42 protein-coding genes (1 of these 42 running past the window's edge) are annotated in these 57671 nt (G+C 69.7%); 27 read left to right on the forward strand and 15 right to left on the reverse strand.

Going from position 1 to position 57671, the window contains the following annotated elements:
• Positions 1–101: 101 nt before the first annotated feature.
• Positions 102–1313 carry a dipeptidase gene (locus AB0B61_RS04200; protein ID WP_358427724.1) on the forward strand — a complete coding sequence of 404 codons (1212 nt, stop codon included), beginning with the start codon at positions 102–104 and terminating at the stop codon, positions 1311–1313.
• 3 nt (positions 1314–1316) lie between these two features.
• Here the strand turns inward: AB0B61_RS04200 and AB0B61_RS04205 are convergent, their stop codons facing one another.
• Complete coding sequence (locus tag AB0B61_RS04205) at positions 1317–2249, reverse strand: diacylglycerol kinase family protein (protein ID WP_358427727.1); 933 nt, start codon at positions 2247–2249, stop codon at positions 1317–1319.
• Between the two features lie 98 nt (positions 2250–2347).
• Here AB0B61_RS04205 and AB0B61_RS04210 point away from each other — a divergent pair, with 98 nt between their 5' ends.
• Together AB0B61_RS04210 and AB0B61_RS04215 are read left to right on the forward strand one after the other, a co-directional pair.
• Positions 2348–3094 carry a phosphatase PAP2 family protein gene (locus AB0B61_RS04210; RefSeq protein ID WP_358427730.1) on the forward strand — a complete coding sequence of 249 codons (747 nt, stop codon included), beginning with the start codon at positions 2348–2350 and terminating at the stop codon, positions 3092–3094.
• The gene (locus AB0B61_RS04215; protein WP_358427733.1) at positions 3081–3761 is read left to right on the forward strand and encodes a phosphatase PAP2 family protein; all 681 of its coding nucleotides are present in this window, start codon (positions 3081–3083) and stop codon (positions 3759–3761) included. The genes AB0B61_RS04210 and AB0B61_RS04215 overlap by 14 nt, the downstream gene beginning before the upstream one ends.
• A gap of 7 nt (positions 3762–3768) precedes the next feature.
• On the opposite strand, the gene AB0B61_RS04220 is transcribed toward AB0B61_RS04215, so the two are convergent.
• Positions 3769–4305 carry a hypothetical protein gene (locus AB0B61_RS04220; protein WP_358427736.1) on the reverse strand — a complete coding sequence of 179 codons (537 nt, stop codon included), beginning with the start codon at positions 4303–4305 and terminating at the stop codon, positions 3769–3771.
• Between the two features lie 153 nt (positions 4306–4458).
• Here AB0B61_RS04220 and AB0B61_RS04225 point away from each other — a divergent pair, with 153 nt between their 5' ends.
• Entirely contained in the window at positions 4459–5898 is a 1440-nt protein-coding gene (locus AB0B61_RS04225) for an MFS transporter (protein ID WP_358427739.1), read from the forward strand.
• Positions 5899–6073: 175 nt separating this feature from the next.
• Positions 6074–7240, forward strand: coding sequence for an acyl-CoA dehydrogenase family protein (locus tag AB0B61_RS04230; protein ID WP_358427742.1), 1167 nt, complete (start codon positions 6074–6076; stop codon positions 7238–7240).
• Positions 7241–7419: 179 nt separating this feature from the next.
• On the opposite strand, the gene AB0B61_RS04235 is transcribed toward AB0B61_RS04230, so the two are convergent.
• The 3 genes from AB0B61_RS04235 to AB0B61_RS04245 form a co-directional block, all read right to left on the reverse strand.
• A complete protein-coding gene (locus AB0B61_RS04235; protein ID WP_358427745.1) occupies positions 7420–8751 on the reverse strand; it encodes a M1 family metallopeptidase in 1332 nt (443 codons plus the stop codon).
• Positions 8752–8870: 119 nt separating this feature from the next.
• Entirely contained in the window at positions 8871–18425 is a 9555-nt protein-coding gene (locus AB0B61_RS04240) for an amino acid adenylation domain-containing protein (RefSeq protein WP_358427748.1), read from the reverse strand.
• A complete protein-coding gene (locus tag AB0B61_RS04245; protein WP_358427750.1) occupies positions 18422–23125 on the reverse strand; it encodes an amino acid adenylation domain-containing protein in 4704 nt (1567 codons plus the stop codon). The genes AB0B61_RS04240 and AB0B61_RS04245 overlap by 4 nt, the downstream gene beginning before the upstream one ends.
• Before the next feature lie 259 nt (positions 23126–23384).
• Between AB0B61_RS04245 and AB0B61_RS04250 the strand changes: the two genes are divergently transcribed.
• Together AB0B61_RS04250 and AB0B61_RS04255 are read left to right on the forward strand one after the other, a co-directional pair.
• On the forward strand, positions 23385–24455 hold the full coding sequence (locus AB0B61_RS04250; protein ID WP_358427753.1) for an FAD-dependent oxidoreductase: 1071 nt from the start codon (positions 23385–23387) through the stop codon (positions 24453–24455).
• A 140-nt stretch (positions 24456–24595) separates the two neighbouring features.
• Entirely contained in the window at positions 24596–25558 is a 963-nt protein-coding gene (locus AB0B61_RS04255) for an ankyrin repeat domain-containing protein (RefSeq protein ID WP_358427756.1), read from the forward strand.
• A 62-nt stretch (positions 25559–25620) separates the two neighbouring features.
• Here AB0B61_RS04255 and AB0B61_RS04260 read toward each other — a convergent pair whose 3' ends face one another.
• Together AB0B61_RS04260 and AB0B61_RS04265 are read right to left on the reverse strand one after the other, a co-directional pair.
• Positions 25621–26430: a glucose 1-dehydrogenase gene (locus tag AB0B61_RS04260; RefSeq protein WP_358427759.1), complete on the reverse strand. Its 810-nt coding sequence runs from the start codon at positions 26428–26430 to the stop codon at positions 25621–25623.
• A 111-nt stretch (positions 26431–26541) separates the two neighbouring features.
• A complete protein-coding gene (locus AB0B61_RS04265) occupies positions 26542–27168 on the reverse strand; it encodes a TetR/AcrR family transcriptional regulator (RefSeq protein WP_358427762.1) in 627 nt (208 codons plus the stop codon).
• A 130-nt stretch (positions 27169–27298) separates the two neighbouring features.
• On the opposite strand from AB0B61_RS04265, the gene AB0B61_RS04270 reads away from it, so the two are divergent.
• From AB0B61_RS04270 to AB0B61_RS04285, 4 genes are all read left to right on the forward strand, one after another.
• The gene (locus AB0B61_RS04270) at positions 27299–28534 is read left to right on the forward strand and encodes an FAD-dependent oxidoreductase (protein ID WP_358427765.1); all 1236 of its coding nucleotides are present in this window, start codon (positions 27299–27301) and stop codon (positions 28532–28534) included.
• Positions 28535–28581: 47 nt separating this feature from the next.
• Entirely contained in the window at positions 28582–29796 is a 1215-nt protein-coding gene (locus tag AB0B61_RS04275) for a cytochrome P450 (RefSeq protein ID WP_358427770.1), read from the forward strand.
• Between the two features lie 29 nt (positions 29797–29825).
• Positions 29826–30026, forward strand: a complete 201-nt coding sequence (locus AB0B61_RS04280; RefSeq protein WP_358427773.1) for a ferredoxin — start codon at positions 29826–29828, stop codon at positions 30024–30026.
• Positions 30027–30329: 303 nt separating this feature from the next.
• Positions 30330–30674 (forward strand): DUF4352 domain-containing protein, encoded by a 345-nt coding sequence (locus tag AB0B61_RS04285; RefSeq protein WP_358427776.1) that lies wholly within the window; start codon positions 30330–30332, stop codon positions 30672–30674.
• Between the two features lie 204 nt (positions 30675–30878).
• Here the strand turns inward: AB0B61_RS04285 and AB0B61_RS04290 are convergent, their stop codons facing one another.
• Positions 30879–31310, reverse strand: coding sequence for a calmodulin-binding protein (locus AB0B61_RS04290; protein ID WP_358427779.1), 432 nt, complete (start codon positions 31308–31310; stop codon positions 30879–30881).
• Positions 31311–31458: 148 nt separating this feature from the next.
• Here AB0B61_RS04290 and AB0B61_RS04295 point away from each other — a divergent pair, with 148 nt between their 5' ends.
• Positions 31459–31713 (forward strand): ADP-ribosylglycohydrolase family protein, encoded by a 255-nt coding sequence (locus tag AB0B61_RS04295; RefSeq protein ID WP_358427781.1) that lies wholly within the window; start codon positions 31459–31461, stop codon positions 31711–31713.
• Positions 31714–31752: 39 nt separating this feature from the next.
• Entirely contained in the window at positions 31753–32088 is a 336-nt protein-coding gene (locus AB0B61_RS04300) for a hypothetical protein (protein ID WP_358427784.1), read from the forward strand.
• Between the two features lie 37 nt (positions 32089–32125).
• On the opposite strand, the gene AB0B61_RS04305 is transcribed toward AB0B61_RS04300, so the two are convergent.
• Complete coding sequence (locus AB0B61_RS04305; protein ID WP_358427787.1) at positions 32126–33052, reverse strand: LysR family transcriptional regulator; 927 nt, start codon at positions 33050–33052, stop codon at positions 32126–32128.
• A gap of 231 nt (positions 33053–33283) precedes the next feature.
• Between AB0B61_RS04305 and AB0B61_RS04310 the strand changes: the two genes are divergently transcribed.
• The 5 genes from AB0B61_RS04310 (at position 33284) to AB0B61_RS04330 (ending at position 38702) form a co-directional block, all read left to right on the forward strand.
• Positions 33284–34171, forward strand: a complete 888-nt coding sequence (locus tag AB0B61_RS04310; protein WP_358427790.1) for an ABC transporter substrate-binding protein — start codon at positions 33284–33286, stop codon at positions 34169–34171.
• Positions 34168–35019 (forward strand): amino acid ABC transporter permease, encoded by an 852-nt coding sequence (locus tag AB0B61_RS04315; protein ID WP_358427793.1) that lies wholly within the window; start codon positions 34168–34170, stop codon positions 35017–35019. The genes AB0B61_RS04310 and AB0B61_RS04315 overlap by 4 nt, the downstream gene beginning before the upstream one ends.
• Entirely contained in the window at positions 35016–35780 is a 765-nt protein-coding gene (locus AB0B61_RS04320) for an amino acid ABC transporter ATP-binding protein (protein WP_358427796.1), read from the forward strand. Before AB0B61_RS04315 ends, AB0B61_RS04320 begins: the two co-directional genes overlap by 4 nt.
• Positions 35781–35818: 38 nt before the next feature.
• Positions 35819–36952, forward strand: a complete 1134-nt coding sequence (locus AB0B61_RS04325; RefSeq protein ID WP_358427799.1) for an FAD-binding oxidoreductase — start codon at positions 35819–35821, stop codon at positions 36950–36952.
• 82 nt (positions 36953–37034) lie between these two features.
• On the forward strand, positions 37035–38702 hold the full coding sequence (locus AB0B61_RS04330) for a glycosyl hydrolase family 28-related protein (protein WP_358427802.1): 1668 nt from the start codon (positions 37035–37037) through the stop codon (positions 38700–38702).
• 29 nt (positions 38703–38731) lie between these two features.
• Here AB0B61_RS04330 and AB0B61_RS04335 read toward each other — a convergent pair whose 3' ends face one another.
• Positions 38732–38962, reverse strand: a complete 231-nt coding sequence (locus AB0B61_RS04335; RefSeq protein ID WP_358427805.1) for a DUF6289 family protein — start codon at positions 38960–38962, stop codon at positions 38732–38734.
• 248 nt (positions 38963–39210) lie between these two features.
• Between AB0B61_RS04335 and AB0B61_RS04340 the strand changes: the two genes are divergently transcribed.
• Complete coding sequence (locus tag AB0B61_RS04340) at positions 39211–42048, forward strand: beta-L-arabinofuranosidase domain-containing protein (RefSeq protein WP_358427808.1); 2838 nt, start codon at positions 39211–39213, stop codon at positions 42046–42048.
• Positions 42049–42057: 9 nt separating this feature from the next.
• Here the strand turns inward: AB0B61_RS04340 and AB0B61_RS04345 are convergent, their stop codons facing one another.
• Positions 42058–43353: a cellulose binding domain-containing protein gene (locus AB0B61_RS04345; protein ID WP_358427811.1), complete on the reverse strand. Its 1296-nt coding sequence runs from the start codon at positions 43351–43353 to the stop codon at positions 42058–42060.
• A gap of 235 nt (positions 43354–43588) precedes the next feature.
• On the opposite strand from AB0B61_RS04345, the gene AB0B61_RS04350 reads away from it, so the two are divergent.
• Positions 43589–43822 (forward strand): hypothetical protein, encoded by a 234-nt coding sequence (locus AB0B61_RS04350; protein ID WP_358427814.1) that lies wholly within the window; start codon positions 43589–43591, stop codon positions 43820–43822.
• Here the strand turns inward: AB0B61_RS04350 and AB0B61_RS04355 are convergent.
• Together AB0B61_RS04355 and AB0B61_RS04360 are read right to left on the reverse strand one after the other, a co-directional pair.
• Positions 43809–45038 carry an ROK family protein gene (locus AB0B61_RS04355; RefSeq protein WP_358427817.1) on the reverse strand — a complete coding sequence of 410 codons (1230 nt, stop codon included), beginning with the start codon at positions 45036–45038 and terminating at the stop codon, positions 43809–43811. The genes AB0B61_RS04350 and AB0B61_RS04355 overlap by 14 nt on opposite strands.
• Positions 45035–47227: an alpha-galactosidase gene (locus AB0B61_RS04360; protein ID WP_358427820.1), complete on the reverse strand. Its 2193-nt coding sequence runs from the start codon at positions 47225–47227 to the stop codon at positions 45035–45037. The genes AB0B61_RS04355 and AB0B61_RS04360 overlap by 4 nt, the downstream gene beginning before the upstream one ends.
• A 162-nt stretch (positions 47228–47389) precedes the next feature.
• Here AB0B61_RS04360 and AB0B61_RS04365 point away from each other — a divergent pair, with 162 nt between their 5' ends.
• Genes AB0B61_RS04365 through AB0B61_RS04390 form a run of 6 tightly spaced genes read left to right on the forward strand, consistent with a single transcriptional unit; the run spans position 47390 to position 55010 of the window.
• The gene (locus AB0B61_RS04365) at positions 47390–48136 is read left to right on the forward strand and encodes a ThuA domain-containing protein (RefSeq protein WP_358427823.1); all 747 of its coding nucleotides are present in this window, start codon (positions 47390–47392) and stop codon (positions 48134–48136) included.
• Complete coding sequence (locus AB0B61_RS04370) at positions 48106–49119, forward strand: Gfo/Idh/MocA family oxidoreductase (protein WP_358427826.1); 1014 nt, start codon at positions 48106–48108, stop codon at positions 49117–49119. Before AB0B61_RS04365 ends, AB0B61_RS04370 begins: the two co-directional genes overlap by 31 nt.
• Before the next feature lie 37 nt (positions 49120–49156).
• A complete protein-coding gene (locus tag AB0B61_RS04375; RefSeq protein WP_358427829.1) occupies positions 49157–50086 on the forward strand; it encodes a sugar ABC transporter permease in 930 nt (309 codons plus the stop codon).
• Positions 50083–50904: a carbohydrate ABC transporter permease gene (locus AB0B61_RS04380; protein WP_358427832.1), complete on the forward strand. Its 822-nt coding sequence runs from the start codon at positions 50083–50085 to the stop codon at positions 50902–50904. The genes AB0B61_RS04375 and AB0B61_RS04380 overlap by 4 nt, the downstream gene beginning before the upstream one ends.
• Positions 50901–52124 (forward strand): extracellular solute-binding protein, encoded by a 1224-nt coding sequence (locus tag AB0B61_RS04385; RefSeq protein ID WP_358427835.1) that lies wholly within the window; start codon positions 50901–50903, stop codon positions 52122–52124. Before AB0B61_RS04380 ends, AB0B61_RS04385 begins: the two co-directional genes overlap by 4 nt.
• Before the next feature lie 12 nt (positions 52125–52136).
• On the forward strand, positions 52137–55010 hold the full coding sequence (locus tag AB0B61_RS04390) for a CBM35 domain-containing protein (RefSeq protein ID WP_358427838.1): 2874 nt from the start codon (positions 52137–52139) through the stop codon (positions 55008–55010).
• A 69-nt stretch (positions 55011–55079) separates the two neighbouring features.
• On the opposite strand, the gene AB0B61_RS04395 is transcribed toward AB0B61_RS04390, so the two are convergent.
• Entirely contained in the window at positions 55080–56534 is a 1455-nt protein-coding gene (locus AB0B61_RS04395; RefSeq protein WP_358427841.1) for a three-helix bundle dimerization domain-containing protein, read from the reverse strand.
• A 221-nt stretch (positions 56535–56755) separates the two neighbouring features.
• Positions 56756–57364, reverse strand: a complete 609-nt coding sequence (locus tag AB0B61_RS04400; RefSeq protein WP_358427844.1) for a TetR/AcrR family transcriptional regulator — start codon at positions 57362–57364, stop codon at positions 56756–56758.
• Positions 57365–57510: 146 nt separating this feature from the next.
• Here AB0B61_RS04400 and AB0B61_RS04405 point away from each other — a divergent pair, with 146 nt between their 5' ends.
• A protein-coding gene (locus AB0B61_RS04405; RefSeq protein ID WP_358427847.1) for an SDR family oxidoreductase crosses the window boundary here: on the forward strand, positions 57511–57671 show its start. 553 nt of this gene lie beyond the right edge of the window; the window shows 161 of its 714 coding nt (coding positions 1–161); its start codon is at positions 57511–57513; the stop codon falls past the right edge of the window.

Raw genomic sequence — 57671 nt, forward strand, 5'->3', positions numbered from 1 at the left:
GCTCGCCCACTACCGGGGCACGCGCCCGGTTCGCTTGTGGGGAGCGGGCCGGACGTAGGTCGATCCGCCACGACGACGTGCCCTGTGATTGGCTGATCGGCATGGAAGCACCTTCTCTGACCACGTCCGCCGACTCGTTGCGGCGCGTCACCGAGCTGCTGCGTGAGCACCCGCTGATCGACGGGCACAACGATCTGCCCTGGGCGGCGCGCCAGCTCACCGGCTACGACTTCGACCGGCTCGAGATCAGTGGTGACACCTCCGACCGGACCCATACCGACCTGCCCCGGCTGGCGGCCGGGATGGTCGGCGGGCAGTTCTGGTCGGTTTTCGTGCCGTGCGGGCTGCCCGGCGGGCAGGCGGTCACCGCGACCTTGGAGCAGATCGACTGCGTACGGGCCATGGTCCGGCGCTATCCCGACCAGCTGGCCCTGGCGACCACGGCTGATGAGGTGGAGCGCGTCTTCGCCAGTGGGCGGATCGCGTCACTGATGGGCGCCGAGGGCGGTCATTCGATCGACTGCTCGCTGGGCGCGCTGCGGATGCTGTACGAGCTCGGCGTCCGCTACATGACGCTGACCCACAACGACAACACCCCCTGGGCCGACTCCGCGACCGACGAGCCGGTGCACCACGGGCTGTCCGCGTTCGGGGAGGAGGTCGTACGGGAGATGAACCGGCTGGGCATGCTGGTCGACCTGTCCCACGTGTCGGCCGACACGATGCGTCACGCCCTGCGCGTGACCCGGGCGCCGGTGATCTTCTCCCATTCGTCGGCGCGGGCACTCTGTTCGACGCCGCGCAACGTACCGGATGACGTGCTGGAGACGCTGACGGGCAACGGCGGGGTGTGCATGGCCGTGTTCGTGCCCTCCTTCGTGTCGCAGGCCAACTGGGAGTGGCGGCAGGTCGCCACCGACGCCGCCCGCACGGCCGGGGTCGACACCCATGACTACGAGGCGACCCACGAGTACCTGGCCACCTGGGAGAAGTCGCACCCCAAGCCCGCTGTCACGCTCGACGACGTGGTGACGCACCTGGAGCACATACGCGAAGTGGCCGGCATCGACCACCTCGGCATCGGCGGCGACTACGACGGGTGCGACGGGCTGCCCGTCGGCCTGGAAGACGTGCGCGGCTACCCTCGGCTGTTCGCGGCGCTGGCCGACCGGGGCTGGTCCGACGCCGACCTGGCGAAGGTGGCCGGGCGCAACGTGCTGCGGGCGCTGCGCGGCGCCGAGGCCACCGCCGCCGACCTGCGGGAACGCGAGGAGCCGAGCACGGTACGGTTCACCGCGACCGCCGGCTCATAACGACTACCCGTCCCAGCCCTCGTCCGAGCGTCCGGCCGGCCGCTCGTCCGAGCGCTCGTCCGGGGGAAGGCAGATCGTGAGCGCGCCCGGGACGGCCTTCGCCTTGACGCAGGTGGTGGCCTTGCGGTCGCCGCCGTCCAGCTCGTACGTCAGCGGAGCGCCGAAGCGGGCGGACACCTTCCTGGCGCGGGTGATCCGGACGAACGGGGAGTCGTCGGAACGTCCCGTGGCCATCCTGCCGATCACCCGGGCCCACTGGACCGGCCCCTGGGCGGTGGAGACCCCGACATCCAGCCAGCCGTCGTCCGGCCGGGCGTCGTCGAACGCCTCGATGCCGCCGGCGATCGTGCTCACGTTGCCCAGCAGCAGGCAGCTCGCCTCCCCCTCGAACCAGGTCGTACCATCAATCTTGATCTCCATCGGCACCAGCGGCCCGCCGACGTGCCGCACGGCCGCCTTGACGTAGCTGAGCTTGCCGAGCCGCTCCTTGGCCTGCCTGTCGGCGTCGGCGATCATCTCGGCCTCGAACCCGGCTCCCGCCATCACCGCGAAGTGCTCGCCGTTCAGCACTCCCAGGTCCAGCTTCTCCCGCCGGCCGTGGAAGCCGATGCGTACCGCCTCTTCGAGGTCGATGGGGATGCCGACGTTGTTGGCGAACAGGTTCCCGGTCCCCGCCGGGAGGACCGCCATCGGCACGCCGGAGCCGGCCAGCACGTCGGCGCACCGTTGCACCATGCCGTCGCCGCCCCAGACGAACACCAGATCCGCGCCCCGCTTGAGCGCCTCGCGGACCTTCTTACGCGCCTTCTTGCTCTTGGGCACCTCGTACCAGAGGAGCTCGCCGACGTCCTCTTCGGTGATGAGCACGCGCAGCCTGTCCAGGCCTGCGCCGAGAGTCTTCTTGCGGTGCGCGACGACCGCCACGGTGGGGGACATGGTCACCGGACTACCCCGGGCGCCGGTTTTCAGGCAGGAATCAATGGCCGCTGTCTGGGTAGCCGAGCGCGAATGCCTATCAAGGGAGGATCAGGACAGTGAGCCGCCAATGGGTCAAAGCTCGCGTCGATCCTGACCGCAGCCTGGGACTGCGGCTGACGATCGCCGGCCTCGCGGTGGCACTCATCATGGTCCCGTTCAGCCTGTTGCTCGTCGTGGCCAAGATGCCGGTCAACGGACTGGACAAGCAGGTCGCCGATGATCTGCACGCGTACGCGATCACCCATCCAGGCGTGACCAGCGTGCTCATCGTATGGACGGATCTGTTCAGCCCCTGGCCGTGGCGGATCGCGGTCATCGCGTTCGCCGCCTGGCTCTGGCACAAGGGCGCGCGACGGCTGGCCGTCTGGGCGATCGCCACCATCACCGTGGGCGGGCTGCTCGGACTGACGCTCAAAATCATCACTGCCCGCGCCAGACCGCACCTGCCGGACCCCGTCGCGCTCGCGCCCGGCGACTCCTTCCCGTCGGGCCACGCGGTCAACGTGACGCTCGGCGCGGGCGTGGTCGTCCTGCTCCTCCTGCCCATGCTGCCCCGGTGGGGGCGGCGCGTGACCTGGGCCGTCGCCTGGTTCCTGGTGCTGTCGGTCGGTTATACCCGCATCGCCCTCGGCGTGCACTGGGTGAGCGACGTGGTCGCCGGGATCATCCTGGGCGTGGCCGTGGTCGCCGCCACCGCGGCGGGATTTGAGACGTGGCGGCGCGAGCAGGGCCGCAGGCCCAACTCGCCGCTGGCCGAAGGAGTAGAACCCGAGTCAGAGAAGGTGACCCATGACCAAAGCTGAGCACGTGAAGTATTACGCGCTGACGATCTTATTGCCGATGCTCCTGATGGCCGCGGTGACGTTCGGCGTGGGCAAGCTGATCGTCGCCTGGCCCACCGGCGAGGCGGAGGTGAGCCGGAGCCTGGCCGCCGGGCGTACGCCGCTCTGGAACACGCTCACCGACTTCGGTACCAGCCTCTCGGACACCCCCTACATCGTGGCACTCACCGCGATAGCCGCGATCGTCTTCAGGCTGGTGTACAAGCGCTGGCGGGAATCGATCTTCCTGATCGCGGCCGTCTGGAGCCAGTCGCTCATCTTCCTGGCCACCACCACGCCCGTCGGCCGGCACCGGCCGCCGGTGCAGCACATCGACCCGGCCCCGCCCACCTCCAGCTTCCCGTCGGGACACGTCAGCGCCGCGGTCGGGTTCTACTGCTCGGTCGCGCTCATCCTGAGCATGCACGTCCGCAACAGGGCGCTCCAGGTGGTGATCTGGGTGCTCGGCATCGCCGCCCCGCTCATCGTCGCCTTCTCCCGCCTGTACCGGGGCATGCACTTCCTCACCGACGTGACCTGGGGGCTGCTGCTCGGCATCGGCTGCGTCGTGATGGCCGCTCGGGCGATCTTGTACCGGCGTGACAGGCAGCGTGGGCATCAGGCGCCGGAACTCGTCCGACCGGCGTAGATGGCTCCTACTTGAGCACGCGGCCGACGAGCTTCCCGCCGTTCCCGGCGACGGCCAGGCAGTACGCCGTTCTGTACTTCGGCCAGTCCTGCTCCAGGGGGATGAGTTGCATGAGGCCGATCTCCTCCCTCCTCGACGCCACGTACCGCAGCCTGGGGGCGCAGCCGTTCTCGGACAGGCGTCGCATTTCGGCCATGCCCGGCCATGGGCCGTCGGCGATGACGTACGTGGTCCCGTACTCCGCCGAGTGCGGCACGGTACAAGGCACCACGGTCACCATGAAGCTCTCGGGCATCGGCTCGATGCAGTCGCCGGGGCGTAGCACGGTGGCGTGATACCGCACCCCGGCCGGGCTCGCCGCCACGGCGGGGGTCGCCGCTGCGGCGGGAGGCGTCGCTGCGGCGGGAGGCGTCGCTGCGGCGGGAGGCGTCGCTGCGGCGGGAGGCGTCGCTGCGGCGGGAGGCGTCGCTGCGGCGGGAGGCGTGGCACCGCAGCCCAGGAGTGCGGCCAGCAGGCACACGCCCGCGAGTAAGGGACGGGTCATGGGACCGGATGATGGCAGCTGGAGATCACGCGGCAGTTTCGCCGGGATCGCGCCTTGAGACCAGGCGGGCAGTGCCTTGAGGCCAGGGCACAGCCTGCCTGGTCTGCTTCGCGGCACGTTTGCGAGCCAGCCTCGGGGTAGCGAGTTGACTTCATGAGCGACCTGGAAACTGGCACCATCACCACCAAGGTGCCCGCGAGACTGGATCGGCTGCACTGGTCACGCTGGCACTGGATGATCGTCATCGGCCTCGGCACCGTCTGGATCCTGGACGGGCTCGAAGTGACCATCGTGGGCAACCTCTCGGCCCAGCTCGCCAAGCCCGGAAGCGGCCTGGACATCACGCAGGCGCAGGTCGCCGGTCTGGCCGCCGCGCTGTACGTCGCGGGCGCCTGCTCGGGAGCGCTGTTCTTCGGCTGGCTGACCGACCGGTTCGGCAGGAAGAAGCTGTTCCTGATCACGCTGGTCGTCTACCTGGTCGCGACCCTGATGACCGCGTTGTCGTTCGACGCGTGGTGGTTCTTCCTGTTCAGGTTCATGACGGGCTTCGGCATCGGCGGAGAGTACGCGGCGATCAACTCGGCCATCGACGAGCTGATCCCGAGCGCCCACCGGGGGCGGATCGACATCATCATCAACGGCAGCTACTGGCTCGGGGCGGCGGGCGGCGCCCTGCTGACCGTGCCGCTGCTGAACGACCTGCCGGTCAACATCGGCTGGCGCGTCGCCTTCGGGCTGGGTGTGGTGCTTGGTCTGGCCATTCTGCTCGTACGGCGGCACGTACCGGAGAGCCCGCGCTGGCTGTTCATCCACGGCCGTGGCCAGGAGGCCGAGGAGATCGTCGACGACATCGAGCGCCAGGTGGGCGGAGACCTGCCGGAGCCCGAGCAGTCGATGACGATCCATCAGCGCAAGTCCATCGGGTTCGTCCGGATCGCGCACACCATGGTGGCGCTCTATCCCAAGCGGACGGTGCTCGGTCTGTCGCTCTTCATCGGCCAGGCGTTCCTGTACAACGCGATCACCTTCGGGTACGCGCAGATCCTGTCCACGTTCTTCAAGATCGACACGCATACCGGCTACTACTTCGCGGTCATCGCGGTCGGCAACTTCCTGGGCCCGCTGCTGCTCGGACGGCTCTTCGACACGGTCGGCCGGATCCCGATGATCTCCGCCACGTACATCGGCTCGGGGCTGTTGCTCCTCGGCACGGCCTGGCTCTTCAATCAGGGGATGCTCACGGCGGTGACGCTGACGGCCTGCTGGTCGGTGGTGCTGTTCGTGGCCTCGGCGGGGGCCAGCTCGGCGTATCTGACGGTCAGCGAGATCTTCCCGATGGAGACCCGGGCGATGGCCATCGCGTTCTTCTTCGCCATCGGCACGGCGGCTGGAGGCATCGCGGGTCCGCTCGTGTTCGCCCACCTGGTCGAGACGGGTGTGCCGGGCGACACGGCGCTGGCCTTCTCGATCGGGGCCATCATCATGATCATGGCGGGTCTGGTGGAGCTCTTCCTGGGCGTCAAGGCCGAACGCAAGGGCCTGGAAGAGATCGCCACTCCCTTGACAGCCGCCGAGACCGGCCAGGCGGCATGAGGCCTGGTGTGCCTCAGCTTCCGAGAGGGAGGACGAAGACGGCCCGTCCTGGCAGGACCTAGGACGGGCACCCCTACCGAGGGGGAGGTAGAACGGACGCGGGTCTGGACAATGTGCAGCCAACGTGATCTGACGGAGTAAGAGCGTCAACGATCACGAACAGGAGTACCTGGACATGAGCGACACGCTGCGACTCCACACCGCCGGCCCCGCCCTGCTGGAGCGAGCCCGTGACCTGCGTCCGCTGATCGAGCGTGCGGCGCCCGCCGCCGAGGCGCAGGGCAGACTCACCACACCCGTCGTGAATGCCCTGCATGACACGGGACTTTTCGGTATATGGGTGCCTACGCCGCTCGGCGGCGCCGAGCTGTCCCCCAGGGAGCTGCTCGCCGTCTTCGAGGAGCTGTCGTACGCCGACCCCTCGACCGGCTGGGTGGTCATGGCCACCACCCTGGAGAACGGTACAGCCGGCGCCTACCTGGGTGACGAGGCCGTCGCGCGGATCTTCACGGGCCCGCGGATGCCGGTCATCGCGGGCCAGGGCACCCGGCCGGGCACCGCCGTACGCGAAGACGGCGGTTTCCGCCTCAGCGGCCAGTGGGGTTTCGCCTCGGGCATGCCGCACGCCCAGTACGCCCACAGCCTGGGCGCCGTCGAGGGCACCGACGAGGCCCGGATCTTCATCACCCCGATCGAAGACGTCAAGATGCTCGGCAACTGGGACGTCCTGGGCCTGCGCGCCACAGGCAGCATCGACTACTCCATCGACGGCGCCTTCGTACCTGAGTCGCAGACGCACATCTTCACGCACAACGAACCACTGCGCGGCGGCGCGATCTTCCGGCTCGGCGTCCTCGACCAGGCGCTGATCTGTCACTCCGGCTGGGCGCTCGGTGTCGGCCGCCGCCTGCTCGACGAGCTGAGCCGTCACGCCGGGGCGCGGGCCGGGCGGCCCGGCCAGATCGCCGCCAGCGATGCCTTCCACGCCGGCTTCGCCCGCGCCGAGGCCGCGTTCCGTGCGGCCAAGGCCCTGGTGCACGAGACGTGGGACGACACCGAACGCACCCTGGACGCGGGCCGGACGCTCGACGTACGCCAGGAGACCATGGTGCGGCTCGCGCTCAACCACATCACGTCGACGATCGCCGAGGTGGCCCGGTTCGTCTACGCGTCCGGTGGCACCTCGGCGCTGCGGGACGGGTTGATCCAGCGGCTGTTCAGGGACGTCCACGCCGGCACCCAGCACATCACCTCGGGCCCGCAGGTGCTTCAGGAGTGCGGCCGGGAACTGGCTGGGCTGGCTCCGGGCGAGTCCTGGATGCTCTTCGCCCTGGAGGGATGAGGGGCGCCCCGTCACTGGACGTCGCTCGGGGGCAGGGGCAGCTCGCCGGACGCCGTCGCCGCCCGCGAGCGGCTCGAACCGATCCTGCACGGGTTCGACCCGGACTGGACGCTCGAAGACGTCACCTTCCCCTGGCAGCGCTCGTTCGAGATCGACTTCACGCTGACGCGGCAGGACTCCTAGATGCGGTGCGTGGTCCAGAACGACGACAGGTTGACCGTCGTCGCGGCCTGGGCGGCGGCCTTGAAGTCGGCCACCGTGGAGATGCCGTACCAGTGCGCGGCGGCGTAGTCGTGCAGCAGCGTCTGCATGGCCGAGGTGCCGATCAGGCGGCGCAGGTCGTGCAGGGCGCACTTGCCGTAGGTGTAGACGACCGTGCCGTAGCGGCTGGAGTGGGCGTCCCAGTAGGCCATCGAGTTGCTGATCTTCTCGGCCGACGACTGCCAGGAGACGCTGTTCCAGCAGTTGGTGCCGCTGACGCCCTGGTACAGGTCGGTGGCGTAGTCGGCGAAGGACTCGTCCAGCCACGGGGTGTTGTACTCGTCGTCGCCGACGATGCCGTACCACCACTGGTGGGCCAGCTCATGGGCGAGCGCCGTGGAGCTGACCAGGTCGAGCACGAACCCCGGATACTCCATGCCGCCGAACCAGAAGTTGTTGTCCAGGACGACGTCGACCTCGCCGTAGGGATAGGCGCCGAAGCGGCCGGCGTGGGCGACGAGTGAGTTCTTGGCGGTGTTCATCATCGAGGTGGCGCTGGCGGCGCTGATGCCGCTGACACGGTAGACGTTCACGGTGACGCCCGTGGTGGTCGTGCCGGTGGTCTTGGTGAACGCGCCGGCGCCCCAGGCGAACTCGCGGACGTGGCTCGCGGTCGCGGTGGTGATCGTCCGGCCGGAAGTGCCGGGGGTGTCCACGGAGGTGCCGGTCGCGGGGACGAGCAGCGAGCTGGGGTGGTCCAGGGTGACCCGGTAGTCGCTGGCGAGCTGGTAGAAGGACTCGCCGTTGTTGGTGTACGGGTCCAGGTGCCATCCGGCGCCGTCGCGTACGGCCAGGACGGGGAGGGCGTTGCCGATGAAGTTGTACGCGCCGTCGTGGCCGAACCGGTCGGCGCCGCTGGGCACGACGATGCTCAGGTCGAAGCCGACCGAGCCGTTCTGTCCCTGGGCCAGCGGCCCGGGGAGGGTGATCTTCAGTGCTGTGCAGGCGACGGTCAGCGCGCCGGCCGTGCCGCCGGTGACGTTCGTGACCGTGATCGGGGTGGACGGGCAGCTGCCGTGGTAGTTGTCCCACAGGCGCAGGTAGACCTCGGTGAGGGGGTCGGCCGACAGGTTCGTGAAGCTGACGCTCTCGTGGCCGGTCCACGTGGTGCCCGAGGCGTTGCTCGTGAGGTTCACCGTGTAGGAGGCCGAGCCCGGCGTACGGGTCGCGTCGACCGCCCAGGCCGGAGCGGGGAGTCCGGCGGCTAACGCGATGGCGATCGTGCAGAATGTCAGCATTCTTCGGATCATGGGCTGGCTCCTTGTGTGACGCTCGGGCCCCCGATCTGCCGACGAAACGTAACTTCCTCCGTCAGGACCGTCAATATCCCGGACGGGAAGCGTTGTGCGTTTCCCGTCCGGGACAGGGCTCAAGCGACGAGCCGCTTGTCGGCCGCCCGCTGGATCAGGTCCTTGTCGGTGATGACCACCGCGTCGGGGATCGCGTCGGGCAGGTCGTCCTCCAGGTAGCGGACCGGCCGGTAGCGGTAGGCCGCCAGGCCGATCAGCACGGTCACCGCGCCCGCGACGAGGGTGAGCAGCGCGATCCCTCTGCCCTGCGCGGCGCCCGCGATCGGGTCGAAGACCCGCTCGACCAGCGGCCCGGCCAGCAGGAACCCGACCGGGACCATGGCCCAGCCGAGCATCAGGTTGGTGGCGATGACCCGGCCTTGCAGGTCGAGCCCGACCTTCTGCTGCACGATGGCGAACCAGTGCGCGTTCAGCAGCGCGGTGAACAGCCCGACGAAGAACAGCCCGATCGCGGGCAGCGCCGGGTGCGGCGCGATCCCGATGACGGCGAAGGAGACGCCCAGGGCCATGAAGCAGCCGAGGATGCCGTACGTGCGGCGGGCCAGGCCTCCGGTCACCGTCATGATCACGCTGCCCACCAGGAGCCCGACGCCGGTCATCGAGAGCGCTATGCCCAGGCCGCGGGTGTCGGTGAGGCTGAGCAGCAGCGGCGTGGACAGGACCTCGACCATGGCGAAGGGGAAGTTCAGGAAGGAGGTGAACAGGATGATCGCCAGCAGCCCGTGCCTGCGGGTGATGTAGCGCCAGCCGCCCGTCATCTCCTGCCAGAACGACTCCTCCCGCTTCTTGAACAGCGTGTTCGGGAAGCGGACCGCCAGGGTCACGGTGACCGCGAAGGCGAAGGTGGACAGGTCGATCACGACGATGCCGTGCAGCCCGATGGCGGCCACGAGCGCGCCGCCCAGCAGCGGCGCCAGTACGGTCCCCGCCGCCTGCCCCAGCTGGGCCAGGCCGCTGGCTCTGCCGTAATAGCGTTTGGGCACCAATTGGGCCACGGCCGCCATGTAGGCGGGCTGGTGGAAGGCCGTCGACACCGCGCCGACGGCGACGATGAGGTAGACGTGCCAGAGCTGGAGCCCGCCCGTCCAGAGCAGGGCGGCCAGTGAGGCGGAGGAGACCCCGGCCGCCGAGTCGGCGGTGATCATGACGAGCCGGCGGTTCCAGCGGTCGGCCACGGCTCCGGCGACCGGCGCCAGCACGACGGCGGGCAGCAGCGCCATGACCGAGACGATGGCGAACATCGAGATCGATTGGGTCTGCTGGTAGACCCACAGACCCAGGCCGAACGTGGTCAGCCCGGTGCCGATCAGCGACACCAGCTGGCCGAAGGCCACCAGGAAGAACGTCTTCAGACTGGCCTGCTGGTAGCGGGGCGGCAGCGGCGCCGGTGACCGGTCCCCGGCATCGAGGATCTCGGCCAGCTCGGGCGCCTGATGCTTCTGGAAGTAGTGCCCGGCCTTGGGGATCACCTCCAGCGACACCTCGTCGGAGAAGGCCTCCCACTCCCGGAAGCGCTCCTCGTACAGCTCGGTGGCGCGGTCGCTCTCGCCGACCACGCAGACCAGCGGTGCGGACAGCTTCTTGATGGGCGCCTGGTAGAGCTCGGTGTAGTAGTCCTCGCCCTCCTGGGTGTCATGGAGGAAGACGCCCATGATGAAGTCGCGCTCGGCGGGGTTCAGCGCTTCGGTGAAGAAGCCCATGGCCCGCAGGAACTCCAGCGCCTGCCGCTTGGAGGTCCACTTCTCCATCGGAAAGACCTTGCGGAACCAGGCGAAGGTCTTGCCCGGCAGGCGGGGCGCGGGCAGGTGCCCGCCGATGACCACCTTCTCCAGCGCGACGCCTTCCTCCTCCAGCCGGCGCGCCAGCTCGACGGTGAGCGCGCCGCCCATGCAGTGGCCGTACAGGGCGAGGGGGCCGTCGACCTTCTCCTTGATCTCCTTGACGCAGCCCTCGACGAGCTCGTGGAAGGGCAGCACGGGCTCGCCGGGGTTGCCGGTCTCGTGGCCCGGCGGCTGCAGCGCGAGCATGGTGATGTGCTCGGGCAGGGCCGAGGCCAGCGGCTGGTACGTGATCGCGCCGCTGCCCGCGAACGGCACGCAGACCAGGGTCAGCGAGGCCGCGGATCGTGGCGGCGTCAGTTCATGCAATAACCCGATATTTCGGGATGATCCGTTGAGTGTGGCGAAGGTGCGGATGGTGGGGTTCTTGAAGAGGTCCAGCACGGTCGCCTGGATCCCCGAGTCCCGTACGGCGCGTACGGCCTTGAAGGAGTCGCCGCCCAGCGCGAAGAAGTCGTCGTCGATCCCGATCCCCGTCACGCCCAGGATCGCCGTCCAGAGCTCGACCAGCTTGAGCTCGGCCGGTGTCCGCGGCGCCGCACCCTCAGCGCGTGCCTGGGCGACCGGCTCGGGCAGCGCCTTGCGGTCCACCTTGCCGTTCGGGGTGAGCGGCAGGGCGTCCAGCAGCACGAACGCCGAGGGGATCATGTAGTCGGGCAGCTTGCGCCGCAGATATTCGCGCCAGTCGTGCTCGGAGTCGGCGGCCAGGTAGGCGGCGATGCTCTTGTCATCGTCCGAACCACGCACCACCACGGCCCCCTCGCGGACCGCGGGATGCGCCAGCAGCAGCGACTCGATCTCGCCCAGCTCGATCCGGTAGCCGCGGACCTTCACCTGGCCGTCGGCCCGGCCGAGGAACTCGATCGAGCCGTCGGCCCGGCGGCGGGCCTGGTCACCGGTCCGGTAGAGCCGGCGCCCGTCGCGCCAGGTGATGAAGCGTTCGGCGGTCAGTTCGGGCTGGCCGAGGTAGTCGCGGGCCAGGCCCGCCCCGCCGATGTAGAGCTCGCCGACCACGCCGGTGGGCACCAGCTGCATCGCGGCGTCGAGCAGGTGGATCTGGGTGTTGGCGATCGGGTGGCCGATGGTGATCGGCCCGTCGGTGACCCGGGTGAGGGTGGACCAGATGGTGGTCTCGGTCGGGCCGTACAGGTTCCACAGCTCGGCCACCCGGCCGCGCAGGTCGGCGGCCAGGTCGGCGGGCAGCGCCTCGCCGCCGCACAGGGCCTTCAGGTCCGGCTTGCCCGCCCATCCCGCCGACAGCAGCAGCCGCCAGGTCGCCGGGGTGGCCTGCATGACCGTCGCGCCGTCCAGCAGGGCGGCCAGCCGCAGCGGATCGTAGGCCGCCTCGCGGCTCGCGATCACCACGTGGCCGCCGACCGTGAGCGGCAGGAACAGCTCGAGCACCGAGATGTCGAAGGCGGTCGTCGTGACCGCCAGGAGCGTGTCCTGGCCGGTCAGGCCGGGCTCGCGGCTCATGGAGGTGAGGAAGTTGACCACCGAGGAGTGCTGGACGCGCACGCCCTTGGGCCGTCCGGTGGAGCCGGAGGTGTACAGGACGTAGCAGGGGTTCTCCTGGGTGGCCAGGGCGGGCAGCCGTTCCGGGCTCTCGCCCTCGAAGCCCCCATCGGCCAGGATGAGCTTCCCGTGGTAGCCGGTGTAGCGCCCGGCGAGCTCGCGCTCGGTGACCAGGACGCCGATGCCGGAGTGGTCCAGGATGTAGTCCTGACGGTCCTGCGGGTACATCGGGTCGAGCGGCACGTACGCGCCGCCCGCCTTCAGCACGCCGAGCAGGGAGACCAGCATCGTGGCCGAGCGCTCCATCGCGACGCCCACCAGCGTCTCGGGCCCCACCCCGGCCGCGCGCAGCCGCGTGGCGACCCGGTTGGCCTGCCCGTCCAGCTCCCGGTACGTCAGTGAGGCGCCCTCGAAGGTGACGGCCACGGCGTCGGGCGTCTGATCGGCCTGGGCCTCCACCAGCTCGTGGACGCACAGGCCGGGCACCTCGACGTCCTGGCTGTCCAGCTGCTCGGCCAGCTCCTCACCGGTGAGGAAGTCCAGCTCGGACAGCGTGGTCTCGGGCGCCGCGACGATCGCCGACAGCAGGGCCTCGTAGTGCCGGAGCAGCCGCTGGACGGTCCCGGCGTCGTAGAGCGCGGTGTTGTACTCCAGCCGGCACTCCAGCTCGTCGTCCTGCTCGTTGACGTAGAGCACCAGGTCCACCTGTGCGGTGCCGACCTCCACGGCCAGCTCCCCGACGGCCAGCCCGGCCATGTCCAGGTCGCTCTTGGGCAGGTTGAGCAGGTTGAACAGCACCTGGAACAGCGGGTTGCGCGACAGGTCCCTGGGCGGGTTGAGCTCCTCCACCAGCCGCTCGAACGGCACGTCCTGGTGGGCGTAGGCGCCCAGCGCGTACTCGCGTACCTGCGCCAGGAGTTCGGTGTAGCGCAGGCCGCCGTCCATCTGGGCCCGCATGACCAGGGTGTTGATGAAGCAGCCCGCGATGCCTTCGAGCTCGGGGCGGGTGCGCCCGGCCACCGGCGAGCCGACGCAGATGTCCTCCTGGCCGCTGTAGCGGTACAGCAGCGTGTGGAGCGCGGTCAGCAGCGCCATGTAGAGCGTGGCGCCGCGCTCCTGGCTCAGCTTCCGCAGCCCTTGGGCCAGGTCCGCGGGCAGCACGTGGGTGGCGACCGCCCCCTCGAAGGTCTGCATCGGCGGGCGCGGCCGGTCCGTGGGCAGGTCCAGGCTGTGCGGGATGCCGCGCAGCCGCTCCTTCCAGAAGCCGAGATCGACGGCCTGCGCCCGCTGCCGGCGCGCGTAGTCGCGGTATCTGACCTGCGGCTCGGGCAGCGTCTCGCCGTTGTACAGCGCGACCAGCTCGCTCCTCAGCAAGGTGATCGTCCAGCCGTCCACGACGATGTGGTGGAAGTTGAGCGACAGGACGTGGTGATCCGGGGCGAGCCGCAGCAGCCGGGCGCGGAACAGGGGCCCGTGCGCCAGGTCGAACGACTCGGTCGCGGCCTCGGTGAGCGCCCGTTCGGCGTCGTCGCAGTCCTCGATGGGCAGCGGCGTCTCCCCCGCGGGGAGCACCACCGGCATCGGCTCGCCGTCCGGGGCGCGGAAGACGGTCCGCAGCGACTCGTGCCGCCGCACCAGCTCGCCCAGGGCGCCGTGCAGCCGCGCCACATCCAGCTCGCCGCGCAGGTCCAGCGCCGTGGCCACGGCGTAGGCGGCCGAGCCGTGCACCTGGTCGATGAACCACATGCGCCGCTGAATGAACGAGACGGGCGCGGGCTCCTCGCCGACCGGGATCATCTCACGAAGACCCGCCGAGACGGCGACCGGCGTCACCTCAGGTCGGCCCGCCGAGGCAAGGACCTTTCGGTGGTCCGCCGAGGCGACGGCCGGGATCGCTTCGCGGGCGGCCGCCGAGGCGACGAGCGCCCGCTGGCCGTCCAGCGTGGGGTGGTCGAAGACCGCCTCGATGGGCAGGCCGAGACGGGAGGCGAGCTGGGTGGCCACGAGGGAGTCGCCGCCCAGGTCGAAGAAGTCGTCCTGCGGGCTGGTGGGCGCGAGGCCGAGCACGTCCCGCCAGACGGCGGCGACCACGTCGAGCTCCTGGACCGCCTCCGCCACCGGCGCGGCCGCGACCTCGAAGCGCCGGGTACGCGGCCCGATCCAGTAGCGGCGCCGCTCGAACGGATACGTGGGCAGCGGCACCCGCCTGCCCGATGGCCCGAACGCCGTCCAGTCGACGTCGGCGCCGTTCACCCACAGCCGCCCGACGGCCTCCAGCAGGGCGGTCCGCCCGCTCTCCGGCTCGGTGAGGGCGACGGTGGCGACCGTCGCCTGGCCGCCCTGTCGGCGTACCAGGGTGGTCAGGGTACGGCCCGGCCCCGCCTCCACGACGGCGGCGTCGGCCGCCACGAGGGCGCGGGCGCAGTCGGCGAACCGCACGGTCTCCCGCAGATGGCGCACCCAGTAGGCGGGGTCCTTGGTCTCGGCGCCGGAGGCCCAGCCGCCGGTGACGTTGGACAGGTACGGCAGCTCCGGAGTGCTCAACTGCACCGAGGCGATCTCGGCGGCGAAGGCGTCGAGCACCGGGTCCAGCATGGCGGAGTGGAAGGCGTGGGAGGTGCGCAGCGTGCGGCAGGCGACACCCTGCCGTTCCAGCCGCCGCTCCACCTCCGCGATGGCCCGCTCCGGCCCGGCCAGGACGCACATGTCGGGGGTGTTGACCGCCGCCAGCGAGACGTCCGCGCCGAGCAGGTCACCCACCTCGGGCTCGGGCAGCGGCACGGCCAGCATCGAGCCGGGAGGCAGGCTCTGCACCAGGCGGCCGCGCGCGGCGACCAGGCGCAGGGCGTCCTCCAGGGTGAAGACCCCGGCCAGGCAGGCGGCGACGTACTCGCCGATGCTGTGCCCGGCCATCATCGCCGGGCGGACACCGTGCTCGATCAGCGCGCGGGCGAAGGCGTACTCCGTGACGAAGAGCGCGGGCTGGGTGAGCCAGGTCTGGTCGAGGTCGCCGGCCTCGCCGTACAGGACCTGGCGCAGGTCGAGGCCGAGGTACGGCTCAAGGATGCCGGAGCAGGAGTCGACGGTGGCGCGGAAGACCCGCTCCGATCGGTACAGTCCCGCGCCCATCCCCCGGCGCTGCGCGCCCTGGCCGGGGAAGACGAAGGCGACCTCACGTGGGCGTGACTCGCCCGTGACGAGCTCGGCGTCCAGCGCCGACCGGCGGTCCTCGGCGATCAGGATGCCGCGGTGCCGCAGCTGACGGCGCCCGTACCGGAGCGTGCCGGCGACGTCGCCCAGGTCCGTGTTCGGACGCGCGCGCAGGTGGTCGCGGAGCCGCGTGGCCGTCTCCCCCAGCGCCGAGCCGCTGGCCGCCGACAGGATGAGCAGGTGCGGGCCGATCGCCCGTGGGGCGAAGGGCTGGGGGGCGGGGAGCCGCGCGGGTGCTTCCTCCAGCACGACGTGGGCGTTGGTGCCGCCCATCCCGAAGGCGCTGACGCCCGCCCGGCGCGGCCCCGCCTCCTGCGGCCACTCCGCGCTGGCGGTGGGCACGTAGAACGAGCTGAAGTCGATGCGCGGGTTGGGCGTCGCGAAGTTGACCGTGGGCGGCAGCGTGCGGTGCTTGAGCGCCAGGACGGTCTTGATCAGCCCGGCCATCCCGGCGGCGGCGTCGGCGTGGCCGATGTTGGACTTGATCGAGCCCAGGGCGATCCGCCGATCCCCGGTGAAGACCTGGGAGAGCGCCGCGACCTCGATGGGATCGCCGAGCGCGGTGCCGGTGCCGTGCGCCTCGATGTAGCCGATCGTGCCGGGGTCGACGCCGGCCGAGGCGAGCGCCGCGGTGATGACCTCGGCCTGGCCGTCCACGGCCGGCGCGGTGTAGCCGACCTTCCTGGTGCCGTCGTTGTTGACCGCGGAGCCGCGTACGACGGCGTGGATGGTGTCGCCGGCGGCGATGGCGTCTTCCAGCCGCTTGAGCACGACGACGCCCACGCCGCCGGCGCCGATCGTGCCCCGGGCCTCGGCGTCGAAGGGACGGCAGTGGCCGTCCGGCGACCCGATCCCGCCGCTCTGGTAGACGTAGCCGCGGCGGGTCCAGGCGTTGACCCGCACCGCACCGGCCAGCGCGACGTCGCAGTCCCCCGCGATCAGGCTCTGCCTGGCCAGGTGGAGCGCGACGAGCGAGGTGGAGCAGGCGGTGTTGACGCTGATGCTCGGCCCGCGCAGGTCGAGCTTGTAGGAGGTGCGGGTGGGCAGGGAGTCCTTGTCGTTGCCGAGCATGACCTGGTAGTCGCCGACCGCTTTGAGCACGTCGGGCGCGGCCAGCAGGTTCTCGATGAGGTAGCTGCTCATCGCCGAGCCGGCGAAGACGCCGATCTGCCCCGGGTGGCGGGCGGGGTCGCAGCCCGCGTCCTCCAGCGCCTCCCAGGCGCTCTCCAGGAACAGCCGCTGCTGCGGGTCGAGGATCTCGGCCTCGCGCGGGGTGAACTCGAACAGCGTGGCGTCGAACAGGTCGATGCCGTCCAGGACGGTACCCGACCTGACGTAGGCGGGGTCCGCCAGCCGGTCAGGGTCCTCGCCGTCGGCGAGCAGTTCCTCGTCGGTGAAATCCTGGACGGCTTCCACGCCGTCGCGGATCGCCGCCCAGAACTCCTCTGGCCCCGTGGCGCCGGGGAAGCGGCAGGCCATGCCGACGATGGCGAGCGCGCCGTCGGCGGCGGGCGCGGTGGTCGAGACCGCCGCCGGTGCCGGGCCGTCGGCGCTCAGGTAGGCGGTCAGCGAGGCGATCGTCGGGTACCTGAACAGGTCGGTGACCGTCAGGCTGAACCGCTTGCGTAATCGTTCGTGCACCTTGAGCACCAGCAGCGAATGACCGCCTACCTCGAAGAAGTTGGTGTCGGGGCCGAAGGCGTCGGTGCCGAGTGCCTCGCGCCAGGCCTGGGTGACGAGCTGGGAGATCTCGCGGCGTGGCAGCTCCGCCGACGTCTCCCTCGGCGGCTCGTCCCCGCTCATCGCCCCGGCCAGCACCTGCTGGAGGTCGGCGACCAAAGCGCGGATCGTGCCGGCGTGGAACAGGTCCGTGTTGTACTCCACGAGCCCGTCCAGCGTCTCGCGGACGCTCACGGTCAGGTCGAACTTGGCCGTGTGCTCGGGGATCTCGACGGAGGTGACCGTCAGGCCGGCCAACTCCAACTCCGCCGTGGCCTCGGGCAGCATGCTGAACATCGTCTGGAACACCGGGCTACGGTCCAGGCGGCGCTCCGGGTTGAGCTCCTCCACCAGCCGCTCGAACGGCATCCCCTGATGGTCGTGGGCGTCGAGCACCGCCTCCTTGACCCGCTCGACCACCTCGGCGAACGACGGCTCGCCCGACAGGTCGGCGCGGATGGCCAGGGTGTTGGTGAAGAACCCGATCAGGCCCTCGTACTCGATCCGGTCCCGGTTGGCGATGGGCGTGCCCACCACCAGGTCCAGCCGGCCGGAGCGGCGCGAGAGCACCACCAGGTAGGCCGCGAACAGCACCATGTACGGCGTGGCGCCCAGACCGCGGCAGTAGGCCGTGAACTCCTCGCGCGGTAGGTGGAGGGAGAAGGGCAGCTCGGCGCCCGCGTACGTCTGGACGGCCGGCCGCGGCAGGTCCGTCCGTAATTCGGTGAACGGCGGCGCGCCCGTCAGCCTCTCGCGCCAGTAGGCCAGATCCCCGCTGTAGTCCTGCTCCCGCTGCCAGATCGCGTAGTCGGGGTACTGCCGCGACAGCGCGGGCGGCTCCTGGCCGTTGTAGAGCGCGCTCAGCTCCCGGCGCAGCACGTCCAGCGACCACGCGTCGGCGACGATGTGGTGCAGCAGGAGATGCAGGACGTGCTGCTCCGCGCCCTCGCGCACGAGGTGGGCGCGGATGAGCGGGCCGGTGGTCAGGTCCATCGGCGTGCCGTCTTCGACGTCCGCCAGGTCGACCGTGAGCGAGTCGGCCACGATCTGGTACGGGCCGTCCTCGTCCATGGCGAACGTGGTGCGCAGGCTCTCGTGCCTGGCCACCAGGGCGTTCAGCGCGCGGTGCAGCGCTTCGCGATCGAGCGGGCCTTCGACGCGGAAGGCGAGCGGTATCAGGTAGTGCGCGGCGCCCGGCGCCATCTTGTCCAGGTACCAGGCGCGCAGCTGGGTGAAGGACATCGGCAGCCGATCGGGCCTGGACCGCTCAGTCTGCTGCTTCTTCTTGCGTAACGCGTCCAGGAGCTGGCGCTGCTGGGCTGACAGGCTCATTGATCACCTTCCATCGAGCGCAGCAGGGCCTCGGCCTCTTCGTCCGAATACGCGACGACCATCAGATAGAGCTCCGCGGCCGCCTCCACGTCCGGCGAGGTGAGCCGCACGCCCAGCTCGGCGACGGTCGGGTGGGCGAAGAGCGTCCGCAACGGCACCCGCACCTCCAGCGCCTCGCGCATCCGGGAGGTGATCTGGGTGGCGTTGAGCGAGTTGCCGCCCAGCTCGAACAGGTTGTCGTGCCGCCCGACCGGCCCGCCCAGCACCTCCTGCCAGATGGCGGCGATGGCCTGTTCCACCGGGGTGGCCGGGGCCGTGACGACCCGCGCGCTCCGGCCGGGCTCCGGCAGGGCCTGCCGGTCCACCTTGCCCGCGGGGCTCACCGGCAAGGAGTCCAGCGCGACGAATGTGCTCGGCACCATGTACTCGGGCAACCGCTCGGCCAGGTACGGGCGTAGCTCGGGGGTGCCGTCGGCGACCACGTAGGCCACCAAGGCGCCGTCCCGGACCATGACGAACGCCTCACGGACGGCAAGGTGCCCGGCCAGCACCGCGGCGATCTCGCCGGGCTCGACCCGGTAGCCGCGGATCTTGACCTGGTCGTCCGCGCGCCCGAGGAACTCGATCTGGCCCGCCTCGTCACGGCGGGCCAGGTCCCCGGTCCGATAGAGCCGGCGCCCGTCCCGCCAGGTGATGAACCGTTCCTGGGTCAGCTCGGGCTGTCCGTAGTAGCCCCTGGCCAGGCAGGCGCCGCCGAGGTGCAGCTCACCGGGGACCCCGTCGGGCGCCTCGTGGCCCAGGCGGTTCAGGATCGGCGTCTGGACCCCGGTGACCGGCCTGCCGATGGGCGGCAGCCGCGGCCAGCTCTCCGGAGGGCCGGTGAGTGTGTGGGCGATGTCGATGATCGCGCCCTCGGTGGGGCCGTACTGGTTGTGCAGCGTCATCCACGGCCTGATGAACCGCTCCAGCTGCGGCGTGACCTGGAGCTGCTCCCCCGCGGTGATCACCTCGCGCAGTGTGGCGGGCGGCTCGATCCCGGCGCCGGCCAGTGCCTGCAGCGCCACGAAGGGCAGGAAGATCCGCTCCACCCGGGTCCTGGCGATGTGGTCGAGCAGGGCGGACGAGTCGCGCCGCACCTCGTCGCTGACCATGACCAGCGTCCCGCCGTACGCCCAGGTGCTGAAGATCTCCTGTACCGAGACGTCGAAGCCGAGCGCGGTGAACTGCAGGCTCCGGTAGGTACCGCGGTGCCAGGCCATGAGATTGGCGACCGGGCGGTGCGGCATCGCCACACCCTTGGGCTGGCCGGTCGAGCCCGAGGTGAACAGGATGTAGGCCAGGTCGTCGGGCGTGACGCCGCTGTCCGGCCGGTGTTCGGGCTGACCGTCGAGGTCGGTGTCGACGTGGACGGGCCGCTCGTGCGGCAGTGCGCCGGCCAGGGCCTGGTGCGTCACCAGGACCGGGGTGCCGACCCGGCCGAGCACCTGGGTGAGGCGTGCCTCGGGGTAGGAGGGGTCGAGCGGTACGTACGCGCCGCCGGACTTCAGGATGCCGAGGAGCGCCACGGGCAGGTCGAGCGAGCGCCGTACGTGCAGGCCGACCGGCACCTCCGGGCCCACGCCCAGCCCGCGCAGCAGGTGGGCCAGCCTGTTGGCCCGCCGGTCGAGTTCGTCGTAGGTGAGCGCGACGCCGTCGAACTCGACGGCGACCGCGTCGGGCGTTCTGTCCGCCTGCTGTTCGAAGAGCCGGTGCAGGCACTGGTCGGGGCCGCGACCGGCGGGCTCGTGCCGCCGGGCGAGCAGCGTGGAGATCGGCGCCGCCGGGTCGGCCACCACCTGCTCCAGGACGCGCAGGTAATGCCCCAGCAGGCGCTCCACTGTGGCGCGCTCGAACAGGTCGGCGGCGAACTCCAGGCTCATCTCCCGCCCTTCGGCGTAGAGCACCAGGTCGGCCTTGGCGCCGCCGTTCTCCACTTCCTCGAGCATCCGGAAGGTCACGCCGTCGCCCCGCTTGACGTCCAGCGACTCCTGCATCGCGAACATCACGTCGAAGGGCGGCCGGCCATCGGGGCAGAGCTCCCGGACGATCTCCTCCAGCGGCACGTCCGTGGGCGTGGCCAGGACCGTCGCCCGCACCTGTGCCAGCAGGCGCTCGAAGGAGGGGTCGTCCGCCAGGCCGGTCCTGATCGGCAGCGTCTCCACGAAAAAGCCGATCATGGAGTGCGCGCCCGGCGCCTCCCTGCCGGAGAACGGCACGCCCGTCACGAGGTCGTCCTGGCCGCTGTAGCGGTGCAGCAACGCCTGGAAGGCCGCGAACAGCACCATGAACGGGCTGGCCCCAGCGCTCCTGCCCAGCGACTCCACCTCGGCGAGCAGCCCGTCCGGCAGCGTGGCCCGGACCCGGCCGCCGGGCCGGAGCGGCCCCGTCGGCCCCGGGCGATCGGCGGGCAGCCCCAGCCGCTCGGGCGCGGACTCCAGGGCCTTCCTCCAGTACGGCAGGCTGTCGAGACCCTGCCCGCGCCGGTACGGACCGCCCGGCGCGGGCAGGCTCTCCCCCGCGTACAGCCGGGCCAGCTCGTCCAGGAAGACCCCGACCGACCAGCCGTCGAAGGCGATGTGGTGCACGGTCACCAGCAGCCGGTGCCGGTCGTCGGCGAGCCGGAGCAGCAGCGCCCGCAGGACAGGACCGTTCCGCAGGTCGAAGGGGTCACGGGCGGCGTGCTGGGCCAGCGCGTCCGCGCCACGCGGGGTGGCGTCCATGACCTTCATCGTGATGAGCCCATCGGCCGGCTCGACGACGATGGGCACCGGCTCGCCGTCGTGCTCTTCGTAACGGGTGCGCAGGGATGGATGCCGGCGCACGATCTCGTTGATCGCGTTCTCCAGGCGGCCGGTGTCGAGGGGGCCGTCCAGGGCGTACAGGATGGGCACGTTGTACTGCGGGCCGGGCGCCACCTGGTCGATGTACCAGAGCCGGCGCTGCGCGGGCGTGAGCCCGGCCTCGGCGGCGGTCGGCGCCGCCGACCGCGGCAGGCCGTCGATCGCGCGGGCCAGCGCGGCGAGCGTGGTGTGTTCGAAGAGCATCCGTGGCTCGACCGGCCTGTCCAGCCTTTCGCAGGCGCGGGCGGCGATGCGCATCGCCAGCAGCGACTGGCCGCCCAGCGCCAGGAAGTCGTCGTCGGCGCCGATCGGCCCAGCGTCGAGGACGTCCTGCCAGATCTCGGCGAGCAACTCCTCGGTGGGAGTGCTGGGCGGCGTGATGAAGCGGCGCTCGCGGACCGGGTCGGGCAGCGCGGCGCGATCCACCTTGCCGTTACGGGTCAGCGGGAGCTCGTCCAGGAAGACCCAGGCGGTGGGGATCATGTAGTCGGGCAGGAACCTGCGCAGGTGGCCGCGCACCTCCTGCTCGGTCGCCGTGCCCACGAGATAGGCGACCAGGTCGTGACCGCGGACGGCAGTGGTGGCGGCCCGGAGCCCTTGGTGCCGGCCGAGCACGGTCTCGATCTCGCCGAGCTCCACCCGGTTGCCGCGGATCTTGACCTGGTCGTCCGCGCGAGCCAGGAACTCGAACCGGCCGGCCTGGTCACGGCGGCCCAGGTCTCCGGTGCGGTAGAGGAGCCGCCCGTCCTGGTCGTGGACGAAGCGCTCGGCCGTGAGGTCGGGCCGGTCGAGGTAGCCCAGGCCGACGCACACGCCGCCGAGGTAGATCTCGCCCTCCTCGACCGGCCGCATCGCCTCGTCAAGCAGGTGGACGGTGATGCCGGGCAGTGGCGAGCCGAGCGTGGGCGGACGGCTCTGGCCGGCGGAGACCGGCACCTCGCCGACGATCGCCATGACGCAGCATTCCGCCGGGCCGTAGACGTTGAACAGCCGGAAGGGCAGCTCAGGTCTTGGATACGTGGTGAGCCGGTCGCCGCCGGTGCTCAGCGTCGCCAGCTTGGTCCGCTCCGGCCAGGACATGCCGAGCAGTCCCTCCGCGATGGGGGTTGGCGCGAAGCAGGTGGTCAGCTCCTGATCCACGATCCAGTCACGCAACGCGGGCAGGGAGAGCCTGGTCCGCTCGCTGGGAATGACGATCGTGGTGCCCGCGGTCAGGCACCGCCAGATCTCCCAGACCGACGCGTCGAAGTTGGGGCTGGTGAGCAGCGGGGCCCGGCCGCCGGTTCCGAAGGTCTCGTGCGACCAGCTGATCAGGTTGGTCAGCGCGCGGTGGGGAACGAGCGCGCCCTTGGGAGTCCCCGTCGAGCCGGAGGTGTGGATGACGAAGGCGAGATCGCCGGGCTCGATGTGCGGCGGGGGTAACGCGTCCCCCGGGGCGGGCGCGTCGATCACCGGGATGCCGTCGGGCACCAGAGCTCTCCACTCCGGCGCCGTGACCACGGCCGCGGCTCCCACCAGCATGGTGTGGATCCGCTCGGCGGGCGTGGCGGGGTCGATCGGCGCGAAGGCGAGGCCCGCCTTCAGCGCACCGAGCTGGCCCGCGACCAGCCGGATCGAGCGGCCCGCGAGCACGGCCACCCAGGACTGCCCGGTCGTCGTGAGACGAAGCAGCTGAGCGGCGATGCCGTTCGCGAGGCGATCCAACTCTCGGTAGGTGAGGTGTTCCTGACCGTCCGAAACAGCGATCCTGACTGGGGCTGTGGACAGTCGTTCTTGGTAAAGCTGCAGAACAGATGCTAATTGTGGTGCATCCAATGTCATGCCTGCCGATTTTGAGTTGTGCGACTTTCCGGGCACGCCGCGGAACAGGATGACCTGGTCACCAGATTGATGTCAACCCCCTTTGGATCATGCGGCCGAGCCGGGGTTCGAGGGCGCGGTTGACGGCTTCTCCAGCAGCGACGTGTCGACCCGTGGGACGCGCATGCCAGGTGATGGAACGCGCCGGAACGCCTCCTGTGTGGGTGCTGAAGGGGCACCGTCTCGCACGACCGCGGGAGTCCTCAAGTACGACGCTCCCGTGGGGGGTGAACGACCAGATCACCGTGAGCGCCGGCGGCGCCGACGGCTCGGCCAGTGGGAGAACATGGGCTTCGCCGACTTCATCAAGGCGAGCATCATGTCGCAGGAGTATCGGGATCTGCCGGCCAGGCTGTTCACCGCGTCGCTGGTCGCGGCCCAGCCGAACAAGGCCAACACCCGCACCATGGGCCTGATGTTCGAGGCGCTGGTCTACAGCGGGCTCGGCCTCGGCCCGTACGGTCCGCCCGACCGGGTGCTCAGCGGTCCGTCCAACGATGTCTGGCTCACCCCCTGGATCGGCTACCTCACCAGCCTCGGCGTGCAGTTCAAGGTCGGCTGGAGCACCACCGGGTTCGACTACTCCGGCGGCCGGATCACCGGCGCGCGGGTGAGTGATCCCAGCGGGGCCGCCGGCACCGTCACCGCCGACCACTACGTGGCCGCCCTCCCCGTCGAGCGCCTGCGCCCCCTGCTGACCTCCGCCATGAAGGCGGCCGACCCCGCCCTGGCCCGGCTGGATCGTCTGGAGACGGACTGGATGAACGGGGTCATGATCTACCTCAAGGAGCCCCGCCCGATCGCCAACGGCCACCTCATCTACGCGGGCACGCCCTGGGCGCTCACCTCGATCAGCCAGGCACAGTTCTGGAGCAGGGACTTCGCGACCAGCTACGGGGACGGCACGGTCACCGACTGCCTGTCCCTCGACCTCTCGGACTGGAGCACGCCCGGCGTCCTGTTCGGCAAGACCGCCCGGCAGTGCACCCGGCCGGAGATCGTCCAGGAGGTCCTGGCCCAGGTCCGCGCGGCCCTGCCCGGTGGCGCGGCGCTGCTGCCCGACTCGATCGTACGGTCCTGGTTCGTGGATCCGGCGATCACCGGCGAGGCCGGGCGCATGGCGGCCAACGGGATCCTCGACGCCGCCGGCTCCTCCGCGTCCCGGGCCCGGCTCTTCAGCCTCTATCTGCCACGCGAGTTCAAGCTGCTCTACGACACCGACGACGCACGCTACCTGCTCGGCCTGCCGAACCAGTTCGACCTGCTCAGCCCGTACTGGCCGGGACGGTGACGATCGCTTCCCCGGTGCGACACCGCTCTGGACGTGCCGACCAGCCGTTCGGCACGTCCGGCTGACGCGCCGAAATTGTCCTTGCCCTCCGTCATGATGGCCCCGCTCGTGTCCACGTACGTGATCTCGAAGGGGCTGTCATGACCACAACGGAGACCGCAGGATGGTCAGGTTTCAGGTGGGGCTCCTGGGCGGACCTCGCTCTGGTCCGCGCCAGGCTCGACGCGGGTGCCGACCCGAACGAAGGGGCCCACCCCTTCGAGCGGCCGCTGCACGCCGCGGCGGAACGCGGTTCGCCGGAGGTGGTCGCCGTGCTGGCCGGCCGGGTCGATGACATCGACGCGGAGTGCGAGGGCCGCACCGCGCTCTGGGGCGCGGTCTTCAGCGACCGGCACGAGAACGCCCTCGCCCTGGTCGCCGCCGGAGCGGACCCATGGCGGCCCATGATGGCCGGCTGGTCGCCCGGCCGGCTCAGCCTGGCGGGCCCCACGCCTGGCCTGTTCTTCCCGTTCCCGCCGGGTCATGCCAGGCTGACCGAGGCCGAGACCGCCGCCGTGACGGAGGCCGACCGCCTGATCGGCGCGGTCGGCGACATCGGGTACGACGGTTACAGCCTGGCGTGTGTACGCGGCATCAGCGCCGCCGAGGCGGCACAGCGCTTAGCCGCCACACCCGCCGACGAGGAGGAGCTGGCAGAGGTCATGGAAGACCCGTTCGAGGACGAGGCCATGCGGTTCATCGGCTTCTCCGACATACCCGGCGGCTGCCTCGTCAGCCAGCAATGGGGCTACATGGCCTCGGCTCCCGTCGTCATGCGGGTGCTGTCGGCGGGCACGGTCGCCTACGGCATGTACGCCAACCCCAAGAGCGGCAACCAGGGCAGCGTCTACCGCGACGGCGAGGTCGTGGACTGGGACACCCACCCGGGCGGCGGCGACGTGTCCGGCGATGACTCGGCCGAGGAGATCCTGCTCAAATACCTGTACGTGGGTCAAGCCGCGGCCTACTGCTTCGCCGGCGCGGGCCTGCGCCCGACCAGCGCCCGCGCGATCACCGATCCGGACACGCACCTGCGGCTGCCCGAACGGGACTACTGGCACTGACCGAGCGCGGGCCGTCGCGTTCGACGAGGGCGGTACAGGTGTCCGCGTAGTAGCGGAGTGGCTCAGGCGGTGTCGCCGCCGTCGGCGAGCAGCGTGCTGCCCGTCATGAAGGTCGACAGGTCCGACGCGCAGAACAGGACGACGCGCGCGATGTCGTCAGGGACGCCGACCCGCCCGATCGGGCCGTTCAGCATGAGGTCGGTCGGCGGGATGTCGTCGGTCATCACGGCCGCGGCGGCCATCATGTTGCCTTCGGTGGGGACGAAGCTCGGGGCGACCCCGAGCACGCGGATGCCGAGCGGGGCGAGTTCGAGGGCCAGCTCGCGCGTGACACCGCGCGCGGCGTGCTTCGACCCGACATAGGCGGCCAGGCCGGGCGCGCTGCCGCGGAAACCGGCGGTCGAGACGATGTTCACGATGACACCGCCCGTGCCCGCCGCCGCCATTCGCCGGGCCGCCTCACGCGCGCCGACGAAGACGCCGCGCGCGTTCACCGCGAACACCTTGTCCCACGTCTCCTCGGTCATCTCCAGCAGGGGGACGGCCGGGAAGATGCCGGCGTTGTTCACCCAGATGTCCAGGCCGCCGAGATCGGCGACCGCGCGGTCTGCCGACGCGGCGACGGACGCGGCGTCGGTGACGTCCATGGCGGCGCCGATCACCCGTACACCGTGGCGCCGCGCCAGCTGCTCGGCGGCGGTCACGGCGAGCTCTTCGTCAATGTCGCCGATCAGCAGGTCGGCGCCCGCCTCGGCCAGGCGCGAGGCGATCGCCTTGCCCAGACCGCGACCGCCGCCGGTCACGACCGCGCGGCGGCCCGTCAAGGAAACAAGCTCGGCCAGGGACCTGCTCGACACATCAGCGGTGGACATGGTGCTCTCCTTCGGGGGAAAACGTGCGCGTGTAAGACCTGAGCGGTCCAGAGGCCGACGAGTCCGTCTCGTACGACCTGAGTGGTTAAGAGGCCGACGGGTCCGTCGACCTCATCTCCTCCCGCCCTCGTTGATGCGGTAGTGCGCGTTCAAGAGCGGCCAGATCACCTCGGCCATCTCGGCGGGGGTCCGGGCACATCCGCCCTCGAGCCAGTCGACGGCCACGCCGAGGAGCGCCCCGGCGGTGAACGCGGCCGTGACCTCATGCGGAACGAGCTCCGGCCACTGCCCGGCGTCGGCCGCGACCAGGTGTTCTTGGATGACCGTGGCCATGCGGTGGCGGATGTGGCCGACGACGCGCGCGCTGCCCTCCAGCCCCAGCAGCGCGCGATACAGCCCCGCGTGCTCGGCGAGACTGGCGAAGAACGCCGCCAGCGACCGGATCGCCTCCCGCACCAGGTCCGGCGAATCGAGCTCGGGAGCGGGCAAGGACTCGATCAAGCCGTCGATCATCGCGGTGCAGGCGTCCTCGGCCAGCTCGTGGACGTCCCGGTAATGGTCGTAGAAGGCCGAGCGGCTCACGCCGGCGCCTTCGGCGACGTCGGAGACGCTGATCCGGGACAGGTCCTGCTCCTCGACCAGCTGGATCAGCGCGCGTGCCAGCGCTGTCCGGGTACGGCGCACGCGCCGGTCACCTGATGAGGCCTTGCTCTCTCTGGCGGTGTCCACAGTCGCCATCCTATCGAACGCCTACAGGTGCAAGTTTCCTTGCAGCTGTAGGCTAATGTGTGACCGGGACGACGAAGGGATCTCGACCTATGTGCATAAATGCACCCCAGGCCCTCGCCTTCGCACCGGGCAGCGCCTCGTGACCTCGCGCGGACACGTACTGATCGTCGGCGCCTCGGCCGCCGGCCTCAGCACCGCGGAGGCGCTGCGGCGGCTCGGCCACGAGGGCCGGCTGACCCTGGTGGACGCCGAGCCCCACCTCCCCTACGATCGGCCGCCACTGTCGAAGCAGGTCCTGGCCGGCGCCTGGGAGCCGGCCCGTGCCCAACTTCGTAGCGCGCCCCAGCTCGACGCCCTGGCCGCCGAGTTCATCCGGGGCGAGCCCGCCGTCGCGCTGGACGCGGCGGAGCGGACCGTCACCACTGCCTCCGGCCGCGTGCTGCGGGCTGACGCCGTGGTCGTGGCCACCGGTCTGACGCCGTACCGGCTGCCTGGGCAGGACGGGCTGGCGGGCGTACACGTGCTGCGCGGCCTGGACGACGCGCTCACGCTGCGCGCCCGCCTGACCGCCGGCACCCGGCTCGTGGTCGTCGGTGAGGGCGTACTGGGTGCCGAGCTCGCCGCCACCGCCCGCGCCATGGGCCTGGAGGTCACCCTGGTCGGCATGGGGCGGACGCTGCTGCGCGAGCAGCTCGGCGACATGGTCGGCGGCCTGCTCGCCCGCACCCACACCGAGCGCGGGGTACAGCTGCGACTCGGAGTCGCGGTCGCCGAACTGACCGGCACCGACGACCAGCTCGGGGCCGCGGTCGCCGAACCGCCCGGCACCGGCGGCCGGGTCACCGGTGTGCGGCTGGTCACCGGCGAGTTGCTGCCCGCCGACGCGGTCGTGGTGGCCATCGGGTCCCGCCCGGCGACCGGCTGGCTGAGCGGCAGTGGCCTCACCTTGGGCGACGGGGTGGAGTGCGACGCGCGCTGCCGCGCCGCCGAGGGCGTGTACGCCGTCGGCGACGTGGCCTCCTTCGAACACGCCGGGCTCGGCAGGCGCCTCCGGCTGGAGAACCGTACCAACGCCACCGAGCAGGCCCAGGTGGTGGCGGCCAACCTCCTCGGCGCCGACCGTCCGTACACGCCGATCCCGTACTTCTGGACCGACCAGTACGACATCAAGATCCAGGCCCACGGCCTGCCCGCACCGGCGGCCGAGGTCACCATCGCCGAGGGCGACCCCGAGCAGCACCGTTTCGCCGCCGTCTATCGCGAGGGCGGCCAGGTCACCGGCGTACTCGGCTGGAACATGCCCAAGCAGGCCCGCCTCCTACGGCAGCAGCTCTTGAGCACCTGGCAGCCCACCCCACCACTCACGCCCGCGTGAGAGCCCGCACAACCAGTAGACCATCACCGTCCATGAGGAGATGCCCGATGAGCATCAACGAGCAGGTCCTGAGCTATCCGATCCCCAACGACGCGCCGCTGGACCCGCCCGCGGAGTGGGCCGAGCTACGCGGCAAGTGCCCGGTGGCGCACGTGAAGCTGCCCAGCGGCGACCAGGCGACGCTGCTGACCCGCTATGACGACGTCAAGGAAGTGCTGGCCGACCCGCGCTTCACCCGGCTGCTGAACGCCCCCGACGCGGCCCGGCTGTCGGCCACCGACGACGGCGGGCTGTTCAACAGCGACATGGCGGCGATCATCCCCGACAGCGGGGAGGAGCACCTGCACTGGCGGCGCCTGGTCGGCAAGTGGTTCACCGCCAAGCGCATGAACGCCCTGCGGCCCCAGATGGCGCGAATCGCCGAGAGCCTGATCGACGACATGGTCGAGCGCGGCGCCCCCGGCGACCTCAGGGCGGGCCTGGGCTTCCCGCTGCCGGTGTACGTCATCTGCGACATGCTCGGTGTGCCCGCCGAGGACCGGGACCGGTTCTCGTACTGGTCCGACACGCTGCTCAACCTCACCCGCTACGGCAAGGACGAGATCGAGGCCGCCCAGGCCGAGTTCTTCCAGTACATGTCCGACCACCTCGCCGCCAAGCGCACCGAGCCGGGCGACGACCTGCTGAGCGAGCTGATCGCGGCCGGCGGCCCCGAGGACGGCGGGCTGTCCGAGATCCAGATCCTCGTCACCGGCATGGCACTGCTGGTCGCCGGCCACGAGACCACCGCGAACATGATCGGCAAGATGGTCTCCATGCTGCTGGCCGACCGCTCCCGATGGGAGCGCCTGCTGGCCGAGCCCTCGCTGATCCGCTCCACGGTGGAGGAGACGCTGCGCCTCGACGCCAACTCCGGGTTCGGCCTGCCGCGCTACCTCAAGGAGGAGACCGAGGTCAGCGGCACCGTACTGCCCAAGGGCACCACCGTGATCTGCAGCATGGCCGCCGCCAACCGGGACGAGAGCGCCTTCGAGGCCGCCGACCAGATGGACCTGACCCGCAGCCCCAACGCCCACCTGGCCTTCGGCTCCGGCGCGCACTCCTGCCTCGGCCAGGCGCTGGCCCGTACCGAGCTGCAGGTCGTCCTGGAGGTGCTGCTGCGCAAGCTCCCCACGCTGGAGCTGGCGGTGCCGGTGGAGGAGCTGGAGCGCGTGGAAGGACTGGCGGTCGGCGGCCTGCGTACGGTGCCGGTCCGCTGGTGATCCTGATCGACAAGGAGGGGAATGCTGAGATGAAAGTCATCGTGGACGAGGACAAGTGCTGCGGAGCCGGCCAGTGCGTGCTGATCGCGCCGGAGGTGTTCGACCAGCGCGACGAGGACGGCATCGTCATCCTGCTCGAACCCGAGCCCGCGGCCGACCAGCACAGCGCGGTCCGCGAGGCCGCCGCCGTCTGCCCCGGCGCCGCCATCGAGGTAACCGAGCAGGCGTAAGCACGAAACGCTCCATACTCCCCGCAACTGTGCATTACGCGATGGAATGTCGGGGATGCAGTAACCCTCACATGAACGTCCCCGGAATGAGATCCGGGGGCGTTCAACGGAATGGCGCAATTCGCGAAGTCCTGTCGTCCATTCGACGCCTCGGCGAGTCGCGGCTATGAACTCCAGCGGCAGGCGCTTCATTCCCGCCGACTCCGATGGCTGACCATCAGCAAAATACGGCGCAAGCCTTTTGCTTGTTGGATCGTGCCATTACGATCTCGTAGGCGCATCGCACCGGGGGTCTATACGGGGATGGAATCGCTCTGCGATGGCACGGCCAAACCCGATCCGTCGCAGAGCCAGGCGCCCAAACCCCTCGCGCTGGGCGCCGTCGCCAAGGAGCCGCCGTTCTCTTTGAAGGTCCTGTCCGTCAGCCGCGAGCAGACCGTGAGCAGCTCGATCGACAGCCATAAGGCCCAGGGTTCCTACGTGGTCGTGCGGGTCCTGGTGAAAAACACCGGCAACAGCCCTGCCGCGTTCGATGGCACCGACTCGGGCATCCTGGATAGCGGCAGCAAGCAGTACAAGGTCGACTCCGACGCCACTATCAGCCAGAACCTGGAGGTCAAGGACAGTGAGCTGGCGTCCCCGGCCTGACGATCGGCACCGGATCGACCGTCGTCACACCGGCACCGAGCTCGGCCATCTCGATTATCACGTAGTCAATCGAGCCCGTCGGCTTTGAAGGATGCTCATTCTTTTCACTTCACGCTGCCTGCTCGCCGTGGAGATCGTGTCAGCGGATGGGGCGGCCCCCGGAGCGGTTGTCTCGGGGGCCGCGATGACAGATGACGTCCGGGGCTATGGCGCCGGGATTTCGCGCACGAGCTGGGAACTCCAGGGGCACCAGACAAGGCCCGGCAGGAACGGCCCGCCGGCCTCGTCCAGGTGATCCTCGACGTACGGGATGGTCGCGTCGCAGACCTCGATGGCGAAGTCGAAGAAGTCGACCGTTTCGGGCCTCAGATGGTAACTCCAGCGCCAGTTGTAGGGAGCGGGTCTCTTGTCGATGCGTCCGATGACGTGTGGTTCGCTCGTGGTGGCGCCGCTGAGCAGGTCGCGGGCGTGCTGGATCTTGCCGGGGTCGGTGAGTTTGACGACGAACTCCGCGCGGGTGACGTCGGTCATCACGAAGTAGGCCGAGTCGGCCGCCTGGGCGGGTGCAGGGGCGACGACACCGATTGTCGCGATGGTGGTGCCAACCGTGAGGATCTTGGTCAGGATGCGGCGCATGGAGACCCTTTCACTACGCGTGATTACTTTGAGTTGCTGTCACATACGCTAAGTAATCACGCGAGGATGAGAACGGCCCCTAACGTCACGGTGATAACGCAGTCACCGCCTGCACCCAGGCTTCCCTGAGGCGCCCCTTCTCGCCCGGATGCTCGGCAACGGCCGGCAGGCCAGCGCGCACGACACGGTCCCGTTCACCCTCTGGGTGGCGGCTCGCGAACGCCACGACTTCGAAACGGCCATGTGGACCACGGCGGCGGCCGGCGGGGACGTCGACACCACGTGCGCCATCGTCGGCGGGATCATCGCAGCCGCCGAAAGCACTCAACTGCCGCCACAGTGGAGAAGCAGCTGCGAACCACTGCCGCACTGGTCAGGCGCCCCACGCGAGTCCACGCATTAGTCTGATCCCCGGACGACTCGGACGGAGGCGCGAACGCAGATGAGCCAGGCCGATCCGCACATCCACGTCGAGCAGAAGGTGATGCAGGCCGGTGCCGCCTTCCGCAATGTGATCGTGTCGACGCTGGGCGGCGCGCCCGACGCGCCGAGTGTCGTCACCACCGGTTGCGGGCTCCAGGTGCCCTATGCGATGACCTCGCCGCGCCCGGAGAGCGTCACCTGCCTCCCCTGCCGCGAGCACGCTCACCAGGAGCACCTGCGCTACGCCGAGCAGGTGGAGCGCCTGAGCCGGATGCCCGGCGCACCCGTCTCGGGCGACGATGCGGCCAAGGCCGCGCAATGGGCGCGGGACGTCGCGAAGAGATTCGTCGGCTGAAGCGGCACGTGAGGGCGGTTGCACAAAGCGGCCCGGCTCATACGGCGACGGGTAGATCCGTCCGCCGGTGCAGGGATTCGGCGGCGCTGATCAGCATGCTCGTCGCGTGGCTGAGCAGCGGGTTCGGGTCGGTGGCGCGGCACACGGTGAAGACCCGGCGAATGTGGGAGGTGTCGCCGAGCCGGAACACGCACACGTCGTGCGACTCGATCATCGCCAGCTCCGGCACGATCGCCACCCCCAGCCCCTTGCGTACGAGCTCGAAGGGCAGGTTGTAGTCGTTGGTCCGGAACAGCACGTCGGGGTCGAAGCCGCTGGCCGCGCAGATGTGCGACAGGTTGAGCGAGGCGTCCATCCCCTCGGTGTAGGAGATCCAGCGTTCGGCCGACAGCTCGCCGAACTGGATGCGCTTGCGGGCGGCCAGCCGATGACCGGTCGGCACGAGCACGTACAGCGGCTCCTCCATGATCAACGTCATGTTCAGGTCCTTCGGCCAGCTGTGCGGCACCATGCCGTACTCGAAGACCACCGCCAGGTCGAGCCGCCCCTCGTTCACGGCGGGAATGGTCCGGTGCGGATCGCCTTCCTCGTAGCGGATGTCCACGTTGGGGTGGTCGCGGAGGAACTCGGCCAGTACGGCGGGCGCCAGCCGGAATCCGGCCGACCAGAAGCTGCCGAGCCGCAGTCTGCCCCGGTGGGCGGCGGCGAAGGAGCGCATCTCCTCCTCCGCCGCCTCGAGATCGGCCAGCAACCTGGCGGCCTTGCGGGCCAGCTCGGCCCCCGCCGCGGTGGGCCGGATGCTGCGCGGCAGGCGCTCGAACAGCTGGACCCCCAGACTCCGCTCCAGCGAGGAGACCTGCTGCGAGATGGCCGACGGGGTGAATCCGAGGCGTTTGGCGGCAGTCCTGAGCGAACCGGTGGCGACCACTTCACGGATGGCCTGCAACTGGCCCGGGGTAAGCATCGGGCCAACTTAACAGTCCGGCGACTAGCATCACCAGAGCGCGACCCAACATGGGCCGGTGCGACCGACCGCATGCGTCGGCTGGCTGGTGGAGCCGGGTAAAAGGATAAGCACGACTGAACAGCCTGTGCACCAATGCGTATGCTCGCTCACCTTGTCGTTTCCAAACGGACCCCCAATATTGGTGTTTACGGAACGTCGTACTACGCCTGAGAGGGGGTGTCCTGCTCCATGCGGTTCACCCGAACAGCCGCCGCATTCGGCCTGGTGGGACTCCTGTCCCTGACAGCTTGCTCTGGAAGCGGCACGTCCCAGGCGGCCGCGCCAGCGCAGCAGAAGAATCAGGAGCTCCACGAGCTTCTGCCCGACAAGATCAAGAAGAGTGGCACGCTCAACATCGCGGCGGGTCACAACTACCCGCCCCTGGTCTACCTCGACACCGACAACAAGACGGTCATCGGCCTCGAACCCGAGCTGATGAAGGCCATCGGCCAGGTACTCGGCGTCGAAGTCACCTTCAACCAGGCCAGCTTCGACAGCCTCATCGCCGGCGTGCAGGCCCGCCGCTATGACCTGGCCGTCCAGGCGATGCTCGACAAGCCGGAACGCCGCGAGAAGGTCACCTTCGTCGACTACTTCAAGACCAGCAGCTCGCTTCTGGTCCAGGAGAAGGACGCTCAGGCGATCAAGTCCCTCGAAGACCTCTGCGGGAAGACGGCCGCCGTCGAGCAGGGCACCGCCCAGGCCGACGACGCCGAGCAGCAGAACACGAAGTGCACGGGAGCGGGCAAGCCGGCGGTCAAGGTGCTGGTGTTCCCCGACACGGCGGGCTGTCTGCAGGCCGTCTCCACCGGCCGGGCCAACGCCTTCATCGGCGGCACCCCCACCATCACCTACCAGGCCGCCCAGTCCAGCGGCCGGATGAAGCAGGTGGGCCAGCCTTACCGCTTCCTCCCGTACGGGATCCTCGTCAACAAAGAGGACCAGAACCTGTCCAAGGCCGTACAGCAGGCACTGCAGAAGCTGATGGACAACGGCTCCTACGCCAAGATCCTCGCCAAGTGGGAGATGGCGTCGGGCGCCCTCGACAAAGCGGTGATCAACGGCGGCGAGTCGTGACCACGACCCGGCAGACGGCGGGCCCGGATGCGCGGACGCGGATCCAGGCCGTCCCGCTCCGTCATCCGGGGCGTTGGGTGGGCGCGGGCGTCCTCGGCTTCCTGGCGATCTTCCTGCTCCAGGGGTGGGTGGCCAACCCGCGCATGGAGTGGAAGGTGGTCGGGGAGTATCTCTTCTCCCCCGCGGTACTGACCGGGCTCGGCACCACGCTGCTGCTCACGGTGCTCGCCATGGTCGTCGGCGTCGCGGGCGGCATCGTCCTCGCGGTGCTGCGCATGTCGCCCAACCCCTTGCTGTCGGCGCTGAGCGGGTTCTACATCTGGATCTTCCGCGGCGTGCCCCTGCTGGTGCAGCTGTTGTTCTGGTACTTCCTGTCCGCGGTGGTGCCGACGATCGGGCTCGGCGTGCCCTGGGGACCGACGTTCGTCGAGTTCGACACCAACATGATCATCACCCAGCTCACCGCGGCGGTGCTGGGCCTAGGCCTGCACGAGGCCGCCTACATGGGGGAGATCGTCCGGGCCGGCATCACCTCCGTCGACCCCGGTCAGACGGAGGCGGCCCACGCTCTGGGGCTGACCCGCTTCCAGACCCTGCGCAAGATCATTCTTCCGCAGGCCATGCGGGTCATCATCCCGCCGACGGGCAACCAGGTGGTCTCCATGCTCAAGACCACCTCCCTCGTCTTCGCCATCGCCGTACCGGAGCTCCTGACCTCGATCCAGGGCATCTACTCCAGGAACTTCCAGCAGGTCGCCCTGCTCACGGTGGCCTGCTTCTGGTACCTGGTGGCCACGACCGTCCTGAACGCCGGGCAGCACTACATCGAACGAAAGTTCAGCAGATGAAGACCCTCATCCGCGCGGAAGGCGTGTACAAGCGTTACGGAACGGTCGACGTGCTCAAAGGCATCGACCTGGAGGTCGCGGAGGGAGAGGTGCTGGCCGTGATCGGCCCCTCGGGGTCCGGCAAGTCCACCTTCCTGCGCTGCGTCAACCACCTCGAACGCATCGACGCCGGCCGCCTCTACTTCCGCGAGCGCCTGATCGGCTACGAGGAGCGTGAGGGAAAGGTCTACGAGCTGCCCGACAAGGCGATCGCCGCCCAGCGGGTGGACATCGGGATGGTCTTCCAGCGCTTCAACCTCTTCCCGCACATGACCGCGCTCGAGAACATCATGACGGCGCCGATCATGGTCAAGAAGGAGCCGAAGGCCGAGGTACGCGAGCGCGCCCACGCCCTGCTGACCAGAGTGGGACTGGCCGACAAGGCGAACAGCCGCCCCGACCAGCTGTCCGGCGGCCAGCAGCAGCGCGTCGCCATCGCCCGCGCGCTGGCGATGCGGCCCGGTCTCATGCTGTTCGACGAGCCCACGTCGGCCCTCGACCCCGAGCTCGTGGGCGAGGTCCTGGACGTCATGCGCGACCTGGTGAAAGAGGACGGCATGACGATGATCATCGTCACCCACGAGATGGGATTCGCCCGCGAGGTGTGCGACACCATCGTCTTCATGGACGACGGGGTCGTCGTCGAATCCGGGCCACCCGGCGCCGTGCTCGGCGAGCCCCGGCACGAGCGCACCCGGGCATTCCTCAGCAAGGTCCTCTGAACCCGAAGACCCGAAGACCCCGAAGGAAAGATATCCACGTGTCCCGCGTCATCGTTCTCGGTGCCGGAGTGCTCGGTGCCTCCGTCGCCTACCACCTGGCCGTCGCCGGGGCCCAGGTTGTCGTCATCGAGGCCGGCGGCCCAGCCGCGGGCACCTCCAGCGCGACCTTCTCCATGGACGTCACCCATCTGAAGACCCCGCGCACCTACTACGACCTGAACCGCGCCAGCTCCGCCCTGCACACCACGCTGGCCGAGGAGCTCGGCGGCCCATCCTGGCGGCACCCCATGCCCGCCATCCAGTGGGGCGACAGCGAGGAGAGCCAGCGCGGGCTCAGGGAGCGGGCCGGCCGCCTCAGGTCCTGGAGGCATGCCTGCCGCATCGCCGACCCGTCCGAGCTGCGCGAACTCGCTCCCGACGTCGACCCCGCCGCGTGTACGGCGAGCGAACTCGTCATCCACGACCAGAGCGCCTGGTACGACGCCCCGCTCTTCGTCCAGCGCCTGCTCGATCGCGCCGCCACGCTCGGCGCCGACATCAGGTACGGCCTGCGCGCAGAGGCGCTGATCCGCAGCGGCGACACCGTCACCGGCGTCGAGACCGGCACGCGACGCTGGGAAGCCGACTGGGTGGTCAACTGCACCGGCCCGGACGCCGACCGCATCGCGGCGCTGGCCGGCACCGACCTCCCCATGACCCGGATCCCCGGCCTGGTCGGAGAGAGCACTCCCATCCCCGGTCTCCGGCTCGGCGCGATCCTGGCCACGCCGCAGGTGGACCTGCGCCCCGCCCCCGGCGACCGGATCTGCTCCATCTCCTGGCCCGTTGACGCGCTCCTGCCCGGCCAGAGCGACGACGCCCTGGCAGAACGGTTGCACGCCGCCGGCCAGCGCATCCTGCCCGCGCTGCGCACCGCCAGCCTGGCCGGGGTCCGTCTCGGCGTCCGGCCCGTGCCGACGGACGGCCTGCCGCTGGCGGGCACGCACCCCGACGCCCCCGGCCTCTATCACCTGGTCACCCACAGCGGCGTCAACCTCGCCCCCGAACTCGGCCGCCTCGTGGCTCAGGAGATCACCCACGGCGACGGCCCCGACCTGGCCCGATACCGCGTCACCCGCGACATCGCGGCTTCCGTGGAGGACGAGAGCCTGACCCTCATGACCACGTCCTGACCGTCAAGTCATCCGATGGATTGCCGCGTTCCATGGCAATAGCGTCTTGACCGCGACCATTGCTGATGTAATCCTCCGATGTGTGCCTGAGCCTTTCACGCTGAGCCGCCGTGCATTGATCGGCGGCGTCGCCGCCGTACCGGCGCTCTCCCTGTCCCCCGCCAAGGCGGAGACCCGAGCCCGCCAGGGCGACACGTCGGCGGCGCTGCTGGAGGAGTGGGCGGCGGCGGAAGGCGGGCATCCGCTGGTGCCCGACATCGCGCGGGCCGGCTACCGGCTCGGGGCCCGGCCACCGCGCCCCCGGGTGGTGGCGAAGGTGACCGACTTCGGTGCCCGTGCGGACGGGACGACCGACTGTGCCGCCGCTTTCAACGCGGCCGTCCGCGCCGCCGGCGAACGGGGCGGCGGCGCGGTGCTGGTGCCGGGCGGGACCTACCTGCTCTCGTCGCCGGTGTTCATGCACTGGTCGAACGTGGTCCTGCGGGGCGCCGGGCGCGACTCCACCATCCTGCGCTTCACCCGTACGCTGGACGACGGCTACCGGCCGGCCAGGCAGTCCAACGGCAACAGCCGCTGGTCGTGGACCGGCGGCCAGGTCTGGTTCATCGCGGCCGAGCGGCGCGCCCGCTCGGAGTCCGAGGACTACGCGGGCACCGAGGGCTGGCTGCTCGGCGACACGCTCGCCGAGGTCGGCGCGGCCTCGCGCGGCCAGCGGACCCTGCTGGTGTCCGACACGAGCAAGCTCCGCGCGGGCGACCTGGTCGTGCTCGAATGCGACAACCCGCCGGACGCGACGTTGCTGAAGCACCTGGCGGGCGATATTCCGGGCACTCGGTCGTACGACTGGCCGACCCGCGCGCCCCAACTCGTCACCGGATCGGGCGGTCAGTACATCCAGTACGCACTCCTCCAGCGGCCGGTGCGCATCGAGGCCGTTCTGGGCACCCGCCTCGTCAGGCTGGCCCAGCCGATCAGGTACGACCTGCGCCCCGGCTGGCCCGCCCGGCTGCGCGCCCTCGGCCCCACCGTGCACGACAGCGGCGTCGAGGACCTGACGATCCGCAACGACCTGGTCCCGATGACCGCCCACAACAAGCACCCCGGCTCCAACGGCGTGTGCTTCCAGGCCGTCCACGACTGCTGGGCCAGGGACGTACGCGTGGAGAACTGCGACCTCGGCTTCGGCTTCACCACCGCCAAGTCCAACACCCTGACCCGCGTCGCGGTCGGCGGCCGTTCCGCGCACCACAGCTTCGCCTGCCGGATGCAGTCGCACGACAACCTCGTGGACGACTTCGAGATCGAGGCGTTCACCGTGCCCGTCCCCGCGGGAGCCGTCCACCACGGCCTCAACCTGGAGGGCCTGTCATCCGGGAACGTCTGGCGGCGGGGCACGATGGCGGAGGGCACGTTCGACTCGCATCGGGCGCTGCCGTTCGAGAACGCGCGGACCAACATCACCCTGGTCAACAACGGCCGGGTCGGCGGCTCGGCGGCCTCGGGCCCGCTGTTCGGGGCGCGGATCGCGCACTGGAACATCCGTATCACCGGCGGCAGCCCGTACGCGATCACGATCGCGGATGTCGCGCCACGCAGCCTCACCGTTGGCGTGCAGGGGACCACGGGGACGGTCAGCGAGCTGGCTCCCGACTTCACCGGAGACCTGGAGAACCTGCTCGCCGACCACGGCACCCGCCCCCGGGTCACCGATCTGTACACGGCCCAGCGCGACCGCCTCAATCTGGATTGAGAGCGGCCGGCTGCGGCTGTCGAAAGGTCTCAGCAGGGGTTCTCGTTGAACACCGGGTACGACCCGCGCCTGCCCACCCACGTCTCATCCCCGACGCAGTTCTCGTACTTGACCCCCACCAGCGTGGTGCGGGTGGAGTCGCTGTAGTAGTACGTCTCGCAGTGGTAGTCGATCATGCAGGCGCGAGCGTGGGCGGGCGAGCTGATGACGGTGAGGGCGCCGAGGGCGACCAGGACGGCCAGCGATGCGCGGCGAATCATGAAGATCCTTCCTGAGGTGCGGAAGCGCTACTGCCCTCGATGATCGTTCGTCGAAGTGAATAGATCAATAAGGTCAATCCCGGTACTCAAAGGGTCAAAACCACTGTCAGAGTGAGAGTGCCGTCTCGGCGCCTTGACGGGTGCGACGAGATCGTTAACACTCCCACCGAGCACGCAATCACCAGGGTGCTCGGCCAGAAATGTTAGCGCTACCATCCGCCGGACCCGAGCATGGACAGGACAGTGAGATGGCGAACATGATGCCCAGGCGAGAGGCCCTGCGGCTGGCGGTGCTGGCCGCCGTCACCCCCTCCGCGCTCGCCTCGCTCCCGCTCGGCACCGCCCAGGCGGCCCGTACGCCCCTGGCCCCGCCGCCGCAGCACGACCCGCCGGTGCCCGGCGCCTGGATCGTGAAACCGTTCGCCAACAGCCAGGTCACCTTGGGCGAGAGCCTGTTCAGCGTCAACCGTGACCGGATCCTGAACTTCCTGCGCGCCTACCCCGCCGACCGGATGCTGGCCAACTTCCGGGCCAACGCCGGGCTGGACACGCTGGGCGCCCAGCCGCCCGGCAGCTGGGACGACGCCACGGGCAACCTGCGCGGCCACTACAGCGGGCACTTCCTCAGCGCGCTGGCCCTGGCCTACGCCGGCTCCGGCGACGCCTTCTACAAGGACAAGGTCGACTACATGGTCAAGGCGCTCGGCGAGTGCCAGGACGCGCTGGCCGCCAGGGTCGGGCAACCCGCGCCCGCTCCGGACCCGGTCGCCAGGGTGGCGGGGAAGTTCGGCAAGGCGGCGAAACTCGACGGCCCCCAGTACGTGTCGCTGCCCGCCGACATCGTGAGCGGCCTCGACGACTTCACCATCTCCGTGTGGCTGAACCCGGCCGCGATCACCACCTGGTCGCGGATCTTCGACTTCGGCACCGGTACGAGCCGCACGATGTTCCTGACCGTGAGCGCGGGCGCCGCGCCGAGATTCGCCATCACCACCAGCGGCGGCAGCGGCGAGCAGCGCATCAACGGAACCGCCCAGTTACCCACCGGCCAGTGGACGCACCTGGCGGTCACCCTGTCGGGCGGCACCGGGACCCTCTACGTCAACGGCACACCGGTCGGCACGAACACCGCCATGACCCTCAAGCCGTCCAGCCTCGGCCCGACCGGAAACAACTGGATCGGGAAGTCGCAGTACGGCGACGCGTACCTGAAGGGCTCGGTGGACGAGTTCCAGATCTACGGCCGAGCGCTGACCGAGGCGGAGATCGCGGCCCTGACGACCAGCGCGGACGGCGGGCTGGGCGGCGGCGACGTCGCGTGGTACCGCTTCGACGAGGAGAGCGGCGAGAGCGCGGCCGACTCCTCAGGCAAGGGGAAGGACGCCCGGCTGGTCTCCGAGCCCACCGGGCAACCCGGGCCGAGCTACCCCGGCTTCCTGGCCGCCTACCCCGAGACGCAGTTCATCCTGCTGGAGCAGTACGCCACCTATCCGACCATCTGGGCGCCCTACTACACCTGCCACATGATCATGCGTGGGCTGCTGGACGCCTACCAGTACGCGGGCAGCGAGCAGGCACTCACCATCGTGATGAAGATGGGCGACTGGGTGCACAGCCGGCTGGGCCCGCTTCCCAGGGAGCAACTCAACCGCATGTGGAGCATCTACATCGCGGGCGAGTACAACGGTATGAACACCGTGATGGCCGACCTCTACGCCCTCGGCGGCAAGGAGGAGCACCTGACGACGGCCAAGTGCTTCGACAACACCGCGCTCCTCACGGCCACGGTCAACAACGAGGACACGCTGAACAGGAAGCACGCCAACCAGCACATCCCCCAGTTCATCGGCTACCTGGCCATTTTCGAGCGCGACCAGGAACGCCACTACTTCGACGCCGCCGTGAACTTCTGGGACATGGTCGTCCCCCATCGCACCTTCACCGACGGCGGCACGGCCGGACCGACCGACAACGGCGAGCTCTTCGGCGCCCGCGACGTCATCGTCGGCACCCTGGGCACCAACAACGCCGAGACCTGTCCCGTCTACAACATGCTGAAGCTGAGCAGGGGCCTGTTCTTCCACACGGCGAACCCCAAGTACATGCAGTACTACGAGCGCGCCCTCTACGGCCAGATCCTCGCCTCACGCCGGAACATCGACAGCACCACGGATCCGCTGCTGACCTACTTCATCCCCATGCGTCCGGGCGCGTCCCGCAGTTACGGCAACCTCGGCACCTGCTGCGGCGGCACCGGACTGGAGAGTCACACCAAGTTCCAGGACTCGATCTACTTCCGGTCGGTGGACGACTCGGCGCTCTACGTGAACCTCTACCTGGCCTCGGAGCTGCGCTGGCCGGAGAAGGGCTTCACGATCAAACAGGTCACGAACTACCCGACCGACCCGGCGGGGGTGACGACGCTCACGGTGGAGGGCACCGGCCGTCTGGTCGTGAAGCTCCGCGTGCCCTATTGGGTGGAGAAGGGCTTCGCGGTCCGGGTCAACGGGATCGACCAGAAGGTCAACGCCAGGCCCGGCGAGTACGTGACGCTCAACCGGACCTGGCGGCGCGGCGACAAGATCAGGGTGTCGATGCCGTTCTCCCTGCGGGTGGAGAAGGCGCTGGACGCGCCGACCACCCAGAGCATCGCGTACGGCCCCGTGCCGATGGTCGCCAAGAGCGACGAGACCACCTTCCGCGACTTCTCCTTCTTCAAGGACTTCACGCTGTCCGGCGACCTCGCGCAGACCATGACGTCCACCGCCCCGATGACCTTCACCACGCACGGCCTGCCGCTCGTGCCCTTCTACAGCGGCGACACCGACCGCTACCACGCCTACTTCCACCGCGTCGAGCCGAAGATCGTCTTCGGCAAGGTGGACTCGGGTGTGCCGAACTACGCGCGGGCGGATTCGGCGACGTTCCTGGACGCGCTATGGGCCATGGCCCCCTTCGACAACCAGGGCCGCTTCGTGTCCGCGGTGACCCGCACCGCGGACGACTGGGTTCGGGCCGGGCTGATGACCACCACCGAGAAGAACGCGGTGGTCTTCGCGGCCGCCAAGGCCAGGCTCCGCAGGTAGCTCCCCGGCCTAGGAGCAGGTGATGTTGGTCGGGCCGGGTGTGGAGGGGCCGTTGGCCTGGAAGCCGAAGGTGGCCGACGCGCCCGGTGCCAGGCTCGTGGCCCAGTTCGGGGCCTTGATCGTCCATGTGGTGCCCGACGGCGTGATGGTGGAGTTCCAGGCGCTGGTCAGGGTCACGCCGGACGGCATGGTCCAGGTGACCGTCCAGTTGTTCCAGGTCGTGGTGCCCGTGTTCCGTACGGTGACGTTGGTCGTGAAGCCGCCCTGCCAGGCGTTGGCGACCTGGTAGTCCACGCCGCACAAGACACCGGTGCCGCCCGTGGGGGTGGGGGTGGGGGTCGGGGTGGGCGTGGCGGTCGAGCCGGTCGAGGTGGTGTAGCTGACCTTGGTGTACGGCGTGCCGCACGGGTTGCAGGTGGACGGAAGCGTGAAGCTGTACACGCGTCCACCGTTGATCAGCGTGTCCGTGACGTCGCGCACCCGGATCTGGTACTGGTTACCACCCGAGGTGGTCCCGCCGATGATGTACGACTGGCCCATGTCGCCGTTCATCTGGGCCGTCTGCCACGCGCCGTTGGCGAAGTACTCGACGCCGTGGATGCCGTTGGCCAGGTGCGAGACGGAGATGGCGGGCCACCAGACCTGGGCGGACTGCAGGAAGCCGATGGTGATGTCGCCGCTGTAGTTGGGCGCGGGGACGAACGACCAGGTGATGTGCCGGTTGTTCCAGTGGCTGGGATACATGTCGCCGATCGGGGCGCCGTTCTTCACGAACCGGTTGAGCGAGTCCTTGGACAGGTCCAGATGGTACGGATCGTCGCGGCACCAGGCGTTGGAGTCGCCGCAGCTGTCGGCGACCAGCATGGTCAGCTTGGCGCCCTTGTAGGCGTCGGAGACCCAGGAGCCGTTGCGGCAGAACGCCTGGTTCTGCGCGCCGTCGTTGGTGCCCGTGCAGTAGTCGCCGATCTCTACCTGCATGTAGCGGCCGCAGTTCAGGCCGTTGTTCCACAGCCCGGCCTTGCTGAGGTTGGCTCCGGTCAGCGGCCGGGGGTAGAAGGAGTAGTCGCCGGGGGTGTTGTAGACGTTGAGCGCGACGAAGTCCGGTGAGTCGATGTTCGCCTGGGGCAGGCCGCAGCCGCCGTACGGCATGCCGAGCCCGTCGAAGTAGGTGGCGTTGCCCGTCACCGGGCCGGGCGGGTCGCTGACCGCGCTGGCGGACTGTTCCGTCAAGGGCGCCAAGGCGCCCAGCGCGACCAGGAAGGCGGAGAGCAGAATGGCGAGCAACCGGCGACGGGGGTGACTCATCGGACTCCCAACTCAGAAGGTTCGACACGAACGTCCTCGCAGAGCGGCGGCCGGTCAAGCTGGGATGCGCCTGAGCTGGGGAAACTCGCCAAAAAGGGTGAAACTTTCATCGAGTCCCGAAAATAAAGCGGCTGCCGCCGACACCTTGATCGACAGCGCTTATCGTGATCTCATTCAGGCAAATAGCTTCGGCGTTCGCTCTGGCCCGAAACTCGGCTGATCTGGAGGAACCTGCATGAAAATGAAGCGCGGCGTTTTAGTGGTGGCGCTGGCTATCAGCGCCCTCGCCCTCGGCTCCACCCCGGCCCAGGCGATACCCCCTCCCCCGCCGGGGGGCGACCTCCTCCTCGTCATCAGCTACTTCGTGGGGGACCAGATCGTCGGACAGCGCTGGTCCGGATGCTCTCAGCCGCCCGGCCAGTGGGGGACGACGGACGGCCAGGCGAAGTACTACTTCACCCCCTGCTGAGCGCGACCCCTGCCCCCTGCTGAGCCGGCGTTCCCGGACCCGGCTTGAGCTCGGCGAAAAGACGTTCCTCCGCGACATCCAGCGCGCAGCGCACGGCTCCGATCGCGGAGGAATGGTCGCCCAGCACCGAGCAGACCACTTTGGGCGGGAAGTCCGTCTCGCGTTCGACGCGGACGCGTACCGGCTCGCGGATGGCCTCCCCGGCGGCCGAGATGCCGCCCCCGATGATCACCAGCTCGGGGTCGATCGTCACCATCACCGGCGCCAACCCCTCCACCAGCAGGTCGGCGAACCCGTCGATACCCGCCTGGGCGGCCGCGTCGCCCGCCTTGGCCGCCTCGAAGATGGCCTGGATCGCGTCATCCTGATCCGTACCGCGCCCCGGTGCCAGGTCCAGCAGCCGTTCGTACGCGTGCGCCCACGGCAGCCCGCGCCACAGACCGATCTCGGCCGCGGCGCCGTGCCGTCCGGCGTGCGGCCGGCCGGCGACCAGCAGGCCGGTGCCCATGCGGCGGCCGACGTGGACGTACACCACGTCGGAGGCGTCACGGGCCACGCCCTTCCAGTGTTCGGCCAGCGCGGCCATCCGCATGTCGTTGAAGACCTGGGTCGGGATGCCGAACCGGTTCCGGACGTGCCTGCCCAGGTCGACGCCGGCCCATTCGGGGATGGCCGGAGCGTGCGTGACCTTGCCGTCCGGGCCGACGACGCCAGGGGTGGCGATCGCCGCGCAGGAGATGTCGGCGGCGGACAGGCCCGCTTCGTCCAGAGCCGCGGCGATCGTCTGGTTCATGATGGTCAGACGCCTGGAGCGGGGGGAGGTCGGGCGCAGGCTCTCACGGCGTTCGGCGACGATCTCCCCGGACAGGTCGCTGACCAGCACCAGCACCTTGTGACCGCCGATGTCGACGCCGAGCACGTGGCCCGCCGCCGGACGGAACTCGAAGCGCTGTGCCGGGCGTCCCCGCCCGTCCTTCTTCTCGACCTTGTCGATGACCTGGTCGGCGGTCTGAATCCAGCCCGCGGCGAGCAGGTCGGAGATCGCCTGGGTCGTGGTCGGGCGCGAGATGCCGGCCGCCGCCGCGATCGAGGCGATCGTGTGGCTGCCGCCGCCATAGAGCACGCGCAGCACAGAGCGCAGGTTGAGCGTCCGCAGCGCGGAGGTGTCACCGCCGAGCTGCGTGCTCGTGCTCGGCCGAACCTTGGAGGAGGTCATCCGTTCGCTTCCTGATCCATTGCCAACGCGGCGTTGCCTACAGCCTGCCCGCTGAGCGCCGGTTGTGCCGCGATCTCGATGAGCATGGCGGTCTCGGGCCGTAGCGTGGGCAGCCTTACGCCGACCGTGCCGAGCGTCGCGCCGCTGAGCAGGCCCGGCGCGTCCAGCCAGCCGGGCCGGGGGCCGAGGTCGTCCCGGTTCGGGCCGACGAGCCGCACCGCGTACCGGCCGGCGGGGTCGAGCCCGGGGAAGGTCATCCGCCCGGCGGGCTCCTCGTCGGAGCGGCGCGTCGCCGCCACCGAGTACAGCGCCAGCTCCGGCGTCGCCACGCCGGTCAGCCAGCGGCCCGTGCTCGGGTGCTCGTCGCGGACCAGCGTGCCGGAGTGCAGCAGCGCCCGGTAGCGCTTGTAGATCCCGATCCACTCGGCCAGCTCCGCGGTCTCGGCGTCGTCCAGCCTGGTCAGGTCGAGTTCCAGCCCGAAGTGCGCGAACAGCGAGGTGATCGCCCGGAAGGCGAGGTCGTGCCGGCGGCCGGTGGTGTGCGAGACGGTGGAGGCGACGTGGCCGCCGATGAGTTCGAGCGGGATGAGCTGGCTGGTCCAGCGCTGGATGGTCTGCCGTTCGAGCGGGTCGATGCAGTCGGAGGCCCACACCCGGTCGGTGTGCTCCAGGACGCCGAGGTCGACGCGGGCGCCCCCGGACGAACACGACTCGATCTCCAGACCGGGGAAGGTGGCCCGCAACTCGTCCATCAGCCGGTAGGCGGCCAGCGTCTGCCGGTGAACGTGGGGCGCTTCGATCAGGTCGCGGTTGTGGTCCCATTTGAGGTAGCCGACGCCGTACTCGGCGATGACCGCGGACATGCGCGTGAGCACGTGCTCGTACGCCTCCGGGTGCGCCAGGTCGAGCACCTGCTGCCAGCGCGAGGCCGGAGGCAGCTGAGGACGGGCCCGCATGATCCATTCCGGGTGTTTCACGGCGAGCTCCGAGAGCGGGCTGACCATCTCCGGCTCGAACCACAGCCCGAACGTCATACCGAGCTCCTTGACCCGGTCGACCAGCGGATGCAGCCCGTCCGGCCAGGTCTGGTCGTCCACGAACCAGTCGCCCAACCCCCGGTCGGAGGCGTTCCTGCGGTGGAACCAGCCGTCGTCCAGGACGAACCGCTCCACCCCGAGCGCCGCTCCCCGCTCGGCCAGGGTGAGGAGTTTGCCGAGGTCGTGGTCGAAGTACACGGCCTCCCACACGTTGAGGTTGACCGGCCGGGGAGAGCCGGGATGGTTCGGCCGTTCCCTGAGGTGCCGGTGGAAGCGGGCGGCCAGCTCGTCGAGCCCGTCCGCGTACCCGAAGAACAACTCGGGCGACTCGTAGCTCTCCCCCGGCCGTAACACGATCTCACCGGGCAGCAGCGACTCGCCGCCGCCCAGCGTCCTGAAGCCCTCGCCCGTGCGCTCGGCCCAGGTGCGGTGGTTGCCGCTCCAGGCCGTGTGCACCGCCCACACCTCCCCCGTCCGGAACCCGAATCCGGGCACCCCGGCCACCACCACGGTCGCGGCGTCGGCCCCGGTCCGCCCGCGCCGCCCTTCGCGAAGGTGCACGCCCACGTTGAACGCCCCCCGCTGCGGCTGCCGTTCCCGCGACCAGCGCCCGGCCAGGTCGAGCAGCTCCGCCGCCCGCTCGGGCACCGGCAGGACGGCCGAGACGGCGTCCACCCGGTAGTCGTCCTCCCCGTCATTGCGTACGGAGGTGCGCAACCGGACCAGCCCGCTGCCGGTCAGCTCGATGACGAGGCGCAGCCCGAGCGCGGTGCCCGGATCGGCCGCCTCGACGGTGAGCCGCCGCTCCTCCTGGACGGCCTTGCTCACGGTGAAGCGGGACGCCCACGCCGCACCCGAGCGGGAGCCGGACAGCCCGGGAATGCCGAACCACCCGGTGTGGCCTTCGGGCAGCACCGAGTGCGAGACGGGTCCGTCGATGAGGTTGATGACATGCGGCGGAATGGCGGCCTCGGCGATCGCGTCCAGCTCGGCCTGGTCGCACGGGCCCGGATCGGCACCCCAGTGAACGACGGTGGGCAACCCGGCGGACCGGAGGTCGAGGATCAGGGCCACACCGGCGGCTCGGAGCTGAACAACGTGCCGCGCGACGTCGGAGGTCTTCGTCATCCTGACCTTTCTTCGCTCTGTCATCGGATGTCTCCAGCGTCCACAAAAAGTGGACTAACCGGCACAAGTCTCAGGATGTGAGACCTTTCACCTTGCTGGAGTCCAGGCATTGTGCCTAGAGTCACCCCATCTTAATATGCAGAAGCCTTGCATAAATAGAGGCAGGCTCACAGAAACATCGGATGGGTGCGCGAACGAATGAACGTGACCGTGTGGAACGAGTTCTATGAGGAGCGGACGTATCCCAGCGTCTCGTCGGTGTATCCCGACGGGCTGCACGTCGTGCTCGGGCAGGCACTGGCCGAACATCTCGGCCCCGAGGCACATGTACGTGTCGCGCTCCAGGAGGAGCCCGAGCACGGTCTGACCCAGGCCGTACTGGACGACACCGACGTCCTGCTCTGGTGGGGCCACCTCAAGCACGACGAGGTCAGCGACGAGGTCGTCGAGCGGGTCAGACGGCGGGTGCTCGACGGCATGGGCCTGCTCATCCTGCACTCCGCCATCGAGTCGAAGGTCGCCCAGGCCCTGCTGGGCACCTCCTGCAAGATCGCCAGCTGGCGGCACGACGACAGTGAGCTGCTCTGGACGATCCTGCCCGGCCACGACATCGTCCGCGGCGTCCCCAACCCGGTCGTCATCCCCAAGGGCGAGATGTACGGCGAGCCCATGGACATCCCGGAGCCGGACGAGCTCGTCTTCATCAGCTCGTACGAGGGCGGCGAGGTGCTGCGCAGCGGCTGCGCGTGGCAGCGGGGCAAGGGCCGGATCTTCTTCTTCGCCCCCGGCCACGAGGAGTCCCCGATCTACTTCCAGCCCGAGATCCGGCGGATCCTGGCCAACGCGGTCCAGTGGGCGACGCCGCCCGCCCAGCCCCAGCCGAAGGTCACCAGGAAGGGCGAATGGCCGCGGAACTGGTGGGCCGAGGCATGACCGACCTGATCCAGATCGGCCTCGGCCCCTGGGGGCTCGACTGGGCCGCGAAGATCCTCCCGCAGCTCCCCGACGTCCGGGTGACCGGCTGGGTGGACGCCTCCCCCGAGGCACGGGCCGCGTTCACCGCCAAGACCGGCGCCGGCAATGTGTTCGCCACCGTCGAGGAGGCGCTGGAGGCGACCGGTGCCGTGGCCGCGATCGCGCCGGTCGCGATCGGCGCGCACGCGGCCGTCGCCCGGCAGGTCCTGGAGGCCGGCGCGCATCTGCTGCTGGAGAAGCCGTTCACCCTGGACGCCGCGACCGCCAGGGAGCTCGCCGGCCTCGCGGAACGCGACGGCCTGGTCTTCGGCATCGACCAGAACTACCGGATCTTCCCCGGCGCCCCGGTCGTGCGCGACCTGCTCGAACGGCGAGCCGTCGGCGCCGTCCGCCGGGTCTCGGTCGAATGGCACCGCGACCACTCCGGGGTCCGGGGCGCCAATTCCCTGATCGAGCTGGCCATCCACCACTTCGACCTGATGCGGTACCTGTTCGGGCGGGAGGGGGCCGCGATCACCTGCGTACCGGTCACGCCCATACGCTCGGCCCAGGATCACACCCCCGGAGCCAGCCTCATCGTCGAGCTGGACGGCGGGCCCACGATCGACTACGTCCTGTCCAGCCAGGGGGTCGGCCCGCAGACGCCGTGGCCCGGCGTGTGGCGGATCTCCGGTGACGAGGGGCTGCTGACCTGGGGGGCCGCGCCGGACGACCACCGGGCCGTGTCGATCACCGACGCGGCCGGGGGCGTGCGCGCGGTCGAGGTGCCCGAGCTGCCGCTGTTCGAGCGGGCCGGGGTGCTGCGGGCGTTCGTCGACGCCGTGGCGGGCGCCGGTGAGCCGACCTCGCCCGCCGCCGACAACGCGCACAGCGTCGCGATGCTGGAGGCCGCGCTGACCTCGGCCCGTACCGGGGAGCGGACGAGGGTCGAGCGATGGTGACCTCCGCTCGTACTGGGCAGCGGATGAGGACCGGGCGATGGTGACGGCCGCCGCCGACCGGGTCGCGACGCGCCGAGCGCGGCAGCGGGCGGGCAGCACGCTGTTCGGTCCCAAGACGATGCTGTTCCTGCTGCCGGGCGCGATCTACCTCGCGGTGCTGTCGGTCTACCCGCTCATCGACCTGTTCCGTACGGCGTTCTCCGACGTGACCGCCGAGAACCTGCTGGGCGAGCGGCCGTTCAACGGGCTGGACAACATGTGGCGGGTGATCGACGATCCGTCGTTCGGTCACGTGGTGCTCCAGACGCTGGCCATCGTCGTGATCGTGCTGGTGGTCGGGCTGGCCGGCGGGTTCGCCGCCGCGCTGGTGCTGCGTCCGCGTACCCGGCTGAGCGGCGTGACGCTGGGCGCGATGGTGTTCGTGTGGACGCTGCCGGCGGTGGTCGCCGGAAATCTGTGGAAATTTCTGCTTGAGTCGGGCGGGCCGGTCAACTCGGTGCTGCTCTGGCTGCACCTGATCGAGCAGCCGATCCCCTGGCTGGCCAACGGCACGCTGGCGATCGTCGTACTCGGGCTGGTCAACGCCTGGATGGTGGTGCCGTTCTGCGCGCTCGTGCTGCGCGCGGCGCTGCTCGACGTCTCCCAGGAACTGCTGGAGGCCGCCGCGCTCGACGGCGCGGCCGGCTGGAAGGTGACCAGGCACATCGTGCTGCCGCTGCTGCGCCCGGTCATCTCCATCCTCGGCGTGCTCGTCGTGATCAACGCCTTTCGCTCGTTCGACCTCATCTTCGTGATGACCAGCGGCGGGCCCGGCACCTCCACCACCACGCTGCCGTATCTGGGTTATCAGCAGGCGTTCAAGTTCTACGAGTTCGGCCAGGGCTCGTTCACCGCGACGTTGTCGCTGGTCATCGTGCTCTTCCTGAGCGCCGTCTACCTGCGGATGAACCGGAGGGAGCAGGCATGACGGACGCCAAGCGCAACACGCCGGTCACCGTGCTCAGCTGCGTCCTCCTGCTGGCGGTCTACGCGCTGCCGCTGTACTGGCTGCTGGCCACCTCGTTCAAGAGCCTCAAGGACGTGTTCGCCGGATCGGCGGCGGTCATCTTCAAGCCCACGCTCCAGGCCTACATCGACGTGTGGAACGGCGGCTTCGCCACCTCCGCGCTCAACTCCGTGATCATCGCCGTGTCCACCACGGTCATCGTGCTGGTCGTCGCCGTGCCCACCTCGTACGGCCTGGCCCGGCTCAACGGCGCCATCGTGACCGGCGGGCTGGCCGCGCTGATCATCCTGCAGATGGTCCCGGCCACCTCGACCCTCATCCCCCTGAACCGGCTGCTGGCCCAATGGGGCCTCACCGGCAACCTGTACGGCGTCGCGCTCGCCATCGCCGCGACCAACCTCCCGTTCAGCATGCTGCTGCTGCGGCCGTTCTTCACCGGCGTGCCGATCGCCATCGAGGAGGCCGCCGCCAGCGACGGCGCGAGCAGGTGGCAGCGGTTCGTCAAGATCGTGCTGCCCATCACCCGCAACGGGATCGCCACCGTGGCCACCCTCACCTTCATCGGCGCGTGGGGCGAGTTCCTGTACGCGATCACCTTTCTCAACGACCCGGGCCAGTACCCGGTGAGCGCGCTGCTGGCGCAGCAAATGTCCTCCTACGGGGTGAACTGGCCGGGTCTCATGGCGGTCTCCGTCCTGGTCTCGGTCCCGACCGTATTGATCTATCTGTTCGGGCAGCGCCTGCTGGTCGGCGGTATCACGATGGGAAGCGTTCGTTGATCTCTGCAAGACTCCGCGTCGCCGCCGCCGCGGCGGCCCTGTGCGCCCTCGCCGCCTGCGGCACCTCCGGCTCCGGCGGCTCGGGCGACGCCAACAAGGTCACGTTCTGGCACTACTACGCCCAGGGCATCCCCGCCACCGCGAAGTTCACCAAGGACCTGGGCGACATCTACGCCAAGGCCAAGCCGGCCAAGCCGCTGAACAGCGTGTACGTGCCCGGCGAGCAGCTCACCCAGAAAGTGATCGCCACGGCGGCCACCAAGCAGGGCCCCGACGTCTTCGTCCAGGGCGGCGCCGACCTGCTCCAGCTCATCAAGGCCGGCGCGATCGCCGACATCACCGCCCAGTTCGACAAGTTCCCGGACAAGGCGCAGATTCCCGACGCGAACGTCATCAAGAAGGACGGCAAGGTCTACGGCGTCCAGGGCTTCAACAACACGACCGCCCTCTGGTACAACAAGACGATCCTCGACGAGCTGGGCATCACGCCGCCCACGACGATGGACGAGCTGACCGCCGCCCTGCAGAAGATCGGCAAGAAGTACGTCGGCATCGGCCTGCCCGGCCAGGGCGACCAGGACGTCAACGCCTTCTCCTTCATCACCGCCTACGGCTTCGACTACGCCAAGCCCGACGCCGCCGCCCTGGAGACCTCGCTCAAGCTGGTCGGCGGCTGGGCCGAGAAGGGCTACGTGCCCAGGGACGCCGCCACCTGGACCCCTGACGTCGCCTTCCAGAAGTTCACCGCCGGTGGCATGGCCTTCGTGCTCGGCGGCAACTGGCAGTACGGCAACGCCAAGAAGACCGCCTCCTTCAAGTACGGCGTCGTGCCCGTGCCGAACGGGAGCGCCCCGGCCAAGGTCTACCAGTTCGGCGACAACGTGCACGTCAGCGCGTTCACCAAGGACAAGGACGCCGCTTTCAACGCCGTGGCCGCGATGTTCCTCAGCAAGGAGGGCGAACTGGCCGCCCTGGAGGCGGGCAGCATGCCGGTGCGCAAGGACCTGGCCGACACCGAGGGCATGAAGGACCCGATCTACACCCAGTTCAACAAGGCCCTGGAGAACGGCGTGCCGTACCTGCTGCCCGGGTTCGGCACCGAGCTGACGCAGATGCGCAAGCCGGTGGCCGAGGCGTGGAGCGCCGTGCTCGCCGGACAGTCCGCCCCGGGCGACGCCGCCGCCACCGCGGTCGCCGCCATCCAGCGCGTCGCCAAGTAGGGAGAAATTCGCATGCGCCTGCGCGCCATCCTCGCCCTCGCGATGCTGGTCGGCCTGCTCACCGCCGTACCGGCCCACGCCGAAGTCGTCCACCCTCGCCAGCAGTGGTTACGCGACTCCACCGCGGGCCTGTTCCTGCACTGGGGCATGTTCACCGCGCCCCGGCACCTGGACTGCGCCGCGTGGGAACGCGACGTCACCGACGGCGGCTGGACGCCTGACTACTGGATCGACCAGGCCCGTGACCTCGGCGCCTCGTACATCGTCCTGGCCACCTTCCACAGCGCCCTGGGCTACGCCCGCCCCTGGCCGTCCGCGATCCCGGGCAGCTGCGCCACCCGCCGCGATTTCCTCGGCGAGCTGGTGAACGCCGGGAAGGCGAAGGGTGTGCGGGTCATGCTCTACATGACCGACGACCCGCAATGGCACAACAACACGGGTGTCGAGATGCTCGACTCGGCCGCCTACTCCGCCTACAAGGGGCGGCAGGTCGACATCACCACCCGGCCCGGCTTCGGGATGTACAGCCAGGATCTTTTCCTGGAGGTCATGGAGAAATATCCGGACCTGGCGGGGTTCTGGATCGACAACGAGAACGAGTACTGGCAGCAGAACGGCCTGTACGACAAGGTCCGTGAACGGCGTCCGGACTGGCTGCTGAGCAACAACAACACCGACACCCCGATCATGGACACGGTCAGCAACGAGCAGAAGACCGGCATGACCCCCGCCTACGACTACCCGCAGGCGGCATGGACTCCGATGCCGCGCCTGGTCGAGGCGGACTACAAGCTCCCGACGATCGGCGACTGGTGGTACGACGGCGCCGACCACCCCGTGGACGCCCGCCTGTCCACCGGCCGGTACATCACCAACGCCGGCTCGTCGATGAAGTCGCTGATGGCGGAGACCGCGATGGTGAACGGCAGGTTCCCGCCGCAGCAGGAGGCCTTCAACGCCTTCATGTCCACGTGGGTCCCGCCGATCAAGGAGTCCCTTCGGGCCACCGAGGGCGGCGGCTACATGTACGGCGGCCTGCAGCCCGGCTTCTGGAACGACGGCGCGCACGGCGTGATCACCGTCCGGCGCGACGACGGCGGGAAGCTCCAGTACGTCCACGTGCTCACCAAGCCCAGCACCGACCGGGTACGGCTGCGCGACAACGGCTATCGCGTCACCGGGGTGAGCGACCTGCGTACGGGCGAGCGGATGCGGTTCACCCAGTCCGGCGGCTACCTGACGATCCTCGGCGTCACGCGGTGGGACGACTACGACACGGTGTTCAAGGTCGAGACGGCCGGCCGCCAGGGCTTCCTCACCGGGGTCAAGGCCACCGCGTCCGCGTCGCAGGCCGAGCATCCCGCCGCCGCCCTGGTTGACGGTGATTTCACGAAATATTGGGACTCAGATGGCAACCAGCCGGTATCGGTGACGCTGGATCTCGGCAAGCGGAAGAAGATCGCCTACCTGGCGGTCAACCAGCGCGAATGGTCGCCCGTCTACGCCAGGGTGACCTTCGGGCGGCCCGAGGACTCAGCAAGGATCAAGGACTACCGCGTCTACGTCAGCGACGACGGCCGCCGGTGGGACAAGCCGGTGCGGGCCGGCGCGCTGCGCAGCGCCCGCGGCATGCAGATCCTCGACCTGGGCGAGCAGCAAGGCCGCTACGTGAAACTCGAGGTGCTCAACACCTGGGCGGGCGCGCAGGCGCCCCGCTTCCACCGCAAGCTCCGGATCGACGAGATCCAGGTCGCGGACTCGTACCCGCTCTCCCGCGACAGCCTGCCACTTGAGGCGGAGCGGCAACAGCGCACGGGCAAGGCCCGCGTCGAGGCCTGCACCGCCTGCTCGGGCGGCGCCCAGGTGGTCGGGCTGCGGGACGGCACGCTCACCTACCGCGATGTGAGCGTCCCGGCGGCGGGCGAGTACCGCTTGCGGATCGACCACACCTCCGCAACGCCCGCGACGCTGTCGGTCGCCGTCAACGGCGCGGCGCCGGTCCAGACGCGGGTGCCGGGCGACAACAAGGGCGTCCCCGCCGCCACCGCCCTGCCCGTCACCCTGAAGGCGGGCACCAACACGATCACCCTGTCCGGGGAGGCGGGCGTGGACCGCCTGGCCATCGCCCCGATGCCGCCCGCCTCCTACACCCCCACGACCACCATGACCGTCGACCCGTCCGGCCTGCAGTGGGTCAGCCCCGGCCAGCAGTCGCTGCGGGTCTCGGCCACGCTGCGCCTGGACAGCGAGGACGTGCTCGACCAGGTCGCCTTCGCCCCGGCCGTCCCGGCGGGCTGGACCGTCCAGGGCGAGACGATCACGGCGTCGGCCGTACGGCTCGGGCAGACGCTGACCGGCTCATGGACGCTCACCTCGCCCCCCGGAAAGGACGTGACCGCGACAGACATCCCGATCACCGCCACCTTCCAGTCGCTCGGCCGCCCCTACACGGTCACGAACCAGGTGGGAGTGCGTCCGCGCCCCGCCGACCGGGTGTTCATGCGAGAGGCCGAGGACTCCCGCAACAAGATCGGCGAAGCCGGGATCACCGCCTGCGCGGCCTGCTCGGGCGGCCAGAAGGTCCGCAACATCGGCGGCGGACCGGACCAGGGCAGCGAGCCGAACGCGTATGTGCTGTTCGAGGACGTCACGGTCCCCGAGGCACGGACGTACACGCTGTACATCGACTTCACGGTCAACGGCCCCAAGTCGTACTTCGTGACCGTCAACGCCGGCACGCCGACCGAGGTGAAGGTGAACGGGGCGGGCAACAACACCCTCTACACCGTCAGCGTCCCCGTCACGCTGAAGGCCGGCCCGAACACCATCAAGCTCCACAACGACACGACCCCGGCCCCGGACCTGGACCGCATCTCTCTCAGCTGATCTCGGTCAGTAAGGCGCGACCCCGGCCGGATCATCTCCCGCGCCGGGGTCCAAGCCCAGAAGCAACGGCTAGCCGTACGATTTGCCGACGCTGTCGAGCAGGTGCTCAAGGGTGTCGTAGGAGGGGATGTCCACCACGTCGATGAGGTCGGTCGCGACGCTTACCTGGTGATCCGCGGCGACCTTGGCGAAGTCGGCGGCGTCGGCCGAGCGGAATCCGTGCTCGGCCGCGAGCCGCTGCAGCTGCGGGTCGGTGCTGAGCAGGCGTCCGACGCGGTCGCCGGACGCGTTGAGCGGCACCAGCGTGTGCTTGGACAGCACCGTCGGCGACGGGTACATCAGCACCATCCCCGGCTTGATCTGCCCGCGCGTGGCGGCGTCGACGAACTGCGCCTCGTAGATCCAGACCATCGGCGACGGGCCCATGCCCACCGTGAGATATTCGTTGAACGGGCCCTCGGAGGTGTTGTCGGTGTAGCCCTGGCTGGTGAAGAGCTGGGTCACCAGGGGCAGCACGTTCTTCTCCGCGGTGGCGCCGTGCACGACCTTGCCGCCGTTCGCGACATAGCTGGTGATCGCCAGGTACATGGCCGCGGAGTTCGACGTGCGCGGGTCGGTCGTGGAGATCAGGATGTCCTTGTCGACACGGTAGCCGGAGTTGCCCGTGAGCTGATCCCACTTCGCGTCCGTGGTGACCAGTTCGAGGTAGTGGCCGATGTTGAAGGTCGGAACGGGTCCCTGCTTCACGACGCCCGCCGTGGTGAGCAGGTCGGCGATCGGCTGGAACGTCGCGATCGCCATGGGCGAGGAGAACGGCGTGTACTTCGTACTGACCTTGCGCTTGCGCTGGATGTACTCACCCGCCGGCGCACTCGACGGGAACGCGAAGTCGAAGCGGCTGAGGTCCATCGAAGTGGCGATCTGCCGGGAACCGGCCGATTCGACCTCGACCTTCACGCCCTTGTCGGCGAAGGCCCGCACCACCTGCGGATCCTCGAAGAACGCCTTCTTCTCGGAGCCGATCACGCCACGCACGATCGTGAGCGGCGGGGGCGGGGGCGGGGCCTCCTCCTTCCCGAGGTTCACGACCACCACGGCGGCGACCACGACGACCGCGACGGCCAGACCGATCGGGAGCAGCACCTTGCGGCTGGGCATTTTCGCCATCAACGCGGCCGGTCGGGCGGCTGTGGTGGTCTCAGGCCGAACGTCCGCGGACTTGTCCGACAGCGCTGCGGCCGTGGGCGCTGCGGCCTCGGCGGGTGCGGCCTTGGCAGGCGCGGTCTCGGCGGGCGCGGTCTCCGTGGGCGCGGGCGCCTTCACCTGTGCCGTCAGCTCACCGCGAGCGATGCGTTCGACCATGACGGGGACGAAGTCACGGACGGGAAGGCCGTCGAAGCGGCGATAAGCCGCCTGCATCACACGCTCGACGTGCTCGGCGGAATGGGTGCCGGCGAAGACCTGCACCAGGTGGTCGGTGGTCCGGCGAATCGCCTGTTCCTCGCGGAGGTTATCGCCGCTCACCAACATCTCCCCGACATATCAATTATCAGATTTCGCGGCAGGCCATCAGGCCCGCTCGAGCGTGCGAGACCCCACCATATAGGGAGTTTCGGCCGCGTTGATAACCACATCGGTCTTTATTTAGAACCCGCAGGTAAGCGCCACCTGGCCGCCCTCGGAAATCACCTGTTCATATTGTCCAACCTTTTAGTCAGGCGAAATACATAAATGTTTATGTTCGTTCATCCGCGGGCGAGGGCGGTGGCACCGAGAAGGGCCAGGCAGTTCGTCCACAGAGCGTCGAGGCGCTGGGTGTTGTTGTAGAGCTTGGCGAAGAGCACCTGGCCTTCAAGCTGAGCGACGACGGACCGCGCGGCCTCGTGGGCGTCGGCGGCCGTGACCTCTCCGCGCTCCCGGGCTTCGATGATGACCTTCTCCACCATGTCGACCTGCGACTCGAAGATCTGCTGCAGGCGTTCGCGGAGGGCTTCCGTCTGGTTGCTCATCTCCAGGGTCAGGTTCCCGAAAAGGCAGCCCGAGACGGTGCCACAGCTCTGCTGCCCAGCGCGCTGGTCGGCTTCGGTGGCCTCGAACAGCTGCCGCAGCCGCTGGAGGGGCAGGTCGTCGCCGCGCAGGATACGGTCCCAGTTACCGTGCTGGCCGGCCCAGTGCTCGTCGATGACGGCCAGGGCGAGCTCCTCCTTGGAGTTGAAGAAGTAGTAGAAGCTGCCTTTCGGCACGCCCGCCGCCTTGCAGATCTCGGCCACGCCCAGCGCGGAGTAGCCACGCAGCTCGATGAGCGTCTGCGCGGCGCTGAGGATCCTCTCCTTGGCGTCACTGGTTCGTCCCATACCATCAGTGTACGCCTTTACTAGACCGGTCGACTATTTCCGCCCCGCAGTGCCTCATCTCACTTTGACGGGTTGTCGACCGGTCGTCTACGTTGATAGACGACCGGTCGGCTAGTAATCCGTCCGGCATCACCAGGAAGGTCATCATGAGCAACCTCAGCCAGAAGGTCGCGGTCATCACCGGAGCGTCGCAGGGCATCGGAGCCGGACTCGTCGCCGCCTACCGCAAGCTCGGCTACGGCGTCGTCGCGACCTCACGGACGATCGCCCCCGCCGACGACGCCGACGTGGTAACCGTCCAGGGCGA

The organism is Nonomuraea sp. NPDC049158, assembly GCF_040648335.1.
Classification (GTDB): Bacteria; Actinomycetota; Actinomycetes; order Streptosporangiales; family Streptosporangiaceae; genus Nonomuraea.

Bases quoted from the DNA above. Each gene is read 5' to 3' on its own strand.
- AB0B61_RS04200 (WP_358427724.1), top strand. From the start codon at position 102: ATGGAAGCACCTTCTCTGACCACGTCCGCCGACTCGTTGCGGCGCGTC.
- AB0B61_RS04205 (WP_358427727.1), bottom strand. From the start codon at position 2,249: ATGTCCCCCACCGTGGCGGTCGTCGCGCACCGCAAGAAGACTCTCGGC.
- AB0B61_RS04215 (WP_358427733.1), top strand. From the start codon at position 3,081: ATGACCAAAGCTGAGCACGTGAAGTATTACGCGCTGACGATCTTATTG.
- AB0B61_RS04220 (WP_358427736.1), bottom strand. From the start codon at position 4,305: ATGACCCGTCCCTTACTCGCGGGCGTGTGCCTGCTGGCCGCACTCCTG.
- AB0B61_RS04225 (WP_358427739.1), top strand. From the start codon at position 4,459: ATGAGCGACCTGGAAACTGGCACCATCACCACCAAGGTGCCCGCGAGA.
- AB0B61_RS04230 (WP_358427742.1), top strand. From the start codon at position 6,074: ATGAGCGACACGCTGCGACTCCACACCGCCGGCCCCGCCCTGCTGGAG.
- AB0B61_RS04235 (WP_358427745.1), bottom strand. From the start codon at position 8,751: ATGATCCGAAGAATGCTGACATTCTGCACGATCGCCATCGCGTTAGCC.
- AB0B61_RS04240 (WP_358427748.1), bottom strand. From the start codon at position 18,425: ATGAGCCTGTCAGCCCAGCAGCGCCAGCTCCTGGACGCGTTACGCAAG.
- AB0B61_RS04245 (WP_358427750.1), bottom strand. From the start codon at position 23,125: ATGACATTGGATGCACCACAATTAGCATCTGTTCTGCAGCTTTACCAA.
- AB0B61_RS04255 (WP_358427756.1), top strand. From the start codon at position 24,596: ATGACCACAACGGAGACCGCAGGATGGTCAGGTTTCAGGTGGGGCTCC.
- AB0B61_RS04260 (WP_358427759.1), bottom strand. From the start codon at position 26,430: ATGTCCACCGCTGATGTGTCGAGCAGGTCCCTGGCCGAGCTTGTTTCC.
- AB0B61_RS04265 (WP_358427762.1), bottom strand. From the start codon at position 27,168: ATGGCGACTGTGGACACCGCCAGAGAGAGCAAGGCCTCATCAGGTGAC.
- AB0B61_RS04275 (WP_358427770.1), top strand. From the start codon at position 28,582: ATGAGCATCAACGAGCAGGTCCTGAGCTATCCGATCCCCAACGACGCG.
- AB0B61_RS04280 (WP_358427773.1), top strand. From the start codon at position 29,826: ATGAAAGTCATCGTGGACGAGGACAAGTGCTGCGGAGCCGGCCAGTGC.
- AB0B61_RS04285 (WP_358427776.1), top strand. From the start codon at position 30,330: ATGGAATCGCTCTGCGATGGCACGGCCAAACCCGATCCGTCGCAGAGC.
- AB0B61_RS04290 (WP_358427779.1), bottom strand. From the start codon at position 31,310: ATGCGCCGCATCCTGACCAAGATCCTCACGGTTGGCACCACCATCGCG.
- AB0B61_RS04295 (WP_358427781.1), top strand. From the start codon at position 31,459: ATGCTCGGCAACGGCCGGCAGGCCAGCGCGCACGACACGGTCCCGTTC.
- AB0B61_RS04300 (WP_358427784.1), top strand. From the start codon at position 31,753: ATGAGCCAGGCCGATCCGCACATCCACGTCGAGCAGAAGGTGATGCAG.
- AB0B61_RS04305 (WP_358427787.1), bottom strand. From the start codon at position 33,052: ATGCTTACCCCGGGCCAGTTGCAGGCCATCCGTGAAGTGGTCGCCACC.
- AB0B61_RS04310 (WP_358427790.1), top strand. From the start codon at position 33,284: ATGCGGTTCACCCGAACAGCCGCCGCATTCGGCCTGGTGGGACTCCTG.
- AB0B61_RS04320 (WP_358427796.1), top strand. From the start codon at position 35,016: ATGAAGACCCTCATCCGCGCGGAAGGCGTGTACAAGCGTTACGGAACG.
- AB0B61_RS04335 (WP_358427805.1), bottom strand. From the start codon at position 38,962: ATGATTCGCCGCGCATCGCTGGCCGTCCTGGTCGCCCTCGGCGCCCTC.
- AB0B61_RS04340 (WP_358427808.1), top strand. From the start codon at position 39,211: ATGGCGAACATGATGCCCAGGCGAGAGGCCCTGCGGCTGGCGGTGCTG.
- AB0B61_RS04345 (WP_358427811.1), bottom strand. From the start codon at position 43,353: ATGAGTCACCCCCGTCGCCGGTTGCTCGCCATTCTGCTCTCCGCCTTC.
- AB0B61_RS04350 (WP_358427814.1), top strand. From the start codon at position 43,589: ATGAAAATGAAGCGCGGCGTTTTAGTGGTGGCGCTGGCTATCAGCGCC.
- AB0B61_RS04355 (WP_358427817.1), bottom strand. From the start codon at position 45,038: ATGACCTCCTCCAAGGTTCGGCCGAGCACGAGCACGCAGCTCGGCGGT.
- AB0B61_RS04360 (WP_358427820.1), bottom strand. From the start codon at position 47,227: ATGACAGAGCGAAGAAAGGTCAGGATGACGAAGACCTCCGACGTCGCG.
- AB0B61_RS04370 (WP_358427826.1), top strand. From the start codon at position 48,106: ATGGCCGCGGAACTGGTGGGCCGAGGCATGACCGACCTGATCCAGATC.
- AB0B61_RS04375 (WP_358427829.1), top strand. From the start codon at position 49,157: ATGGTGACGGCCGCCGCCGACCGGGTCGCGACGCGCCGAGCGCGGCAG.
- AB0B61_RS04380 (WP_358427832.1), top strand. From the start codon at position 50,083: ATGACGGACGCCAAGCGCAACACGCCGGTCACCGTGCTCAGCTGCGTC.
- AB0B61_RS04390 (WP_358427838.1), top strand. From the start codon at position 52,137: ATGCGCCTGCGCGCCATCCTCGCCCTCGCGATGCTGGTCGGCCTGCTC.
- AB0B61_RS04400 (WP_358427844.1), bottom strand. From the start codon at position 57,364: ATGGGACGAACCAGTGACGCCAAGGAGAGGATCCTCAGCGCCGCGCAG.